We start from the raw sequence: 57671 nt of genomic DNA, 5'->3' as shown, positions 1-57671 counted from the left end.
TATTGGTTCTAGTTATTTGATGTCAGATTTACAAGCAGCGTATCTTTGGGCTCAGCTAGAAGCTGCTAATACAATCAATGATCGCAGGCTTAAGCTTTGGGATAATTATTACGATGCGTTAAGCCCTTTAGCTTCGAAAGGATTAATTGAGTTACCCTTTATTCCTGATAATATTATTCATAATGCTCATATGTTTTATGTCAAGCTAAAAAATATAGAAGAACGCACGCGATTTATTGATTATTTAAAAGAAGCTGAAATCATGACTGTATTTCACTATATTCCTTTGCATGCGTGTCCCGCTGGTGAACAGTATGGTTATTTTCATGGTGAAGATAGATATACAACACAAGAGAGTAATAGATTAGTACGTTTACCTCTTTTCTTTAATCTAAGCGATATAGATCAAAGAACAGTCATTAGTACTATTTTAGGTTATTTTTCAGAATCGTTATAAGTATTTTGCCGCTAAAATTAAATTAAGACGCTCCATCTGGGGCGTTTAAATTGTAGGCATAGTATTTACGCCCATCCCAAACTCACGAAGACCCTATTTTATTATGTCATTAGCAAAAGCTTCCACATTTACTGCAGCCTCCACTTTAGTAAAAATTTTGATTGGATTGATTATTGGAAAATTGATGGCCCTTGAGTTTGGACCGCAAGGAGTAGGGTTATCTGGAAATTACCGACAAGTTATAACAGTTTTAGGTGTGCTAGCTGGTGCGGGTATTTTTAATGGCGTCACTAAATATATTGCGCAATTTGACGCAGAACAAGATAAGCATGCCGTTAAACAGCTTTTAGGGACCGCTTCTACTCTAGTATTGGTATTTTCTTTAATAATTTGCTCTGTGTTTCTAAGCTTTGCTTCTCATATTAGCTATCTATTATTCGCAACACAAGAATATGCAAATATCATCAGGATCATTGCTGTCTTACAATTTACGATTGCAGGTAGCAATCTTATATTAGCTATTTTGAAAGGTTATAGAGATGCAAAGGGCACGGCTATTTCAATTATTATTGGTGCCCTTATTGCGCTAATTGGTTTTATTTGTCTGCAATTAGCATTCGGATTTTCAGGTGCACTAGTTGGTTTAGGATTGCTTCCGGCCGCAACATTTTTACCAGCGATTGTATTTTTGCAACGACGCAAGGTAATAACGTTAGCAATGTTTCTTCCTGCTTGGCATAGAGAAACAGCCATTAATTTAAGTAAATTTACTCTCATGACCTTAATGACGGCTGTGACAATGCCTGTGGCATACTATTTACTCAGGGAACAAATTTCACAATTTTATGGATTTAAAAGTAATCTTGATGTAATTGCCTCTACACGACAATCGAATATCGCTTTACATACCGAACAAATAGTAAATTTAATCCAACAGACATTTATTAAAGACAAAGCAATGTATCAAGTTGGCCTTTGGCAAAGTGTTAGCATGATTTCAGATGCTTACTTACAGTTTATTACAGCTGCGTTTTCAGTCTATTTATTACCTACTTTCTCAAGAATCAAAGATAGTCAAATACTGGCAAAAGAAGTTGTTAAAGGTTTGAAATTTGCCTTGCCTGCGGTGATACTGCTGAGCAGTCTTGTGTGGTTAATGCGAGATGTTGTAATTTGGCTTCTATTTAGCAATGAGTTTTCACAGATGCGTACTTTATTTAGTTGGCAACTTACAGGTGATGTGCTTAAGGTAGGGTGTTATGTTTTTGGTTATTTAATTATTGCAAAGGCAAACCTTAAACTTTATTTTCTAGCAGAAGTTTCACAATTTTCGCTATTGATATTCTTTTCCTTTCTACTCATTCCTAAGCAAGGTACACTAGGGGCATCACAAGCCTATATGATGACTTATATGATTTATTTTATCCTTTGTCTCATTGGGTTTATAATATTTAAATACAGAAGCAAATCATCCCTATCTTGATGTGATGATCCTTGCCAGTAAATGTATCTAATGTAATGAATGATGCAATCAGTTAATATACTACAGACCAAGATAAAGGACTTATATTATGTCAAATCAAATTACGCCAGACGACAAGGCACCTGAAACAAGTAATGAACAATCTCATGTTGAAACAACTCATTTTGGGTTCAAGACGGTCGCAAAAGAAGAAAAAGTCGCTAAAGTGGCTGAGGTATTCCATTCAGTTGCACAAAAATATGATGTAATGAATGATGTAATGTCATTTGGAATTCATCGGCTTTGGAAGCGGTTTACTATTGATTGTAGCGGTGTTAAAAAAGGGCAAACTATTTTGGACTTAGCAGGCGGAACTGGTGATTTGACAGCTAAGTTTTCAAGAATTGTTGGTGAAACAGGGCATGTTGTTCTAGCAGATATTAATGAATCTATGCTTAAAGTAGGTCGTAATAAACTTCGTGATTTAGGAGTTGTTGGGAATGTTAGTTATGTTCAAGCTAATGCAGAAGCACTTCCTTTTCCCGATAACTATTTTGATTGTATTACTATCGCCTTCGGACTTCGTAATGTAACGGATAAAGATGCTGCATTAAAGTCCATGTTTCGAGTATTAAAACCAGGCGGGAGACTATTGGTGTTGGAATTTTCAAAACCAGTATTTGATCCGCTGAGTAAAATTTATGACCTTTATTCTTTTCATATATTACCTAAAATGGGCAAAGTGATTGCACAAGATGAGGATAGTTACCGATATCTAGCTGAATCTATACGTATGCATCCAAACCAAGAAACACTTCGAGAAATGATGCAGTCAGCAGGCTTTACGCAAACAGAATATTTTAATATGACAGGCGGTATTGTTGCGCTGCATAGAGGATTCAAGTTTTAGATTATGTTGCAATCATAAAATAGCTTAGATAACCAAAAAATCACATGATGTAAAAACAGGAGAGCAAAATGAACCGTTTTTTTGAGGCATTTAATGAATTGCCTAAACCCCCTTTTGCGAAAAAGTTTCCACAACTTGATTCATTATTGCACTTAGCGCCACATCTTCCGTCATTAATGCTCGACTTATTGCAACCTAAAGATGAAAGTCAAAATTCAATATCGTTGATGCAAAAAGCGAAATCCCATACCCTTCGTTTAGCCGTAATTATTGCTGAAACAATCTTTAATCAACAGGTATATCTTCAGCCTGCATTGAAAAAACAAAAGCAAGCAATTGAAGGTTCCTCTTTAGAAATTTTTATTAAAGAATTAGAAGAGCCAATTACACTTATTTTTAGCGCAACACGTGTTGATGTTTTAGTATCTTGTGAGTATGAGGCTGATTGTTGCTTGAAGACAGATTTTAAAACATTGCTGCGACTTAAAGATAAACAACAATTGACGACGCTTATTAAAGAAGAAGCACTTGAAGTAACTGGCGATATTGATGTACTGCAAAAACTAAATCAATTCATTGAAAAAATTGAACCGGGTATAGGTACAGTTTTATCGCCTATCATAGGTGATTTAGCCGCTGGGGTGATTGAGTCAATCATAAAACAACTTTTTTTGCTTATTAGTACGAAATTTACATTGACTAAAACTTGGCTCAGTGAGGCAATGACTGAAGGTTTACAGCTAATGCCACATAAAAATGCAACTCGGTATGCGAAAGACACCTAATTTTGAATTTAAAAAATTAAGATTTTAAAGCTATAAATGACCAGTGTGACGACTTAATAATACTTGAAGTCTTATTAGAGGAATAAACAGTGTTTAAAGAATTTTGGCGGCTTTACCAAATAATACGTGTGTTTTTACAATATGGTTTAGAGGAATTAATTCCAAATAAAAAAGGAAAACGGTTTTTGTTGACCCTTCGCTTCATGTTATTTTGGATTAAAAATGAGCATACTGAGAAGCAACTAGGTGAAAGAATTCGTTTAGCAATGCAAGATCTTGGTCCCGTCTGGATTAAATTAGGTCAAATGCTTTCTACAAGACGAGATTTATTCTCACCACAAATTGCAAATCAATTAGCTTTATTGCAAAGTCAAGTAACACCATTTGACGGTGAAATTGCTAAAAAGCAAATTGAAGCGGCTTTAGAAGCACCAATTGATACTTATTTTGAAAATTTTGAATTGATGCCACTTGCTTCAGCTTCAATAGCTCAAGTTCATTGTGCTACTTTAAAAGAAAATGGCAAATCAGTTGTTTTAAAAGTAATAAGACCTGATATTGAGCCTATTATTAAAGCTGACCTTAGGTTAATGTACCGATTAGCTAATCTATCTACTCGATTAATTAAAGAAATTAGACGATTAAAGCCCAAGGAAGTGATTAGTGAATATGAAGAAGATCTTTTTAATGAATTGAATTTGATGCGTGAAGCGGCAAATGCAATTCAGATTAAACGTAATTTTACTGATAGTGAACTCCTTTATGTGCCAGAAGTATATACTGATTATTGTAGAGAAAATTTATTGGTTATAGAGCGTATTTCAGGGGTGCCGGTTGCAAATACAGATGAATTGATAGCTAATAATGTGAATATGAAATTATTAGCAGAAAGAGGGGTTCAGGTTTTTTTTACTCAGGTGTTTAGAGATAGTTTTTTTCATGCTGATATGCACCCTGGTAATATTTTTGTTGATGTGACAAAGCCTGATACGCCAAGCTATATTGCTATTGATTTTGGTATTGTTGGATCATTAAATAAAAATGATAAGCGCTATCTAGCTGAAAACTTTATTGCTTTTTTTAATCGTGATTATCGTAAAGTCGCTGAACTGCATGTTGATTCAGGTTGGGTTCCAAATCATATCGATATTGATGAATTTGAATTTAGTATTAGAACAGTGTGTGAACCAATTTTTGAAAAACCATTATCTGAAATCTCATTTGGACATGTTTTGTTAAATTTGTTCAATACAGCTCGGAAATTTGAGATGCAGGTCCAGCCACAATTAGTTTTATTACAAAAAACACTTCTTTATATTGAAGGATTAGGGAGGCAATTGTATCCTGAATTAGATTTATGGGTTACTGCTAAACCATTTCTTGAAAACTGGATGAAAGAGCAAGTTGGCTTTAAATCAGTTGTTAAGGCTGTTAAAGAAAAAGCGCCTTTTTGGATTGAAACGTTGCCGGAATTGCCAGAGCTATTTTATCAACATTTAAAACAGCAAACAGTGATTAAAAAATCATTAGAAGAATTAGGCGATAAGCTTAAAAAGCAAGATACTTTGCAAAGCAGAAAACAATATTGGCTTGTAATTGGTTCAGTGCTTGTGTTAAGCAGTGTTTTCTTAATAGTTAATCATATGGATTTATACGCTTATATTGGTTTTGCATTAGGTTTAGTTGCATGGATAAATGGTATGCGAAGTTAGTTTATTCTTTTATATATTTGACATGGATTGTTACGTGGGTAATGTGAATGGATAATTAATAATCAGTTGTACTATAAAATTATTTTCTCCAGGTGAATTTATGAAGCTTCAACAACTACGTTATATAGTCGAAATGATGAACAATAATCTTTCTGTTACTTCTACGGCCGAAAACTTATTCACTTCCCAACCGGGGGTGAGTAAACAAATTAAATTGTTAGAGGAAGAATTAGGGTTTGCAATATTCGAGCGTACAATCAAAAATAAGACTGAAGTGACACCAGCTGGTTTGCAGGTTATTAAGTATGCCGCTGATGTTTTGAATAACATCGATGCAATCAAAGCGGTTTCTGCTGATTTTAAATCCCCTAATAAGGGCGATCTGCGTATTGCAACAACCCAAACTCAAGCTAGATATGCTCTACCTGATGTGATTAAAAATTTTATGCAAAAATATCCTGATGTTACTTTGCATATGCATCAAGGAGCACCTAATCAAATTGCTGAAGCAGTGGTGAAGGGACAGGCAGATTTTGCCATTGCAACCGAAGCATTACATCATTATGAAGACTTGATCATGTTACCATGTTACCACTGGTATAGAGGGCTTGTAGTTCCTAAAGGACACCCTCTAACTAAACTTGAAAAAGTTACAATCGATGATTTAGCACAATATCCGATTATTACTTATACATTTGGTTTCACTGGTCGAAGCGAATTGGATACAGCGTTTGACAGGGCAGGTAAAAAACCAAATATAGTGCTTACTGCAACGGATGCAGATGTTATAAAGACATATGTCGAATTAGGGCTTGGTGTCGGAGTAATTGCATCAATGTCAGTTGATCCTATTAAAGATAGCCATCTCGTTGCAATTGATGCTAGAACCATTTTTCACCATAGTACAACTAAAATAGGATTTAGAAAAAATATATTTATGCGTGGGTATATGTTCGATTTTATAGAACGGTTCTCACCTCATTTAACTCGTGAACGAGTTGAACAAGCACTTATTATTAAAGATAACGATAAAATCACTGAAATGTTTAAAAATCTTGTTTTACCAGAAAGATAGATTTTAGAATATACTATTTTAATCAGTTCTTCACGACTTGGCTTATGGCGAAATATTAGTAGGTAAGTGTCAAGTGGAGAGTTTTTTTGTTTTTTAGAAAAATCGTTTGATTGCTCAAGTGAATTTAAATATGGAGGTCAAATGTATTTTATAAATATCTACATTTGACCCTATATCAAAAAAAGAATGCTTTATTTTAAATTAGCTGCGTCTCTTAAGAGCATGGCTTTGTCAGTTTTTTCCCATGGGAATTGTTCACGCCCAAAATGCCCGTAAGATGCTGTTTCTAGGTAGATGGGTTTGATTAGATCAAGCATTTTTATCAAGCCATAAGGACGTAAGTCGAAAAACTCGCGAACTAATTCTACTAATCTTTCCTCAGATACTTTATGCGTACCAAAAGTTTCTATCATAATTGAAGTTGGTTCAGCAACTCCGATTGCGTATGAAATTTGTAATTCACATCTATCAGCTAAGCCTGCAGCAACAATATTTTTTGCAACATAGCGGGCAGCATATGCTGCTGAACGATCTACTTTAGAGGGATCTTTGCCTGAAAAAGCACCACCACCGTGTCTTGCCGCTCCCCCATAGGTATCTACAATGATCTTACGACCAGTTAGACCACAATCACCTACTGGTCCACCAATCACGAAACGACCGGTTGGATTGATAAAGTATTTAGTTGTTGCCGTTAACCATTCAGCTGGTAAAACTGGTTTGATGATTTCCTCCATCACGGCTTCTTGTAAATTAGCATGTGAAATTGATTCATCGTGCTGTGTTGATAAAACAACAGTATCAATGCCAATAATTTTATTATTTAGATATTGGAATGTAATCTGACTTTTAGCATCAGGGCGTAACCAACTGAGTAATCCAGATTTTCTTACTTCTGCCTGCTTTTGCACCAAGCGATGGGCGTAAGTAATTGGGGCTGGCATTAATACATCTGTTTCGTTTGTTGCATATCCAAACATAAGGCCTTGGTCACCTGCACCTTGTTCTGAAGGGTCTGATTTATCCACTCCTTGATTGATATCAGGCGATTGTTTTCCAATGGCACTTAGCACAGCACAAGAGTGTGCATCAAAGCCCATTTCAGAGCTATTGTATCCAATGTTTGCAACTGTCTTACGTGTAATTTCTTCAATATCAACCCATGCATTTGTGGTAATTTCACCGCCAACTAATACCATTCCTGTTTTGACATAGGTTTCACAAGCAACACGAGCTTTAGGGTCTTGCGCTAATATTGCATCTAGTACTGCATCTGAAATTTGGTCAGCAATTTTATCTGGATGGCCTTCTGAAACAGATTCAGAGGTAAATAGGTGTTTAGACATAATGATATTCCATTTAAAAGTAATTTATTTGAGTAGTATGTTAATGTACTGGGAAGTATAGCCGTTTTTACATCTAGACGTCTATAATAAATTGAGATATTTTTTTATTTGTAAAAACATATTAATGCTGGATATGCTACTAATGCTAATTTTGAGTGAACAGATTTATCTTGGAATCGTTTAATTTAATAATTCACTCAGATAGTTAGGGGAGGTGATGAGATGAATGACCTTCTTAATAGGTCATTTAAAAAATTAACATTCTGAATAATAAACAAATGTAAAAGTTATACTTCAAATTTAGTACCGCCAGTTAACTTAGAAATAGACTGGCCATCTGGACCATAAACTGGAGTCCCAGCTTCTGCTTCTAGCACACTAAGTGCGTCACTCGCGTAATTAATATGATATTGGAGTAAAAAACCGTTGTTCATATTTTGTTGGGCAATTTTAGTGCTCAGCGCAGAAATATGTTCCCACAAATTTGAAATGGCATAGTTATTTAGTTCATTAAATGGTTCAGAAACGCCCATTTCCTCTTGTAATGCTATCCTACGCTTATTTAAGCTAATTATTGATGCGAGCATCATTTCTTTTTGTTGAGTAACACCTTGAAGCATTGAACCGTCAATTTTGCCTTGACTTAAAATGTATTGTTCTTTTTCTAGTACAGGTTCTAGATTTTTCATATAAAAATATATGTCATCTAATAATTTATGTAGTTGGGATGCAAGCATAACATTTTCCTTGTGTATAATAAGTAATTTTTTAACAGTATAACAAAGAAACAAGAGTCTGTCTGCGACTAATAAAGTATTCAAAAACAGAAAAAGTGCCAGTTAAGGCACTTAAAAAAGCTTAGGGGCAATCTTTGTTTTTTAGTATTGGCTTTTTTTAAAACAAATTAAGCAGAAAACCCACTATTTAAATCTGCAATCAGACCATCTGCAATTTTAGATGCATCCATAGTCAATTGACCATTTTGTATTGCAAGTTTTATTTGTTCAACTTTTTCAATGTTTATATCATTATCTGAAGACTTGATGCTAAGCGCACCACCTGAAATTTTAACCTCGGAAGCAGATTCAGAACTTTTACCTGGAGTTGAAACTTTTTTTGCATCTTTGTCATTTTCTGAAGGAGCATGAGCTCTAGCAGCAGTAATCGTACTAGCTAATTTTATGGTCGAGTTGTCAATTGAATCTAGGGCCATTGTAGACTCCTTATGTGAAATTTTGGGCTAATTTTCGTTTTACTTGTTCATTAACCAATTTGTCGTCATATTATTAGAGAACTTTAGTTTTTTTTTATTAATTGCTAATAATTTGTTCAATTGATACTTGCTTGGCCTGGCCCTATTACTACAGCTTCAACAATGCTTTTGTTATCAAGTCGAACACGAACTTTATCATTTAGATATCCATTATTTAATGCTTTACCAGTATTAATCGCTGAAAAACCAGAACCCACAAAATTAATTTCAACTATATCACCTGCTTTTATTACCCAGGCACGTTTTAGCATTGGTAACGTAATGACAGAGTCGACTTGAATTACCCTTAATGCTTGAGAATCATTTATTTGTGAGAGATCTACTAACGGTAGAGTTGAAAGGTTACTAATTTCAACTTCTTTAAGCTCAACATTATTTTCATTTAGGGGGGCACCACGTTGAATTAATTCAGATGCAACTAGCACATTGCCAGTTGCCTTAACATAAATTGGAATATAGTGCTTTTTCTCGTCACAACTAGCAATGAGAGTTAATTTTCCCCATGTTCTTTGTTTATTTTGAAAAGCAAATATGGGAAATGGACAATTAGTTGGGATTTTTTCTGGATTAGTAATTTCAGTGTTAGTTTGAAAATTAGGATTCATTTCACTGATGAAAAGATCCATTCGAATTTTAAAATCGTCATTTGCGAAAACAAATGAGGGAAAAAAACAATGTATTATTACGCTAATTTTTAAGAGTGTAAGCAAAAAAGAGCAATAATTGAGAGGAAACAGGTTTTTTTTCATGCTTTATATCGTGCCACTTAAACGAGAAATTTGCAACTATTTTGATACATAGAAAAGAGTTAAATTTAGTTTAGATATTGATTTATAATGTTATTATTATGGCGGGTGGTTTATGTGTTTAATTATTACAATATGAAACAAAAAACAGCTTACCCTCTCTGTTAAAACATGCTTAAATTATAAAATTGTGATCTTACTTGAATAAATAGATTAATTTCATGTTTTATTTAATTAATCTGAGCAATATAAATACATTTTTTGGTAAAATTGTTTTGTTTATTTGCAGATAAAGCTTTATAATTGTAAAGTGGTTGTAAGAAAATCTAGGTGTGTGAAATGATTTGCAATAGATTTGTTCGAGATGGGCTATCTCGAGCTAATCAATACTTGATTCATTGTTTTAATTTAGGGAATATGTATTATGCTAGATAAATTAGACGCTTCGCTGAATATTCATCAGCAAGCACTTAAAGTTAGAGGACTACGACAAGAAGTTTTAGCCTCTAATATCGCCAATGCCGATACGCCAGGATATCAAGCTAGAGATATAGACTTTAGTTCTCAATTGCAAAAAGCGATGTCTGGCAAACGTATCGGTCCGACCTCTATATCACTCGCAACTACTTCTAAACAACACATTAATGGTAAAGCAATCATACCTGCAAATGGTGGTTTAGATCTTCTTTATCGTACCCCAGATCAACCTTCGGCAGATGGTAATACTGTTGACATGGATAGAGAACGTATCAATTTTGCTGATAATAGTTTTAGATATCAAGCAAGTATTACCTTTTTAGGTGGGAGACTTAAAAGTCTTCTTTCTGTTATCCAACAATAGGTGAATTATGTCTTTATTAAGTATCATGGATATTTCTGGATCAGCAATGCGAGCTCAATCTCAAAGATTGAATGTTGCTGCGAGTAATATGGCTAATGCTGATAGCGCGGTAGGGGCTGATGGGCAACCATACAGAGCTAAGCAAGTGTTGTTTAAAGTTAATAATCAACCAGGACAGGCTATTGGTGGTGTTAAGGTTGAGCAAATTGTTGAAGATCCTTCCCCGTTCAAAATGGTTTATGAACCAGGAAATCCTTTGGCTGATGGGAATGGATATGTCAGAATGCCTAACGTAGACCCTGTGGCTGAGATGGTTAATACTATCGCAGCATCAAGAAGTTATCAAGCAAATGTTGAGGTGTTAAATACCGTTAAAGGTATGATGCTTAAGACATTAACAATAGGACAATAAGTTGATGTTTAACTTATTGCTAATTACATATAAAAAGGAAAGTATATGGCCGTACCACCAGTAACATCTTTTTATGACCCAGCTGCGACAGCCTTGAATAATAAAAAAAATGACATGAGCGGTACTGATGCTGCTAGTCTAGAAAATAGGTTTTTAACTTTGTTGATTGCGCAGCTGCAAAACCAAGATCCAACAAATCCAATGGATAATAATCAAATGACTAGCCAGTTAGCTCAGATTCAAACCGTAACTGGGATTGAAAGGTTAAATGAGTCAACAGGAAAATTAGCTGGCCAGTTAGAGGAAGGGCAGGCACTTAGTGCTACAAACTTGATTGGAAGAACTGTTCTAGTTCCAGGTAATAAATTAATTGTCGGGAAGGATGAAGAAGAAAATACATTAACTTCACCAATTGGGTTTGAACTAGCTAGTTCAGCTGAAAAAGTCGTCATAACAATTAATAATGCATCAGGAGCGGTGGTTGGTACTGTTGAACTTGATGATGTACCAGCAGGAATGAATTCATTCGTATGGGATGGTAAACTAGAAGACGGTTCGTTTGCTCCAAACGGAGCGTACACCTTCACATTAGCAGCCACGAGTGGTGATGATAAAGTAAAAAGTACTCCTTTATTCTCTTCGCGAGTATTTGGCGTGATAAGGGGCCCTGGGCAAACCATGCTGGATTTAGGTTTATTGGGCGAAGTTAGCTTTAATGAAGTTAGGCAAGTTCTTTAACAAAGGTCTTACACATAAAAATTTAATTAAGCTACCATGGAAAACTATCCAAACTTTTCCAATCTAAAAGTGATGGTAAAGAATAGGTGGCTTTTAATTTCTAATTATTAGGAGTAGTTTATGGCATTTTCACAAGCATTAAGCGGACTAAAAGCAGCATCACAAAACCTTGATGTAATAGGTAATAATATTGCAAATAGTGCAACTGTTGGATTTAAAGCAGGGTCAATGGCGTTTGCAGATATGTTTGCAGGCTCAAAAGTTGGGGTAGGTGTTAGGGTTTCAAATGTTATCCAAAACTTTAATAGTGGTGGTACAACGACAACAGATCGTGGACTAGATGTCGCTATCAGTGGCAATGGTTTTTTCCGTTTAGAAGCATCAAATGGTACGATTTATTATGCACGTAATGGTCAATTCTTATTACAGCCAGACCGTTCTATTACTAGTACTGAAGGTTATAAACTGACTGGCTACCCAGTTGCAGGAACACCACCGACTATTCAGCAAGGCGCAAATCCAGTACCTATTACAATACCTGAGGGAATTATACCTGCTAGTGCAACTACTAAAGCCAATATGCAAATTAATTTAACTTCAAATAGCCAAATTCCGAAAAATTCCCCATTCAGTCCAGGGGACTCGGATTCTTTCAATTGGGTTACATCAACGACTGTTTTTGATTCGCTAGGTAATCCACATAATATGAACTTATATTTTGTGAAAACTGCAGACAATAATTGGGATATGTATTATCAAGATGGCAGTATTCCGGCTTTACCAGCTCCTGGTGCACCTATACAACCTTCAGCTACAGGGCCTGGTATTCCAATAGTATTTGATACAAATGGTGATATTGTTTCTATAGATGGAGCAAGTAACCCTCCTTTAATTAATATGACTTATGAAGCCCTTAATGGTGCACCTTCTGCGGATTTTGAAGTGGATTTTTCTAATAGTACTCAACAAAATTTGGCGGCAAACTCAGTTTCTGATAATTTCCAAAATGGTTATGCACCAGGTGAATTTGTTGGTTTTCAAATCAATGATGATGGTACAGTTGAAGGACTATATTCAAATCAACAGCGCCAGCTTTTAGCTCAAATCGTTTTAGCTAACTTTGCTAACCCTGAAGGTTTACAACCTGAAGGTAATAACGTTTGGACTGAAACACGTAATTCAGGACAATCACGTATTGGTATCGCAAATACAGGTAATTTCGGCTTGCTAACAAGTGGAGCACTTGAATCTTCAAATGTCGATCAAGGTCTTGAATTAGTTAATATGATAGTTGCTCAGCGTAACTATCAAGCAAATGCGCAAACAATTAAAACTCAGGATCAGATTCTTGGTACATTAGTTAACTTGAGATAATTGTTTTAGTATAATTTGTTATTGTTTAAGCTAGACTAGGGGAACGTCCTATCTAGCTTAAAAGTTTAAATTAAGTATGATGAGTTTCAAATAGGTGAATTGTACAGATGGATAGAGCGATATATACCGCTATGGGCGGCGCAAAACAATCAATGGAAATGCAAGCAATAACAGCTAATAATCTGTCAAATATTTCGACACCAGGATTTAAAGCTCAATTAGCAGCCCTTCGTCATGTCCCTGTAATTGGTGAATCAATTGATACTCGCACATTAGTAACAGCAACAACTCCCGGCTTTGATGGTACTGCTGGTGTATTCAATTACACAGGAAATGCGTTAGATGTCGCGGTTGAAGAAGACGGTTATCTAGCAGTGCAGACTCCTTCAGGTGAAGCATATACTCGTAATGGACGTATTGTTATTAATGAAAATAATCAGTTAATGATAAATGATAATTTAGTGTTAGGTGATGGTGGACCGATTGAAGTCCCGCCTAATGCACAGCTTTCAATTGCAGCAGATGGTACAATTTCTTCGCTAGACGCTGGTGGGTCACCTAATACCATTGCACCAATTGGGGTTCTAAAAAAAGTTCAAGCAACTAATGATCAAATGGTTAGAAGTGATGATGGCCTGTTTAGACCCAATCCAAATTCAGGATTAGGTAATGTGTTACCTAATAATGCAGAAGTAAGAATGTTCTCAGGTGTATTAGAAATGAGTAATGTTAAAGCGACGGATGCAATGGTCGAAATGATTAATCACCAAAGGCGATTTGAATTACAAATGAAAGTCATTACTAGTGTTAATGAAAATGAACAACGAGCAAATCAACTACTGAATTTTACAGGCTAATAAGTTTAAAAAGTCGCTAAACTGAATTATAAACCAAAAAATAATTGGTACATATTAGAGGAATAAGAATTATGATGAAATCCCTTTGGATTGCAAAAACAGGACTTAATGCACAGCAAATGAATATGGACGTGATTGCGAATAACCTCGCAAACGTCAGCACAAATGGCTACAAGCATCAACGGGCTGTTTTTGAAGATCTTCTTTACCAAACTATTCGTCAACCAGGCGCACAATCTTCAGAACAAACAACTATTCCATCTGGATTGCAAATCGGTACAGGTACTCGCCCTGTTGCTACTCAGAGAATCCATACACAAGGTAACCTTTCATTAACTGAAAATTCTAAAGATGTCGCCATAAGTGGTAAAGGTTTCTTCTCTGTCCAAATGCCAGATGGCACGATTGCTTATACCCGCGATGGTGCATTTCAAAAAGATGGACAAAGTGGTCAATTGGTAACAGCTAGTGGTTTTCCAATTCAGCCAGCTATCACTATCCCTGATGATGCAATTAGTATTACTGTAGGGCGTGATGGTACAGTGTCGGTTAGTCTTGCAGGGCAAGCACAACCGCAGCAAGTTGGACAAATTACTTTAACTACATTTGTAAGTGAAACAGGTCTTGAAAGTATTGGTGAAAATTTGTATTTAGAAACAGCAAGTTCTGGTGCTCCGAATGAATCTGCTCCTGGCCTTAATGGCGCAGGTGTCCTATATCAAGGATATGTTGAAACTTCAAATGTTAATGTGGCTGAAGAATTAGTGACGATGATTCAAACTCAACGTGCTTATGAGATTAATAGTAAAGCTGTTTCTACATCCGATCAAATGTTAGCCAGATTAACTCAACTTTAAGCTGTTTAGTTAGCTCTTAATAGTTATCAACTTAAGAAACAAGATGAATAATATTACACGTAATAAGTTAACACTTTTGATAATAAGCACTGCTGCTATGCTGCTCAGTGCTTGTGCTCAAATACCAAGAAAATCATTAGTTGAACGACCTACAACGGCTGCGCCTTTACCTGCACCTGCACCTTCACCAAATGGCTCTATTTTCCAAACAGCTATGCCAATGAATTATGGTTATCAACCTCTGTTTGAAGATGCAAGGCCTCGGAATATAGGTGATACTCTTACAATTAATTTACAAGAAAACGTTAGTGCAAGTAAAAATTCTTCTGCTAATGCTTCAAGAAATGGGTCAGCAAATTTTACTGCAGCAACGACACCTAGATTGTTAGAAGGATTATTTGGTAACGCACGAGTAGACTTCGATATGGATGGTGAAAGTGATTTTGGTGGAAAGGGTGGTGCAAATGCTAATAATCGTTTTAATGGTACGATTACAGTGGTTGTAGACCAGGTTCTGCCAAATGGTAATTTGATGGTTGTTGGTGAAAAACAAATTGCTATCAATCAAGGAACAGAGTTTATTCGATTCTCTGGTGTAGTCAATCCAAGAACTATTTCTGGTGCAAATGCGGTTAATTCAACTCAAGTGGCAGATGCAAGAATTGAGTATTTTGGTGATGGTTATATTAATGAAGCCCAAACCATGGGGTGGTTACAACGCTTCTTCTTAAATGTATCACCTTTCTAATTATGGATTATTTATGTTGAAATCTTTAAAAATTGCATTATTTGTTATTGCTGTATGCTTTTCCCAACTCAGTTCAGCTGAAAGAATTAGGGATTTAGTGACTATTGAAGGGGTAAGAGATAATGCACTTGTTGGTTACGGATTAGTTGTAGGGTTAGATGGTACTGGTGACCAAACCTCACAAACTCCTTTTACTACTCAGAGTCTGAGCAATATGCTTTCACAGTTAGGAGTGACGATACCGCCAGGTACAAATATGCAGTTAAAAAATGTTGCCGCTGTTATAGTGACATCAAATTTACCTGCATTTTCTAGGTCGGGGCAAAAAGTAGATGTAGTGGTTTCTTCTTTAGGTAATGCTAAAAGTTTAAGAGGTGGAACGTTACTTATGACGCCTCTTAAAGGAACTGATAATCAAGTTTATGCTATAGCACAAGGTAATATTATCGTAAGTGGTGCATCAGCTTCTGGCGGTGGTTCAAGTGTCCAAGTTAATCAGCAATCAGGTGGTATTATAACTGATGGTGCTACGGTTGAACGTGAATTACCTTCTTCATTTGGTTCTAATAGCACACTGAATCTTTATCTAAAAAATGATGATTTTAGTTTGGCACAGCAAATCAGTAATGCTATTAATCGCAGTGGAAGAGGTGGTTTAGCAACTGCAATTGATTCAAGAACTGTACAAGTCGAGTTACCTACGGGAACAGCAAATCAATCAAGATTTATTGCAGATATTGAAAATTTAAATATTAATATAGGGCCAATTAATGCCAAAGTTGTACTGAATTCAAGAACAGGATCGGTTGCAATGAATAGAGAAGTGACGTTAGATTCATGCGCAATTGCCCAAGGTAGCCTTACTGTAGAAGTAAATCAACAGCAAGAAGTGAATCAACCTAATGCACCTCTAGCAGGTGGGCAAGCAGTTGTTACAGATAATACTCAAGTATCAGTTCGTCAAAGTGGTGGTGCAATTCAAAAAGTTGATTCAAGCGCTAACTTAAATAACGTTATAAGAGCATTAAATTCTCTTGGTGCAACACCAAATGATTTAATGGCAATCTTACAAGCAATGAAAAGTGCAGGATGTTTACGTGCTGATTTGGAGATAATTTAATGGATTCTCCTGTTAATATTGGCGCTTTTGCATTTGATGCAAATGGTCTAAATAGCCTGAAAACTGCTGTTAGTAAAAATGGGAATGGGCATTTAAGAGAAGTTGCAAATCAAGTTGAAGGTCTTTTTTTGCAAATGATGCTTAAAAGTATGCGTTCAGCAGTTGATAAAGATAGTCTATTTAATAGTAACCAGACTGAGCTTTATTATTCGTTATATGATCAACAACTTTCTCAAGAATTAGCAAAGAATGGCATTGGTTTTGCAGATGAGCTTATGGCTCATATTGAAAGTGCTCAAAGTCCAGAGGCTTTAAAATCATTATCATCAGAAATGAATGGTGGGCTCGCTTTAGATGATGTTACTCGACTTTTAACTAACGATAGCATGCCAGCATCCATTAAGCCTGCTTCACTAACAGGTTTAATTAATTCTAACAGTAATTTTGATGCAATTAAACTTGCAAAGCAAAGTGCAAACGCATTTGTAGGTAATATCCCTGAAATTGCTGGAAATAAAGTAAAATCTTTATTCGCTGGCGCTAAAGATTTTATGAATAAATTATCAGGACCTGCTCACCTAGCGAGTAAAGATACTGGAATACATCCGCACCTAATTCTTGCGCAAGCCGCACTTGAATCTGGATGGGGGAAAAGTGAAATTAAAACTGCAACAGGTGAAACAAGTCATAATCTGTTTGGTATTAAAGCTGGTAAAAGCTGGAAGGGTAAGGTAACCGAAATTGTTACAACAGAATTTATTGATGGGGCTTACACTAAAGTAAGAGCTAAATTTAGGGTATATAATGACTATCAACATGCTTTGTCAGATTATGTTGATTTATTAACTAAGAATCCAAGATATCAATCTGTATTAACTGCACCTAATGCAGAGCAGGCAGCAATTGAAATTCAACGAGCAGGTTATGCAACAGATCCTAAATATGCTAATAAGTTAATAACGATTATCAAACAGTTTAAAAGCGAGTCATCAAAAACAGCTAATCAATATAATGCAATGAATCAATTAAAAATCTAATAAAATGGAGATAAAACTAAGGACGGTAAGAGACAAATAATGTACTAATATAATAATTAATAGGTGTGGGGCGTGGCAAGGATGTTTTTAACGCCGAGCAAAACTAAAGAAAAATAAACAACTGCCGATTAGGTCTAAAGAAAATTTAAGATAAATAATTTATCAAGGGGTGCGTTATGTCTGGTAATTTACTTAATATTGGTCTATCTGGGATCAATGTTTCGCAGCTTGGGCTAAATACAGTTAGTAACAATATAAGTAATCTAAATACTCCAGGTTACAATAGACAAATTATTTCTATTGCTGATCAAAGGCCTACTGGTTCTACTTCAGGGTTCATTGGAAATGGAGCTAAAGTCTTATCTGTAGATAGATTATTTGATCAGTTTTTGAATAAACAGCTACGTACAGCACAGTCACTCAATTCAACGCAAAGTACTGTTTATAATCAGTTACGTCAAATAGATAACTTGCTTGCAAATTCAAGCCATAATCTTTCAGATGGTCTTCAAGAGTTTTTTAATAACGTTCAAAATATGGTGAGTAATCCGTCTGATTCTGCAGCACGCCAAACGGTGATCGGTAGTGCTGAAAGTATGGTCTCACAATTTGGTTTTGTAGATAACTATTTAAGAGAACTAAATGACGGTGTAAATGAATCAATTTCAGATATTGCAGGACAGGTAAATACCTATACAGCTCAAATTGCAAATTTGAATATTGAAATAACAAAAGCAAGAGGTCTTGCTGCAGGTCAGGAACCAAATCAATTATTAGATCAACGTGATTTTTTAGTTAGTGAGCTTAATAAATTAGTTGGTGTGCAAGTTACTGAGCAAAATGGCGCTTATAATGTTTCATTTGCAAACGGATTGTCACTTGTACAAGGAAATCAGTCAAATACGGTTTCTGCTATTAGGTCTAGTTCAGATCCAACAAGAATGGCTATATCTTATTCACCAGGGCCAGGAATAAATATTGAAATACCTGAGTCACAAATCAAATCTGGTGAACTAGGTGGACTATATCAGTTTAGAGACTCATTAGATAAAACCAGAAATGAAATTAATCAAATTGCGATGGTATTTGCTGATAAATATAATGAACAGCATAAACTAGGTTTTGATTTATTAGGTAATGCAGGCAAGGATATGTTTTCTATTGGTGCGCCTGTTGGATTTTCTAATACCAATAATAATGGCACAGCAGTAATTGAATCAATTGAACGAATAGACACACCAAAAATGCAAGGAACTGACTATAGGCTTGATTATATTGGTGTCGGTCAATGGCGTGTTACGCGTTTGTCTGATAATACAGTTATAAATCCAACAGTTTCTGGTACAGTCCCTGTTGTAATTGCATTCGAAGGTATTGAGATTAATATCGATGATGAATCAAAACTAGTACCAGGTGATAATTTTAAAATTAAACCAACAATGGATGCGATAACTGGATTTGATCTTTTAATAAGAGATCCAGCAGAGATTGCAGCAGCAGGAACAGCTGGTAGTGGCCCGAGTGATAATGAGAATGCTAAATTGCTTCTTGATTTGCAGAATCAGACTCTTGTAAATGGTCTTTCAACTTTCAACGGTGCGTATGCAAAAGTTGTAGGAGCAGTAGGGAGCGCAACTAATTCTGCAGAAGTCAATTTTAGAGCACAAGAAAATATTGTAAATCAATTGACAATGCAACAACAAAATTTATCTGGAGTGAACAAAGATCAAGAGTATATTGACTTACAGAAATTTGTTCAACACTACCAAGCAAGTGCGGAAGTAATTAAAACTGCATCAACCATTTTTAATGCTATTTTGTCAATACGTTAATAAATAGCCGCGATTAAATAAGGAAATTATCATGATAAGCACAAGCATGATGTATCAAATGCAAAGTAATTCAATCGGTTCAGCTAATGAAAAGTGGTTGACGTCTGGGTTGAAATTATCAACCATGAAACGAGTTGTGAACCCTTCAGATGATGCTCTAGCTGCGTCACAAGCTGTTAGAATTAAACAATCTTTAGGATTAGGTGAGCAATACCAAACAGCACGTAATTTTGCGAACTCAAATATTGCTTTATCTGAAAATGTCATACAGAATGTGAACGGTGTTTTAGCTGAAATAAAAGTTACTATTGTTAATGCAGGTAATACAACTATATCAGATGAAGATAGACTTACACTAAGCAGCCAACTTGAGGGTTTAAAAGAAGAACTTTTAGGGCTAGCTAATACAAGAGATGGGTTAGGTAACTTTATATTTTCCGGTTTTAAAACGGATATACCGCCGTTTGTTAAAGATGATGTGACTGGTGTGGTAACTTACCAAGGTGGTGATACTGCAATGACTCAAAAAGTTAATCCAACTCGTGAGCTTGCAGTGTCTTATTTAGGTTCAGACATCTTTGAAGGGTTGCCTGCAAATCCTGTTTTAGAGCCAGATGATACTCCGTCGGGTATGGGGGGTGTCTTTGATACCCTTGATAAAGCAATAGCCGCTCTAAAAGTTCCACTAGATTCAGGTACGCAAGCAGACAGAGATGCATTTACTGCAGCAATGGATAGTGCTAATCGTGGAATACAGAATGCATCATCAAATGCATCACGAGTTCAAACTGATATGGGGCTTTCTATGCGTGAACTTACCAACCTAGATGATTTAGGTGCACAGGAAAATTTAAACGGTCAAGAGCGTTTAAGTGACATGGTAGATTTAGATCCTGTTAAAGGAATTTCAGAGTACATGCTGAATCTCAATTCTTTACAAGCCTCTTATCAGACGTTTATGGATATGAAGGGTTTATCTCTTTTTAATTTAGCACGTTAAAAAATGATTAATTTAAAAGACCTGCTGTTTAGCAGGTTTTTTTTTGACTGAAATTGAGGATTATATGAATTAATAATGTAAATTTGAGCTCAATCAGCTTACAATGGTACACTATTGATGTACATATCTAAAAATACCCTTTTTATAACTCAACGCTAACTCGTAAAAATAATGAAAAAACATAACCAAACTAATTTATTTAAAGCAAATAGCTTAGCTCAAATATATGAAAAAGAGATGACTCCCTATTGGGCATATGATTTGAATGTCATAAAATCACAAATTGAAAAACTAAAAGCATTTGATGTTATACGCTATGCGCAAAAAACAAATTCTAATATCCATGTCTTAAAATTGATGAAGCAAAATGGTGTTTTTGTTGACGCAGTTTCAGAAGGGGAATTGTTTCGTGCGCTCAAAGCCGGATTTGATAATAAAAAAAATCCAAATGAGATAGTATTTACTGCAGATGTTATTAATCAACAAACACTTAACCTTGTGGTTGAAAATAAAATACCTGTCAATGCTGGTTCAATAGATATGCTAGAACAAGTCGGTAAGGTTGCAGCTAAACACCCTGTGTGGATAAGAATTAATCCAGGATTTGGTCACGGACATAGTCAAAAGACAAATACAGGTGGTGAAAATAGTAAACATGGTATTTGGCATACTCAACTTGAGCAAGCGCTTAATGTGATAAAGAAGTATGATTTAACATTAGTCGGGATACACATGCATATTGGGTCAGGTGTAGATTATGGACACCTAGAACAAGTATGTGATGCTATGGTTTTACAAGTTGAGGAAATTGTAAAACTTGGATTTGATCTTGAGGCGATTTCTGCAGGTGGCGGATTATCAATTCCTTACCATATTGATGGCGCTGAAATTGACACAGAACACTACTTTAAATTATGGAATAACGCTAGGATCAGAATAGAAAATTTACTCAAACACTCTGTATCTTTAGAAATTGAACCTGGGCGTTTTCTTGTTGCCCAATCAGGTATATTAGTGTCAAAAGTTCATGCTGTAAAATTGATGGGACAAAATAAATTCGTGCTAGTTGATGCAGGCTTCAATGATCTGATGAGACCCTCAATGTATGGAAGTTACCATGCTATATCCGTGATAAAAAATAAACCAGATGGTAAACTAGAATGGGCTTGTACTGAAGGTAATGTTGAAGATGTTGTAGTTGCAGGGCCTCTATGTGAGTCAGGTGATGTTTTCACGCAACATGAAGGTGGAGTGGTTGATAAACGTACTTTACCTATTATAGCAGTTAATGATTTACTCGTTTTTCATGATGCTGGTGCATATGGCGCGTCTATGTCATCGAATTATAATTCAAGGCCTTTGATAGCTGAATATGCTTTTGATAATGACAACATAACTTGTATTCGGCGTAAGCAATCAATTGATTCTTTAATTGCACTAGAAGATATTTAAAGGATTATATAACAACAGGATAATTATCTATGAAACTCAATATAGGAATCAGTAGCTGTTTGCTCGGTAAATCAGTAAGATTTGATGGTGGACATAAAGGATTTGCATTTGCCATGAAAGCTCTGTCTGAGTATGTTGAATACATAGATGTTTGTCCTGAAATGGGAATCGGATTACCAACGCCAAGACCAGCCTTAAGATTAACTATGATTAATAATCAAGTTAGAATGACGCTCAGCCAAGATACAACAAAAGATTTTACGCAAAAAATGACAGATTTTGCCACGAATCAGTTTGAGCAGTTTCCCGTTTTAGCAGGTTATATCGTCTGTGCAAAATCTCCAAGCTGTGGGCTTGAAAGAGTGAGACTTTATCATCCTAATGATAATAGTAATCAAAAAATTGGAGTCGGAATTTATACTAGTCAACTCCTAAAGCATTACCCCTGGTTACCAGTTGAAGAAGATGGGCGTCTGAATGATCCTATTATTAGGGAAAATTTTGTAGGAAGGATATTTGCTTTACATGAATTAGAATCTTTAATGCGAAGTGGTATTACAAAAGGCAAATTAGTTGCTTTCCATACTCAATATAAATTGATTCTACTTTCACATAACCAAGCTGATTATAGAACCCTTGGAAAAAAAATTGCACAGCTATCAAACACAGATAAATTAGAGCGTTTTTATGAGGAATATAGAACGCTTTTAATGCAAACTATGTCTAAAATTGCAACACGTAAAAATCATACAAATGTGCTGATGCATATTCAAGGCTATTTTAAAAAACATCTTAACAGAGATGAAAAAGCTGAATTAGCCAACATTATTGAGCGATACCGAAAGGGGATGCTGCCTCTTTTAGCACCACTTACACTGCTAATGCATTATGCTAGGCAGTATGATGAACGTTATCTACTATCTCAACGTTATTTTGAACCTTATCCAGAATCACTGCGTTTACGTTACGGTTACTAATAACCTACAAGCCTATAATAATCTATTTGTATATAATTTGACTGATAGAATGTACAGTATTTTCAAAAATCTAGAGAGTTGTAATGATAGATCCTAAATTTATTCACCTTCACGTCCATAGTGATTATTCTATGGTAGATGGTCTAGCGAAAACGAAGGCATTAATGAAGGCTGCTGGTAGTTTGAATATGCCTGCAATCGCACTAACCGATTTTAGTAACTTATGTGGTCTAGTTAAGTTTTATGGTGATGCACATAATAATGGGATCAAGCCAATTATTGGTGTCGATTTACAAATGATTATCCCTGAACTGCAAGATGAATTTGCTAAATTGACTTTACTTGCTCAAAATCAGCAAGGTTATAAAAATATTACTGCTCTGATTTCAAAAGCCTATCAGCAGGGATATCGAGATAATGGACCTTATATCCATCGGACTTGGTTGACCGAATTAAACGAAGGAATTATTTTACTATCAGGTGGAAAGGAGGGTGATCTTGGCCGGTCCCTTCTTAGAGAAAATCAAGATTTGATTGCTGAGTTTACCGAATATTACCAAACGTATTTTCCGAATCGATATTTTTTAGAACTTGTCCGAACAGGGCGAGATAATGAAGCTAATTATATCGCTAAGGCAATTGAATTAGCCGAACAATGTGAATTGCCTGTTGTTGCAACGAATGATGTGTGCTTCATTAAAGAGAGTGATTTTGATGCGCATGAAATTCGCGTTGCTATCCATGATGGGGTGACTTTAGATGATCCTAAAAGACCTAAATTGTATAGCAAACAACAATACCTTCGAACAGAAGATGAGATGGTTGAGTTATTTAGTGATATCCCTGAGGCATTGACTAATAGTGTAGAGATTGCTAAACGTTGTAATGTTGAACTTAGACTGGGAGAATACTTTTTGCCCAGTTTCCCTACAGGGGAAATGACAGAAGAAGATTATCTTGTTATGAAATCTAAAGAAGGTCTTGAGGAGAGGCTAGTTTTTTTATTTCCTGATAACGAGGTTAGGTCTAACAAACGTCCTGAGTATGATGAGCGTTTAGACATTGAACTTAACGTCATCAACCAAATGGGATTTCCGGGTTACTTTCTAATCGTAATGGAATTTATACAGTGGTCAAAAGATAATGGTATTCCAGTAGGGCCAGGACGTGGATCAGGTGCAGGTTCCTTAGTTGCGTATGCACTTAAAATTACTGATCTTGACCCATTGGAGTATGATCTGCTTTTTGAGCGTTTTTTAAATCCTGAGCGGGTTTCTATGCCTGACTTTGATATCGATTTTTGCATGGAAAAACGAGATAGGGTCATTGAGCATGTTGCTGATATGTATGGACAGCAAGCAGTTTCTCAAATTATTACATTCGGTACTATGGCAGCGAAAGCTGTTATACGAGATGTTGGTAGAGTATTAGGGCATCCATATGGATTTGTAGATAGGATATCTAAGCTCATTCCTCCCGATCCTGGAATGACACTTGAAAAAGCTTTTGAGGTTGAGCCTCAACTATCTGTTATCTATGATAATGATGAAGAAGTCAAATCGCTTATAGATATGGCTAGAAAATTAGAAGGGGTGACACGTAATGCCGGTAAGCATGCTGGTGGTGTTGTAATTGCCCCTACACAAATTATTGACTTTGCACCGCTATATTGCGATGCAGAAGGTAAGCATCCAGTTACTCAATTTGATAAAAATGATGTGGAGTATGCAGGGCTTGTTAAATTTGACTTTTTAGGGCTACGAACTCTTACAATTATTGATTGGGCATTAGGAATGATTAATGCCAGATTACAAAAACAAAACCAACCCCCTGTTGCAATTGAGAGTATTTCCTTAACGGACCCAAAATGTTTTGCTTTATTACAAAGAGCAGAAACTACAGCCGTATTCCAGTTAGAGTCTAGAGGGATGAAGGATCTAATTAAAAGGCTGCAACCAGATTGCTTTGAAGATATGATTGCTTTAGTTGCACTCTTTAGACCAGGTCCCCTACAATCAGGAATGGTTGATAATTTTATTGATAGAAAGCATGCAAGAGAAGCGATTTCTTATCCAGATATTAACTGGCAACATGAAAGTTTACAGCCAGTTTTAGAACCTACTTATGGGATCATTCTATACCAAGAACAAGTCATGCAAATCGCTCAAGTATTATCAGGATACACCCTCGGTGGTGCGGATATGCTTCGCCGTGCAATGGGTAAAAAGAAACCTGAAGAGATGGCTGAGCAACGCTCAATATTTAAAGAAGGAGCTGAAAAAAATGGCGTAGATGGTGAACTGGCCATGCATATTTTCGACTTAGTTGAAAAATTTGCAGGTTACGGTTTTAATAAATCGCATTCGGCAGCTTACGCGCTTGTATCTTATCAGACCCTTTGGCTTAAAACGCATTATCCAGCTGAATTTATGGCTGCGGTGATGACGGCTGATATGGATAATACTGACAAAATTGTAGGATTAGTTGATGAGTGTTTAAGAATGGGGCTTACTGTCCTACCTCCTGATATTAACAGCGGTACGTATCAGTTTCATGTTAATGAAAAAGGTGAGATCGTTTATGGTATTGGTGCGATTAAAGGAGTTGGAGAAGGTCCAATTGAAGCGATACTTGAAGCAAGGCAGCGAGGTGGGTACTTCAAGGAAATTTTTGACCTATGCGCCAGACTAGACTTAAAAAAAGTTACTCGAAGAGTAATGGAAAAATTAATCATGGCTGGTGCTTTTGATAGGTTAGGCCCGCACCGAGCTGCGCTTATGAATTCATTAGATAGCGCAATTAAGATGGCAAGCCAGCATTCTAAACAAGTTTCAAGCGGTCAATTTGATATGTTCGGTGTGCTAGCTGATGAGCCTGAGCAAGTTGAGCAGTCTTATGCAATTGTCCCTCCTTGGCCTGAACAACAAGTTTTAGATGGAGAAAGAGAGACGCTTGGTCTGTATTTATCTGGTCATCCTATCACCCAATATTTAAAAGAGTTAGATCGTTATACGAGTGGTGTTAAACTTAGTGAAGTCCAACCTACAAGCAAAGGGAAAACGCTAATTGTTAGTGGGCTTGTGTTATCTGCAAGTATAAAGGTCACAAAGCGAGGCACGAAAATCGGCCTAATTACTATCGATGATAGGTCAGGGCGGTTAGATTTAATGTTGTATACAGAAGCATTAGAAAAATATCAATCGCTATTACAAAAAGACAAAATTTTAATCGCAGCAGGATCAGTTTTGACTGATGATTTTAATGGTGGGTTTAAAATGATTGTTAGGGAGTTACTAGATATTGCCCAAGCAAGAGAAAAATACGCAAGAGGGGTAAGTTTATATCTAGAGCAAGACACGCTCAATGATAGCTTTATTCAAATGTTAAAACAAACATTAGAGCCTCATTCAGCAGGCGTTTTACCTTTTCATATCTATTATCAACGAATCGATGCAAGGGTGAAAATTACACTAGGAACTCATTGGAGAGTCAATCCTACCGATGAACTTTTGAATGATTTAAAACGTTTAGTAGGTAATCAGCAGGTCTTATTGGAGTTTGATTAAAGTGATACCTTAAAGCACTATTGTGATGAATTTAAAAACATGTAAATAATCAGTACATACTCATCAAAATGGTGTAAAATAGGAAACATAGATTAACATTAATTAACATCCGATGAGGTTTTCTACCTTATTTTTATTGTTTTATTTGATGAGATGCTTAAAGTTTTTAGTGTTTTAGCCGATTTTAGGTTTGTAGTAGGAATTCTTACATTAGTAAAGAAAGACTCATAAATAATCAAAACGAAATACTTTTAGAGTATTAACAAGGAGCCCATTATGGCAGGTATCAGTTCATTAGGTGTTGGTTCAGGTTTAGACTTGCAAGGTCTTTTAGATCAACTGCAAGCAGCAGAACAAACCCGTTTAACTCCATTAACAGCACAAAAAACAACATTCAATAACCAAATTACCGCTTGGGGAATTGTTAAATCATCTGTTGCTAAGCTTGATGCAGCGGCTCAGAATTTGCAAAAAGCAAATGAAATTAACACAACTGCAGTTTCTAGTACGAATAAAGCTTTTAGCGCATCAGTAAGTGCATCTGCTAATCCTGGTAGTTATTCTGTAAATGTGCAGGCGCTAGCAACAGGCCAAATATCTCAGGCAACAATTGGATCAGACAAGAATTCGAATGTTATAAATGTTGCCGATGGCGCTACAACGTTAACTTTTGCACCTAATACAGAAGATGGAAAAGAAGTTAAAATTGAATTTGAAGCGGGTGACTACACATTAGAAGATGTACGCAATAAAATTAATGAAAGCAAAAGCGATGTTAGTGCTGAGATTATCTATGATGCCCAAGGTAAAGGCTATTTAAATGTTTCGAGTAAATCGACAGGTGAAGATGCTGGTTTTACTGTACAAATAACACAGGAAAATGCACCAGCTTTACCAACAAGACCAGCTCCAGAAGGTGAAGAGGAAGCTCCATATTTATTAAATGAAATAGTCGCTAATCTTAATGATCCTGCAAGCCAAAGAACTACAGCTGCAGATGCCGTCATACAAGTTAATGGTATCACAGTTACAAGCGGTACTAATACTTTTAAAGATGTCGTTGATGGTGTAACGATTACTGCTAAAGAAGTTTCACCAAGCACGGGTGAAGGTGAGAATAAGATTTTTGAGGCTGAAACTTTATCAATCACAAAAAGCACAGGTGATTTGAAAGCTGCAATTCAGGCCTATGTTGATGCTTTTAATGAGGTGCAAGCAACCATATCTAACCAGACTAAGTTCGTGCCTGGTAAAGCTGGTGAAGAGTTATCTTCATCCAATGGTGATTTAATGGGAAATGCAGCGCTTCGTAATTTGCAAAACCAATTAAGATCTCAAATTACAAGTTCTCAAGAAGGCGCAATCAGTACTTTAAATAGTCTTGGAATAAAGCTGAATAATACAACTTCAACGGGCGGTAGCGTTCTTAAATTAGAAATTAATGGTGCTACACTCGATAAAGCATTAGCTGATAATGTTGATGGTGTGATTAATTTCCTAGTCGGAGATGGCAAAACAACTGGTTTCGCAACGCAGTCTGCAAATCAGTTAAAATCAATAATGGATAATTCAACAGGTGTCTTTAAAGTACAAGAAGATTCTTTGAATTCAATGATTAAACGTGTTGAAAGAAGTATTGAGAATACAACTTCAAGTATTGAGGCTAACTTAGAAAGAACACGTATTCAGTTTGAACAACTTGATAGAATGATGGCTCAAATGAATAGTACTAGTGCGTATCTAACTCAGCAGCTTGCTTCGTTATCAGCACAAACAAAACAATAATAATTGTTTAAATTTTCTAGGCTTGTGGTATTGTGTTCTGTAATATAGAAACAATTCACAAGCCTATTTTTTTATGAACTATATGAGGTCCAATATGTATTCTCCCGCTAAAGCGAAAACCCAATCCTATGAAAATGTTGGTCTAGAAAGCAGTGTGATGAGTGCTAATCCGCATCAATTGATCACATTGTTATTTGATGGGGCAATCAATGCGCTGCTTCGCGCAAAGATTTTAATTGAGCAAGGCGATTCGCCTAATCATATCGCAGAAAAAGGCTCAGCTATTTCTAAATCGATAGGGATAATAGACAATGGTTTACGTGCTTCTTTGAATCCAGAAGTTGACGGTGAACTTGCAGATAATTTAGATTCACTTTATGGTTATATGACTGATAGATTGGTTCAGGCTAATTTAAAAAATGACGTAAAAAGCATAGAAGAAGTAATTAAGCTACTTACTAACATTGCAGATGCTTGGAAAGAAATTGATCCAAATGCGCCTAAATCATAATGTACGCTAGTGGATGTACATAGCCATCAAAAGACAAATGATGGTTATGTTTTGGGTTTTTAGAATGTGTTTGAAATAATTATTACAGATGGAGCTAATATGCCTAAAAAATTACTCTCTAAATATGAACATTTTTTAGCGCTAACTGACAATATGCTTGTGCTCGCTAAGGCTAATGAGTGGGAGAAATTTGCTGATGCAGAGACTGAGTATTTAAGGTTGTCTGAAAGTCTGCCAAATATAGTTGATATAATTGAAAAGCATCCTGAAATTAGAGATAGGTTTGTTGATATGTGCCAAAAGATTACATCAAATATTGGTGAATTAACATTACTTACCCAAAATTATCAAACATCAGTTAGCCAGAATTTAACAAATTTATCTTGTCAGAAAAAAGTTCATCTTGCTTATACAGAATTTAGTAATCAAGCAATTGAATCGAGAATGTTTAAAGATAGTTTTAGATAAAGAAATCTGTTTTAAGCTCAAAAAGCAACTGATGTTGCATTTTGAAATAATGCTATCGTTCAAAAATTACAACAGCGACAGCATAATGTGTTTCATCTGAAATAGATAAATGGCTTGATTGAATCTGCAAACTATCAGCTATTTCTTTTGCTTTGCCATATAACACCAAAATAGGCTTGCCAGAAGTATCATATTGTGTTCCAAATTGATTAAATGCCAAGCCATCTCTAAAACCAAGACCTAGTGCCTTTGCAGCTGCTTCTTTAGTTGCAAAACGTTTGGCTAGATACTTGATAGGTTGTTTGTGTTTACAATAAGCTAGAAATTCATCCTGTGTTAAGATGCGTTTTGCTAGCTTATCACCAAGAGAACTTACTATTCTTTCGATTCTTTTGATTTCAACAATATCTGTGCCTAATCCAATAATTGCCACATTATTCCCTTTTAAAACTAACTTATTTTTGTCGGGCTTGGGTCATAAGTCGCTTCATTTCTCTTACAGCAACATCTAACCCGTTAAAAACTGCTTGGCCAATAATTGCATGACCTATATTCAGCTCATAAATTTCTGGTATTGCAGCAATCAAACTGACATTATGATAAGTTAATCCATGCCCTGCATTGACTTTCAATCCAAGCTTAGAGGCAAACATCGCAGCATTTTTTATACGTTGATATTCAAACTCAATTTCAGTATCAGTTTTTGCTTGCGCATAACGTCCTGTATGAATTTCAATAAATGGAGAGTTAATTTCAGCTGCTGCTTCGATTTGTGTTATCTCCGGATCAATAAAAAGAGATACTTTAGTATTAATCTCACTCAGTGACTTGACGGTATCTTTAACTTGGGATAAATGCCCTAAAACATCAAGCCCACCTTCAGTTGTCACTTCTTCTCGTCTCTCAGGTACAAGACAAACAAATTCAGGCTTAATTTTAAGGGCAATTTCTAGCATGTCAGGCGTGACTGCCATCTCTAAATTCATGCGAGTTTGAATTGTTTGTCTTAGTAATGCGACATCTCTATCAGTAATATGTCGTCTGTCTTCCCTTAAATGAATCGTAATACCATCTGCTCCAGCTTGCTCTGCGATAAAAGCGGCTTGAATCGGGTCAGGGTAAGAGGTGCCTCTTGCATTACGTAAGGTTGCAACATGATCAATATTTACACCGAGAAAAATTGGGTTCATTCTGGGGCTCACTTATTATCTTGATTAATACGACTTGCGACAGCGCCTTGTTGATCTTGGTATTTCGCATCTTTGCGTTGGTTATAGGGCCTTGCAGCAAAGCCGCTCAGTAGTTCAAAACTAATGGCACCGATGCCCATTCCTGGTCTTAACGCAAGAGGTAATTTGCCAGAGTTATAAAATTCCAGTACTACGCATCCTTGCCAACCAGGATCGATCCTATGCGCAGTGACATGGACCATTAGGCCTAAACGAGCAAGAGATGAGCGCCCATCAAGCCAGCCTACAATATTAGCAGGTAAGGTGATTGATTCATGCGTGACACCTAGCGCTAATTCACCAGGATGTAGAAAAAATGCTTCATCAGTACCTATGATGATTTCATCGCTCATCACGCTATCTAGTGAGGCGGTAACTTCAGTTTTAGGACCACTTAGATCAATATATGGGGCCTTATGCGCCTCAAACACTCTAAACTTATTACCTAAGGTAACATCAGCTGTTGCACCACAAATTTTATCAGAGGCAGGTCTTGGAGTGATGGATATTTTACCTTCATCAAGCCATTTTTCGATATCTGTATCGCATAAACGCATAAAATTTTCCTTAATAAATGAGTACAGCAAACGATATAGAGTTTTATGCTATGAGTTCTTTCAATTATCATTTTAGGACAATATTACAAATAACCCTTAAGCTGCACACCTTAAGGGTAGCTAATAATAGTCAATATACACTCTTTTGCTATCAAACAACTTTGACGTTAATTATAGATTGATAATATCGCATCAGTAAACAAAATGATATAATAGACAGTATATACGCTATGTGTTTTATTTAAAAGGTCTAGAGAGACATTATCTATTTTGATTAGATGGTTTTCAATAATGCCTCTTTGGAATGAAATATTATTTTATTTCAATAAATTAAAAATCTCTGGATATATTTATACCTGAAAGTAATAGAACTTATTTTGAGTGATTAATTCAGATAAGTGGAGGTAAAACACAGCGTGCCTGAGATACTCGAACTATATTAAACATAACGTCATTTTAGACATACAACTTTTATAATTACAAAAGGTACTATTTTGAACATTCAAGTCATTTTAACGCAACATGCACAAGATGCATTTAAAATACTAACTGGTATTGATAACTGGGATCCACAAGTTAAAGTCTCTGCTAAAGCTCAATTTGGAGACTACCAAATTAATGGCATCATGTCAGTTGCGAAGAAAGTAGGTCAGAACCCAAGAGAATTAGCAAGTCAGTTAACTGAACAGCTTAAATTAGATGCCTCAGAGATTTTATTTAATGTCGAAGTAGCAGGCCCTGGGTTTATCAATCTAACCTTGTCGCCTAATTGGCTAGCGAGTCAGTTAAATATCGTTGCTAATGATTCTAAATTAGGATTGACACCAGTTGTGCCTCAGACTGTTGTTGTTGATTACTCTGCACCTAATGTTGCAAAAGAAATGCATGTTGGACATTTGCGTACCACCATTATTGGTGACGCTGTGGTTCGTACATTAGAATTATTAGGACATAATGTGATTCGCGCTAATCATATAGGCGATTGGGGAACACAATTTGGTATGTTAATTGCATATCTAGAAAAAATGCAAAATGAACATGCAACAGACATGGCTCTAACTGATTTAGAAGCGTTTTACCGTGATGCAAAAAAAACTTACGATGAAGATGAAGAGTTTGCTTTACGAGCACGTGGGTATGTCGTTAAGCTTCAAGGTGGAGATGAATATTGTTTAACGATGTGGCAAAAATTGGTTAAGTTAACAATGGCGCAAAATTTTGCTGCTTATGAGCGTTTGAATGTGACATTAACTGAAAAAGATACAATGGGAGAAAGCCTTTATAATTCCATGCTACCTAATATTGTTGCGGATCTGAAAGCAAAAGGTATTGCAGTTGAAAATGAAGGTGCGACGGTTGTTTTTTTATCTGAGTATAAAAATAAAAATGGCGACCCTATGGGGGTTGTTGTTCAAAAAAATGATGGTGGATTTTTATATACCACAACTGATATTGCCTCTGTTAAATATCGCGTTGAAACATTAAAAGCAAATCGAGTGCTATATTACGTAGATTCACGTCAAAATCAGCATCTCACACAAGCTTGGATGATAGCACGCATGGCAGGTTATGCGCCTGAATCAGTTTCACTTGAACATCACCAAATTGGTATGATGTTAGGTAAAGATAGTAAGCCCTTTAAAACTCGCTCTGGCGGTACGATTAAATTAGTTGATTTACTTGATGAAGCTAAAGATAGAGCTAAAGCATTAATATTATCTAAAAACGATTCGATTGATGAAAATGAGCTTGATACCTTAGCTGAAGTGGTAGGGATTGGTGCTGTTAAATATGCTGATTTATCAAAAAATAGAACAACGGACTATATTTTTGATTGGGATAATATGCTCTCATTCGATGGCAATACCGCACCTTACATGTTATATGCTAACGCAAGGGTGCAATCAATTTTTAAACGCTTTGAGATTGATCCAGCAACGTTAAATGCATCCCCTATTACATTACAAGCGCCTGAAGAAATCGCTCTTAGCATCTGCTTGCTTCAATTTGAAGAAGTGATCACAGCAGTCGCTAGAGAAGGTGCTCCGCATATTATGTGTACTTATTTATATGAATTAGCGGGTGCCTTTTCACGCTTTTATGAAGCGGTGTCTATTATGCAGACAGAAGAAATCGAATTAAGAAATAGTCGTCTTCTTTTAGCCTCTTTAACCTCAAAAACGCTAAAAACTGGTTTAACTACCTTGGGAATTAAAACGGTTGAACGCATGTAGCTATCTGTTGTAGTGTTAACCTCATTTTGATGTGTTCACAAAAAGTGAGGTTAATTCTCTACAGTAAATTCTAGTTTAGATTATATTATAGCTGGATATATATTATTGTTCTCTCTTCAGCGAGTGTGATTTTTACCTCTCCACAAAGTAATCATGTCAGCTTGATTAGTCCTTGTCTGATAGTAATAAGTATCCTTTGCTTGCTTAGAACAGCAGATTATTCAATTTCTTTACTAATGTACTTTAACGTTTATTTCTTTTTTTTTTATTAAAAATAAAACCAATCCTCCCACTATCAAGCCTGTTGGAATATCAATAAAATGATGCTGATAGGTGGTTAGCACAGAGATAATGATCAATACTGCGTTGAGTACACAAAGTATCTTAATTAACCTTGATGGAATGTTAAGTAATGCCGCTGTCACGACAACGGTGATACTGACATGTAAAGAAGGGGCTTGATTGTACGGTAAATCAAAACCCACCAAGGTGTCAAATAACCAGCCAAAAATCCCTTCTGTTTCAGGGCGAACGAATGCGAATTTAAGTGGAAATAGGATAAAACAAACGATAGAGATTGCTTGTAAGGCTAAGAGCCTCAGTGCATGAATATCAACATCTCTTTTGTCCCTAAGAGCTAAAAATGATAAGCCATAGAATGCATCTAACAGCCAGTAAGGAATAATGGTCCAAGCAATAAATGGGATATGTTTTTCCCATTCAAAATAAAAGCTGGTAACATCCATTTGGTTTGCTGCATGTTGATTAGCAAATTGGTAGCTTGTAAAAAATATTGGCACCAATAACATTAGCCAAGTTAAGCTTCTGTAAAAAGGTTTAGCTAGCCATGTCTTCATTTCTGATACGTTCATCTTAACGTTTTCTTGCTACTGAAACAGTAAAAATACCAAACTCATCAATACGTTGTTCACATTTTATAAAACCAGCTTGTTCAACTAATTGATCCATCTCTTGTTGGGTTCTTCTTCTCATCACCCAAGGTTGACCATCTCTATGGCTTGTTAGGACTCTTGCTATAAATTCTAGTTGTGGATGCCAAGGTTGATTGGTATAAATTAAATATCCACCTGTTTCAATGGCGTGATACATACCTTCAAGTGATTGGCTAATCAGCGTATTATCATCAAACAATTCATATAAGCCAGAGACGATACCTAATGTTTTTGAGTTAGCAATTGCTTTTAATGAGTCAGTATTAAATGCATCACCCTGTTCGAACTGAGCAATATGACCTAATTGGTGCTCTTTAATTAACTCTCTGCCTTGTTTTACATTCAGCTCACTAAAATCACGTAATAATACCTCTTCTATTTGCGTATTTGGGTGCATTACGTGTATTTTGGCAAGTGCATCTAGTACATACCTTCCATGACCTGCCGCAATATCAATAATTTTAATGGGCTTTTGATGCTTTTGTAGTTGATTGATACAGCGTATCATTAACTCTTCGATATTAACTTTGCGCTGGCGAATGCCTTGCCATCCAATGCTATTGAGGTACTGTTTATCAATGAATTTACCTAAAGTATTTTTACTGATAGGTTGGTTAGTATAGACAAAATCAAGCATACTACCTGAGTCAAATCCAGTCTGATATCCAAGTTGTATACCTTTTGAACAGTATTTTGACAATCCTAATCCTATTTTAATTGTCCGCCAATAAGCTTTTTTCAGATCGAATGAATCTAATGGATCTTCGAGTAATTGTTTTTCTTCATAAGTGTAACCTCTTAAATGTGCTTCTTTTAAATCGACGCTTTGTTCTTGGGTGTTGAACTGTTCTAAAATAAATGGTCTCATTTTTTCGATGGCTAAGTGCCTATCTGCTTCCCCTAAGGTATCATGATAAAATCCGCTTAAACGATGTAACTCTTTACGGGGAGAGCCTAAATGGTGATAAAATTCATATTGAGGTTTATGGTGAACCACCCAATCACTGCTTGAGACTAAAAGTTGGGTAGGGATAGTAATGGCTTTTGCATCAGCAACGATTCGTTCTGCTGTGTCATACAAGCCAAGCAAAATGTTTGATGATATGGCTCTTGAAATTAAAGGATCATTATCATAACTGGCCTGTCTAGTTTTATCATGGGTTAAAAAACGTGACTTGACGTAACTATTGATAAAAAAATTGCCTTTAATTTTTTGCATCACTTTTAGACCTGTTCTGGCAAATGGAACATACAGTTTGACTTTAAATGCAGGTGAAGCGAGGATCATTCCTCTAATTTTGGGAGCATAGTCATGAACATAGGTAGAGGCAAGTACGGCACCGACACTTTGAGCAATCAAAAACATATCATTTTCTTGATGCTGGTACTGTTGGGTAATATGCAACATAAATGATTGTATGTCTCGTACAGAAGTCCCTATGCTAGGGGAGTAGCCACGTTCTCCTGGCGATAGGCCATGTCCTCTTGCATCCCAAGCAAAAAAATCAAAATCAGGTAAATTAAGTTCATCAACTAAATGCGCCATGCGACCAGCATGTTCATGTCCACGATGAAACAGTAATATCGCACCTTTTGCACCACTTGATTGTTCGGTAGAGGCAGTATGTACAGCTGGCGCTTCTATTGCTGTCATAGCATGATTCTGCGTTTGAGAACCATTTTTATTAGTTGCTGGATAAAATCGATAGGAAAGCTCAACGTCATCATGGGTAATAAATGTACGGGTTTCAAAAGATCTATTCATTGTATTGTTCCTTTTTCATGATTAAAATTGGATTAGTGTTCTTGAGTTTTTTCAACCTGTAGTGCATTTTTTATACGGTTATAACAATTAATTAAGATCAATAAGCTTACTAACCAAGGTAAATAACTCGCTAAGTGGCTTAGAGGAAAAGATAAACCTACCCAGAGTGCTAGTGCACCAAAAATGAGGGCTCTATCACTTTTACCTAATGGGCCATCATATCGTCTTTCTACTTTGATGCTATGAGCAAGCACACCACACAACTCAGAAATAATACTTAAAATAATGACGGTACCGATTGAATAAATAGAAAAAGGGGCAATAAAGGCAAAGGGTAAAAATAAAAAAAGATCTGCTATCACATCAGAAAGTTCATTTAGGTATCCTCCTAGGGAAGATTTTTGATTATGTTCTTTGGCCATAATGCCATCGATTGCATTTAAGGCCATGCGCAAAAACATCCAAATAGGCATCAATAAGAATAGAACTGGGTAAGTATTACCGAACATAATTAAAAGGGTACCGACCACGATAGAACCGGTAAGTGCACTTAAGGTAACTTGATTAGCATTTAGCCTTTTTTTAACAAGGTTTGCTGCAATCGGTCTTAATAATTGTACAAATGCTGGTTTAATTTGATAAAGGGTAATCATATGCTGTATTCTCATTGTTTAGAAATTGATACTCGCTGTATACTGGGTTAGTTTTAGTTATCATAGCAACTTGTCGACATAATAGTTTATTCATTTAAGTCTTAGATACTCTAAAATACATAAGTGTAACACTATGAGCTCGATAGTATCATTATTCGATCTACTACCATTTAGCAATCAAATCCCCCGAATCTCCATATTTTGCTGACTTTTCATATTTATCAAGACTTCTAATTTTTAAATCACTCTTTTAGAAGCAATGTAATATTATTTGTCCTTAGGTTGAAAAATGTGATTAAGCTCACAAAATGGATGTGACTTTCTAGTGGATTTTAATGAATTCTGCTAGTTTAAATTAACAGATCAGACCTGTCTGTTCTGTTAGGTCAATTTTAGCGAGGTTAACTAATTTAAGCATTAGATTATAAAAGGAAAAGGATTTATGACCACAAAACGCATCTCTGTGGTTCAACAAGCCGCAACAGAGATTGAATCAAATATTAATCAAAAAATTTGGGCAATAGGCACGCGTTTACCATCTCAAAATGAGTTATCAAAATCACTTAATATTAGTAGGGCGTCCCTACGTGAGGCACTCTCAATAATAGAATCAAAAGGGTTTATTCAAATCCAACCGGGAAAAGGTGTCTATGTCGTACAAGCAGAGGCTAAACCTGAAACATCTTGGCCGTTTAAAAAATATTCTATAACAGAAGTGTTTGAAATTAGGCATGAATTAGAAGGCTTTGCAGCCAGCATGGCGGCAAGAGAAGCAACCGATGAAGAAATCTCCCAGCTTGCGATGTGTATTGAACAAGCCGAAGCTGCGGCATTAGTTGGCGATTTATTAACTGTGCAGAACTGTGATATGGAGTTTCATAGTCAAATTATTAATATCGCTAAAAATAAGTTATTGAGCGCATTCATCAAGCAATTTAGACAACCTGTTAATAAAAGCCAATCGCCTCCGCATGGTGATTACACGATTATGGCACCTACGCTAAAAGAACATGCTGCCATATTTAATGCAATTGCTATGAGAGAACCTAAATTGGCGAAAGAAGCCATGCAATTGCATATCCTAAATGCAGCTTTGCGAGCAAATGTAGAGGTAAGATTTTAATCCGTACCAGCTGTAAACAATAAATGAAGTCATTATGTTTTAAAATTCCACTAATAATTATGAGGATAAGAGCTATGAAAAAATTTGCATTAACGATGTCAGCAAGCTTATTAATGATGATGTCACCTTTAACATTTGCAGATGAGATTAAAACGTTGAAAGTCTGTACTGAAGCGAGTCCTGATGGATTTGATTACTCACTCTATCATGCTAATTCGACAGCAGATGCGTCTTCAGAAGCGATTTATAATCGATTAATTGATTTTGTGCCAGGTACAACTGAATTAAGACCTGCTTTAGCTGAACGTTGGGAAATTAGTGAGGATGGTAAAACTTACACATTTTATCTCAGGCAAGGGGTGAATTTTCATACAACTGATTGGTTTACACCAACAAGGCCTATGAATGCAGATGATGTGGTTTATAGCCTAACGAGGCAGTTAGATGAAACCAATCCTTGGTACAAAACAGCTGTTCAAGGGTGGTTTTATGCACAAGCTATGGATTTTAAAAATCTCATTGAATCAGTTAACAAAATCGATGATTACACTGTACAAGTTAAATTGACAAGATCAGAAGCGCCTTTTCTTGCTGACTTAGCGATGGGATTCACGTCTATTTTATCGAGTGAATATGCCGCTATATTAGAAAAATCAGGCAATTTTAGAGACATGGACACCAAGCCAATCGGTACAGGTCCTTTTGTCTTTAAGCGTTACAACAAGGATCAGAGTATTCGTTACCAAGCAAATGACAGTTATTTCAGAGGCAAACCCAAAATAGACCAACTCATTTTTAGTATTGCGCCAGATGCCTCAGTTCGCCTACAAAGATTAAAAGCAGGCGAGTGTGATGTTATGCTGTATCCAAGTCCACAAGATTGGGCTGAATTTGATAATAATGAGAACCTAACACTCATTAAAGGCAGTGCATTAACCACGTCTTATTTACAATTAAATATGCAAAAACCCCCTTTAGATAATAAGCTTGTCAGAAGAGCACTCGCTTTAGCGGTTGATAGACCTAATTTAATTAATGTGGTGACAGCAGGAGCAGGAACGCCTGCAACAAATCCTTATCCAGAAACACAATGGAGTTACAATAATAATGTGCCAAAATTCGATCTTAATATCGAAGAAGCTAAACGGTTATTAAGTGAAGCGGGATTAGCGGATGGATTTAACATGGAAATTTGGGTCAGACCTGGTACAAGTGGCTCTAACCCAAATCCGAAATTAACAGCAGAATTATTACAAGCTGATTTTCAAAAAATTGGCGTCAACGCAGACATTAAAACGCTTGAGTGGGGTGAATTACTGCGCCGTGCCCGTGATGGTGAACATACGACTGCGGTATTAGGTTGGGCCTCTGATAATGGTGATCCTGATAATTTCTTATCAAATAACTTCTCCTGTTCAGGCTTAGTTGACGGGAGCAATTTCTCAAGATGGTGTGATGAAACTTTTGATCAACTACTCAAAGATGCAAGGGCAGAGACCGATCATGAGAAACGTGTGTTGATGTACCAAGAAGCGCAAGCGATTTTCAATGACACGGTGCCTTGGGTAACACTATTCCACCCATTAAATGCAATAGCGATTAATAAAAAAGTGACAGGCGTCGTGGCAAGTCCATTAACGTTAAACTCTTATGCTGATGCTGACATCATTGAATAGGCTAAAAATATAACATAAGTGAATCAACACAAGTGCGCGCATATTCATTATCGCGCGCACTTAACAACGAAGTTTAAGGCAATCAACTTTCTAAACTAGGTTTTAAAATCGTTTATCAATAGGATGTTATCTATGGTCAATCATGCATTTAACGAACAAATCAGTGAAATTAGTCACCTTCTCAATATTATTAATTTACTTAATTGGGATGCAAGTACAGGCATGCCAGAAAAAGCAAGTGAGAATAGAGGTAAACAAATCGGCCTTCTGAGTAAATTGGCGCAGCAACGTATCTTATCAAAAGAGATGAAAACTGCGGTTGCCCAACTAGATGATAATCCTAACTTGAGCTTAATCGAAAGTCGCAGTGTCAAAGCTGTCAAAAATGCCATCGCCTATTTTGATAAGATCCCAACAGAATTAGTGACTAAACAAGCTGAATTATGTTCTTTGGCAGAAATTGCTTGGAGAGAAGGCCGTGCGACGAATCAGTTTTCTCTATTTGAGCCCTACTTAGAACGCATTGTGAATTTAAAAAAAGAGATTGCAGATAGGGTAGGGTATGTTAATCATCCGTATGAAGTGGCGACAAATGAATTTGAGACCGGACTTCAAGTACCTGTATTAAAGTCGTTATTTGAACAATTAAAAGCACGGTTAGTGCCATTAGCAAAAAAGGTGCATCAAGCCCCTAAGCCCAATAATGATTTTTTATTTAGATCTTTCCCAATTGAAAAACAACGTGCATTTTCACATTCCTTAGCCTCTAAAATTGGCTATGATTTTAAAAGGGGACGTTTAGATACCACCACACATCCGTTTGAAATTTCAATGACAAGGGATGATGTTCGAATTACTACCCGTTTTAATCCTAATTTTCTAAATGCAGGCCTGTTTGGTACCTTGCATGAAGCAGGTCACGCTTTATATGAACAGAATGTGGCCCCTGAATTAAATCAAACCGCACTTACCTTAGATCTCATCGGATTATATGCGGTTGCTGGAACAAGCTATGGTGTTCATGAGTCTCAATCAAGGCTTTGGGAAAATAGGGTAGGTCGCTCATTTGAATTTTGGCAAAATCATTATGGCTTATTGCAAGAGACATTCAAAGGAACATTGGATGATATTTCACTTTCTGACTTTTATCGAGCAATCAACCGCTCTGAGCCAAGTTTGATTCGTGTCGAAGCGGATGAATTAACGTATGATTTGCATATTATGCTGCGAGTTGAAATTGAAATGGGATTAATGGATGGCAGCTTATCTGTAAAAGAGTTACCTGAATACTGGCGCGCTAAAATGCAAGAATATCTTGGTATTATGCCAAGCACTGATACTGAAGGGGTATTACAAGATATCCATTGGTCAAAAGGTATGATAGGTTCATTTCCAACCTATACGCTTGGTAATGTCATGGCTGCACAATTTATGCAGGCTGCATTAAAAGAGGCGCCTTATCTTGACCAAGATCTTTCCCAAGCTAAATATGATTCTTTGCTAAGTTGGCTGACTAAGAATATTTTATCTCATGGTAGAACGTACACGCCTGACGAGTTACTGATGAACGTTACAGGTAGAGGAATTGATCCTTCTGACTATTTAACTTATCTAGAGCAGAAGTTTGCTAAGTTGTATGATCTTTAATTCTAAACAATATATCAAGGAGTCATTGTGAAAATTGCAGATATGAATTGGATGCAAATAGAAGAGTATTTAAAAACCGATGATAGGGTGGTTGTGCCCTTAGGCAGTGTTGAGCAGCATGCTTACTTAAGTATGGCCGTGGATATGATTTTAGCTGAAAAAGTCGCAGTAGATGCAGCAGAGCCGCTAGGCATTCCTGTCTATCCCGCGATTCCTTATGGCATTACCCCATATTTTGCTGGATTTGCGGGCACTGTTACGCTCAAGGTCTCGACTTATGTTGCATTAATTCAAGATATGTTAGATAGCTTAAAACGCAGTGGCTTTAAACGTATCGTATTAGTTAACGGACACGGTGGAAACCAACCAGCCCAAAGCGCTGCAGCAGAATGGATGTTGAACAATCCAGAGGTAAAAGTTCGCTTTTATAATTGGTGGAATGCGCCAAAAACGCTTGCGGCTGTGAGGGAAATTGATCCTACTTCATCTCACGCATCTTGGATGGAAAATCTACCTTGGACAAGGTTAAAAGAGGCACCTTCTCCTGACCATCAGAAACCCCCTATTGATTATCAACGCTATGCCATTATGAATGCAGAAGAATCAAAAGCGTATTTAGCAGAAGGCAATTTCGGTGGATGGTTTCAAAGAAGTGAAGAAGATGAGCTCGCAATGTGGAACGTTGCTGTTAATGAAACACGTGCCATTTTAGAAGGGCCTTGGTCATAAATAGAGTGCTGAATCTCTTATTGAGTCATGAATGAAGTTTTAAAATGAGGTTAATATGAATAATTCTCAATGTGTCATTTGGGGCGCAGGGGCAATGGGCGGAACGCTGGCGGCTTATTGGATTAGAGCTGGATTTGACGTTATTTTGGTCGATAGTAATCAAGAACATGTTAATGCGATAAACAGCAAAGGATTAACGATTAGTGGCCCGATTGAAACTTTTTCGGTGCCAGCTAAAGCTTACTTGCCAGAACAATTAGCACAGAATTTTTCCCATTCATTTGAACACATATTTTTGTGTACCAAGGCATTACACACCGAAAAAGCATGCGAACAGTTACGGCCTTTTTTAAGTCCTACGGGAGTGGTTATCTCGGTTCAAAATGGCTTAAATGAACATACAATTGCCCGTATTGTAGGTCAACAGAGAACCTTAGGATGCTTTATTAATTTCGGCGCAGATATTCTTGAACCAGGCCATATTCATTATGCTGGTAGAGGGGCGGTGGTTCTTGGTGAAATGGATGGATCGATTTCAGATAGAGCGCAGACGATATTAGAATGGATGAAGCAATTTGAACCTAACGCAATTGTAACGGATAGAATTTTTAGTTTTTTATGGGGAAAATTGGCCTATGGGGCGCTCCTTTTTGCCACTGCACTGACCAATGATTCGATTGTTGATATTTTGCATCATCCTAAATACCGTTCAGTTCTCATTGCACTTGCAAAAGAGGTTTGTGCTGTTGCTAAAGCACAAGACATTCCTTTAGAAGGATTCAATGGGTTTAATCCAGATGCATTTACAGCTCAAGCCCCTATTGAATTGAGCCATGCTTCGATTGATGACATGGTCGCATTTAATCGAAAATCAGCTAAAACGCATAGTGGAATTTGGCGTGATTTAGCAATACATAAACGTAAAACAGAAGTTAATGAACAGTTAGGTGTGATTATTAAGATCGCAAGTGAATGTGGGATTAATACACCGTTATTAAGTGCTTTGGTTGATGGTATCCACCTCATTGAAGATGGGCAACCGCTTTGTGCCTCTAATCTAGAGAACTTAATTCGGATCAATCAAATATAATCAATCATTTTTAATGATAATTAGATTGGTAATAACATTTTTATTTAAGGTAGCTTATTATCTCTTTGTCAAAGGAGTCAGTTATGTCATTTAATTTTACCGGTAAAACAGTCGTTGTGACAGGTGCGGCTCAAGGCATTGGCCAGGCGATTGCCTATGCATTTGCGAAACATGGTGCATCCGTCTTTGTATGTGATATAGATGAAAATCTTCTACAAGAAACAGTCAAAAAATGTGGTGGAACGACACAAGGGCGTCAAGTTGACGTGACCAATCAGCAAGCGGTGAAAGCGTTTATCCAAGAGGTTGGTTCAGTTGATATTTTAGTCAATTGCGCAGGAGGCGTTCGAGGGCAAGAAGGTAAGCCTATAGAATCGATTACGGTTGATGAATGGCGCGCTTTATTTGAAGTCAATACAGATAGTACATTTTGGTGTTCACAAGCAGTCGCCCCACTTATGAAAGAAAAAGGATTTGGGCGTATTATCAATATTTCAAGCGGTGCAGGATTAGGGATAAGTTTGACGGGAATTCAAGCGTACGCATCTTCTAAAGCCGCCCAAATTGGTTTAACAAGGCAACTTGCTCATGAATTAGGCCCCTATGGTATTACGGTTAATAGCATCGCACCTGGGTTTGTAAGATCAAATCCAAGCAGTGAAAAGCAATGGCAGAAATTTGGGGAAGAGAAACAAAAACAGATTTTAGATTCCATCGCAATGCGTCGATTAGGCAAGGCTGAAGATATTGCAAATGGTGTGCTTTTTTTTGCGTCTGATGCGTCCTCTTGGATTACTGGACAAATATTGAGTATTGATGGGGGCAAATAAATTTTCTTTTCATCATATTACGAATTATTAGGTAGGCACAATGTTAACATTTATTTTAAAGCGGTTATTGATGCTAATCCCCACTTTTTTGGGAATTACATTACTCACGTTTAGCTTAGTCAGGTTAATTCCAGGTGATCCTGTAGAAATTATGATGGGTGAGCGTGGATTGGATCCTGCATATCATGCAGAAGTTTTAAAGAATTTAGGGTTAGATCAACCCCTGCATATCCAATATGGGCGTTATTTAATGGATATTCTACAGGGAGATTTTGGGCGATCATTTACCTCACAAGATACTGTTTGGGCTGAATTTTTCGAAAGATTTCCAGCAACCTTTGAATTAACAATATTTGCAATGTTATTTGCTGTGGTAGTTGGCATTCCTCTAGGTGTGTTAGCCGCAGTAAAACGAGGTACTATTTTTGACCATGGTGTTATGGGGCTTTCTTTAACGGGATTCTCTATGCCAATTTTTTGGTGGGCACTGATCTTAATTATGTTTTTCTCAGTCGGGCTTGGCTGGACGCCGGTTTCTGGGAGAATCAGTTTAGATTACGATATAGAGCCTATCACAGGGTTTATGTTAATTGATGTCATCTGGGCACATTTTACAGATCCTTATCTGATGGAAGGTGCATTCGTAGATGCTTTGAAACATCTGATATTGCCGACGATTGTATTAGGCACCATCCCGCTTGCGATCATTTCTCGTATGACCCGTTCTTCAATGTTAGAAGTGTTGAAAGAAGATTATGTAAGAACGGCTTATGCTAAAGGATTGTCACCTCGTAAAGTCATATTCGGACATGCGCTTAAAAATGCATTAATTCCAGTCGTGACCGTTATTGGTTTAAGTGTCAGTGCAATGTTAGGTGGCGCCGTGTTAACTGAAACATTATTTGCTTGGCCAGGAATAGGAAAATGGCTTATAGATGCTATTGGTAAAAGAGACTACCCTATCATACAAAATGGCATTTTATTAATTGCGACATTGGTTATCTTTACTAATCTAGTAGTTGATATTTTATATGGTGTGATCAATCCAAGAATTCGTCACGGCAAGTCTTAAGGAGTTTAAGTGAAAAATATTGATTCTATAGAGAGCAGTGCGAATCTTAATCAAGAGATAGCCACAGCACTTGCAAAAACAAAACAACTATCTCAACCTTCAACACTTTGGTCATTTTGGATTAACTTTAGTGCAAATAAAGGGGCAGTATTTGGCTTGATTTTTTTAATCATGATCTTACTAGCCGCAATTTTCGCCCCTTTGATAGCACCTCACGATCCTATTGAGCAATTTAGAGATGCATTAAGAGTCCCACCTGCTTGGACTGAAAAGGGCAATAGCACTTTTTTATTAGGTACTGATGAAGCCGGCCGAGATATTTTTTCAAGAATTATTCATGGTGGCAGATTATCGCTCTTTATTGCCGCCTGTGCTGTAGTATTTGCGGTGATCCCAGGGGTAATATTAGGTTTGTTAGCGGCCTTTTTTCCTAGAACGCTTGGGACAGTTATCATGAGGGTTGTCGATGTGATGTTATCGCTTCCTACATTATTACTCGCTGTTGCGATAATGGCGATTTTAGGGCAAGGATTACTCAATGCCATGATAGCAATTGCAGTAGCCTCGTTACCTGCATATGTTAGGTTAACCTGCGCAACAGCTATGACAGAGCTGAATAAAGAATATGTCTTGGCTGCAAGAGTCGCAGGAGCAGGAGTATTGAGATTAATGTTTATTACATTGCTCCCAAATTGCTTAGCGCCTTTAATTGTTCAAATGACGATGAGTTTTTCTTCCGCTATTTTAGAGATTGCGGCACTTGGTTTCTTGGGGTTAGGGGTTAAGCCTCCTGCACCTGAATGGGGAACAATGCTTGCCTCAGCAAGGGAATATATCACTCAATCATCTTGGATTGTGACCTATCCTGGGCTCACCATTTTATTATCGGTTATCTCTATTAATCTTATCGGTGATGGCTTAAGAGATGCGCTCGATCCTAAATTAAAGCAAGCAAGTTAAGGAGCAGTCATGACCGAATTAACAGAAGCACCATTGCTATTAGACATTCAAGATCTCAGTGTTACCTTTGGTAAAGGAACCAAAACCTTTAAAGCTGTTGATAAAATTAATTTACATGTCAAACAAGGCGAAATTCTCGGTATTGTAGGAGAGTCCGGATCAGGTAAATCCGTGACGATGATGGCGTTAATGGGACTATTAGATAAGCAAGGGACAGTCACAGCGACCACCATCAATTTTGCAGGCACCGATCTGAAAACACTCTCTGCTGCTAATCGCCGTAAAATTATTGGCAAAGAGATTGCGATGATCTTTCAAGATCCGATGACTTCCCTTAATCCAAGCTATACTGTCGGTAAGCAAATTATGGAAGTGCTTGAGCTTCATGAGAAGTTAAAAGGAAATAAACTGACTGAGAGAACGATTGAGTTATTGAAAATGGTTGAAATCCCTTCTCCTGAAAAACGTATGAATCAGTATCCACATCAACTTTCAGGTGGTATGTGCCAACGAGTGGTGATTGCAATGGCGATTGCATGTAATCCTAAATTATTAATTGCTGATGAACCGACTACTGCTCTTGATGTGACTATCCAAGCTCAAATTATGAAGTTATTGGTTCAGCTTCAAAAAAAATATAATATGTCATTGATTCTCATCACTCATGATTTAGCTGTTGTCGCTGAAATAGCCCAAAGGACCGCTGTGATGTATGCAGGTGAAGTCATTGAGGTTGCTCCTGTACCAGACATATTTAGGCGACCCGCTCACCCTTATACCGAAGCGCTTCTTAAAGCGATACCAGAGCATAGCAAAGGAGCAGAACGATTAAGTTCGTTAGCAGGTATTGTCCCAGGGCAATCAGACAGGCCCGCAGGATGTTTGTTGTCACCACGATGTCCCTACGTGAAACCTGAATGTGTCAATCATCATCCACAATTAACTTTAAATAAGAGTGATGTACAGCCAACAAGTAATTGGCAAGTTAGATGTCATTATCCTCTAGAGACAATTATCCATAGGCAAAATGAGGGGGAATTGCAATGACAGATAAAACAACACCATTAGTTGTTAAGAACTTAACTAAACATTATGCAGGATCAGGTCATTGGCTTACTGGATCGTTTTTTAGCAAAAAAGGGCAAGGGGCGATAAAGGCACTTAACGGGTTGGATTTTACTCTCAATAAAGGTGAAACTTTAGCCGTAGTGGGTGAATCTGGATGCGGAAAGTCGACTCTTGCAAGACAACTGACATTGCTAGAAAAGCCAACGAGTGGAGAGGTCATTATTAATGGTCAAAGCACTCATAACTTAAGGCGAGATGAATTAAAATCCCTTAGGTCAAAAGTGCAAATGGTATTTCAAAATCCCTATGCCTCGTTAAATCCAAGAGCAAAAGTTTCAACGCAGCTTGAGGAGCCACTGCGCATCAACACAGCGTTATCTTCAGCAGAGCGAAGAGAGCAGGTAACTGAAATGATGCAGAAGGTTGGGCTTAGACCTGAATTTGCTGAACGGTATCCCCATATGTTCTCAGGTGGGCAGCGGCAACGAATTGCCATAGCTAGGGCGATGATGCTGAATCCTGAAATCGTTATCGCAGATGAACCAACATCCGCGTTAGATGTGTCAATTCAAGCGCAGGTATTGAATTTATTCATGGATCTGCAAGATGTATTTAACACAAGTTACATATTTATTTCGCATAATCTATCTGTTGTAGAGCATATTGCAACCAATGTCCTCGTGATGTATTTAGGTCGAGCGGTTGAGATAAGTGACAAGAAAACACTGTATCAGACGCCTTTGCATCCTTATACAAAAGCACTGTTATCAGCAACACCAATGGTTTATCCAGAGGATAGGCGAGCGACCATTGAAATTACAGGTGAATTACCAAGTCCCTTAAATTTACCTAAAGGATGTGTTTTTCATCAGCGATGCCCCTTTGCGACAGATAAATGTAAAGAGGTTGTGCCTGAATTAAGGCATATTGGTTCTTCAAAAGTGGCTTGTCATCATGCAGAAACACTCAACTAAGTCTTTCTTTCATAGACGATAGAATAGAAGTGATTAAGCTATGACAATTAAAATTATCAAGTTAAGAATGTCAATTAAGGAATGTCAGGATGAAAAAAATTAGACCTGTTGTGGTGATTCATGGAGGAGCGGGGGTAATTAGCCAATCTACCTTAACACAAGAGCAAGCTGAACGATACACACAAGCGTTAACTGAAATACTGTTAAAGGCCCAACAGCTTTTGAAATCAGGTGCAACAGCTATCGATGTTGTGACTGAAGCGGTGATAGGTTTAGAAAATTGTCCCTTGTTTAATGCGGGCTATGGCGCCGTATTTACCCATGAAGGCACACATGAATTAGATGCCGCAATTATGGATGGGGCAAGCTTACAAGCCGGTGCGATTACAGGTGTCGCGCAGATTAAAAATCCGATTATTGCGGCTAAAAAAGTTTTGCAAGAGAGCGAACATGTCCTATTATCAGGCCAAGGCGCCGAAGCGTTTGCAAGGAAACATCATATTGAGATGGTGGATAAAGATTATTTTTCAACGGAATTTAGACGAAACCAACTGCATGAAGCGCTCAAAAATAATCAAGGAGTGGTGCTTGATCATAGTGGGAAATCCAGTGTCCCTTTACCTGAATTGACTCCCTTAGATGAAAAACATAAATTTGGAACGGTTGGCGCGGTTGCTATAGACTCTGAAGGTAATCTGGCTGCAGCGACTTCAACAGGTGGGATGACAAATAAACAGGTTGGCAGAATTGGCGATAGCCCAATTATTGGCGCAGGCACCTATGCTAATAATGAGAGTGTCGCTATTTCATGTACTGGCACTGGTGAAGTCTTTATGAGAGCAGTCGCTGCTTTTGATGTACATGCTTTAATGACATATAAAGACTATACCCTTACCCAAGCAACAGAAGAAGTCGTGATATCGAAACTAAAATCGATGGGCGGAGAGGGTGGGCTCATCGCGGTGGATAAATGGGGTAATATCAGTTTATGTTTCAATAGTGAGGGAATGTATAGAGGGTATGCGTATGATGAGGGTGACCCCACTGCCTTAATATTTGGCGAATAACCTCATTCTAAAGGTTTTAGGCATCACGTTAATTTTAACTATGGCCCATAGAGATATGAGCCATAGTAAGTTTATCGAATAGGCATTGGATGGATGAATTATTACAATTATTGGTCGAAATGCAAAGAATTAATTGAAAGCGGCAATATTGCACAAGCACAAGAGTATGTGATGGATACTGCAATAGCTTTGAAATTAGACAATACTCTAATTGACAAAATACTCTCAGTTCCTCTGAAAAAGTATCAACATACCCTTGAACACTATATTCCTATTTGTATTGAACGGGCTCAAGCTGAGCAAGCAAAAGCGATTTGTTTATTCTATGATGTCGATAATGGGTGGGATAGCACATTCTATTTTTGCCAAGAGTATCACCCTGTCAATCATGATTGGATTGCTATGAGCCGATCATGGATCAATATCGGGCGAGCAAGAGGATTGAATGGTTTTTATCGTAAGCAGGCAGAATCTGCATTTTTTTGTGATGAAATCAGTACCGCGGTATGCTTATTAGTGATGTTTAAAACAACCATCACATTTTGGCATGCTATAGAAAAATACCTAGATCAATGTCAGAACAAAGACATCAAACTATGCATTACGTGCTCAGATGATGATTCTGTACGATTGATTTAATCACTGCAATCTTCGTGTTTTAAAAAAAACGATAATCCAAATTAAGTGGCAATTTTACTAAAAATGTTATGATTGCATTGGGTAATTTCAATGAAAGAAGAATGCACACTGAATTTTAAAAGTGGCTTAAAAGCCAAAAAATACGATACTTTTACACATCCCTAGGTACTGAGCGTGTGAGGGGGAGGTGGTTAAAAAATTGAGATGGCATGTGTTTATTGGCTTTGTAGTGTCGATATATGGTAAGTAAGTCACGTAATTAGAGTGTTCAAATTGCGTGTAACTTGATGTCTATGCTACTCTTATACCTGAACTCATATAGTAATATTGATTTGGTTAGATTATGCAGGTTTTAATCTAACTTTTCTGCTAGCCTTCAATAGGTTGAATGCAAGCTACATGCAATTTAAGGATAATATCATGTCAGATAAACCGTTTTTCTTTCAAGCTCCTTTTCCTTTAACAGATGATGGAACAGAATATTATTTATTAAGCAGTGATTTTGTCAAAACGACAGAATTTGAAGGGCAAGAAATCTTAAAAATAGAACCAGAAGCGTTAACTTTATTAGCTCAACAAGCTTTTCATGATACCTCTTTTATGTTGCGCAGAAGCCATCAACAACAAGTTGCATCTATTTTAGACGATCCTGAAGCCAGTGATAACGATAGATATGTTGCATTGCAATTTTTAAGAAACTCTGAAATTGCAGCAAAAGGCGTATTACCGACTTGCCAAGATACAGGCACAGCGATCATTATGGGTAAAAAAGGCCAGCAGGTTTGGACTGGAAAAGGGGATGAAGCGGCGTTATCAAAAGGAGTTTATCATGCTTATACGCAAAATAATCTTCGTTACTCTCAAAATGCCCCTTTAGATATGTATAAAGAGGTCAATACGGGCACTAATTTACCAGCTCAGATCGATCTTTATGCTGTTGATGGCAATGAATATCATTTTTTATGCATTGCTAAGGGTGGGGGTTCTGCAAATAAAACATTTTTATATCAAGAAACTAAAGCACTATTGAATCCAGCGACGTTAAAAAATTATTTAGTTGAAAAAATGAAATCTATTGGGACCTCAGCTTGCCCTCCTTATCATATTGCATTTGTGATAGGCGGTACTTCTGCTGAGGCGAATCTCAAAACAGTTAAACTGGCATCAACACATTATTATGATACGTTGCCTACAGTAGGGAATGAGCATGGTCAAGCATTTAGAGATGTTGAGCTAGAAAAAATATTATTAACGGAAGCTCAAAATTTTGGTATCGGGGCCCAATTTGGTGGAAAATATTTTGCTCATGATATTAGAGTGATTAGACTACCTAGACATGGCGCATCGTGCCCTGTTGGTATGGGGGTATCTTGTTCAGCCGATAGAAATATTAAAGCCAAAATTAACAAGGATGGTATCTGGATAGAAAAATTAGAGGATAACCCTGGCAAGTACATCCCTGAAGCATTAAGTAAAGCAGGTGAGGGTGAAGTAGTTCATATCGATCTCAACCAACCAATGAGCGAGATATTAAAGACGATGTCTCAATATCCAGTTGCAACTCGGTTATCGCTAACAGGGACCATCATTGTCGCTAGGGATATTGCACATGCTAAATTAAAAGAAAGAATCGATAGCGGTGAAGGGCTGCCAGATTATGTTAAAAATCACCCTATCTATTATGCTGGACCTGCCAAAACCCCTGAAGGCTATCCATCAGGGTCATTAGGACCAACGACTGCAGGTCGAATGGATTCTTATGTTGATTTACTTCAATCTCATGGTGGTAGCTTAATTATGTTGGCTAAAGGAAATCGTAGTCAGCAAGTGACTGATGCATGCCAAAAACATGGTGGGTTTTATCTCGGTAGCATTGGTGGGCCTGCAGCTGTATTAGCTCAACAAAGTATTAAAAAGCTAGAGTGTGTTGAATACGAGGAACTAGGGATGGAAGCCATTTGGAAAATTGAAGTGGAAAACTTTCCTGCATTCATTTTAGTTGATGATAAAGGTAACGATTTTTATGCACAAATTAAAAATAAAGAGTGCAGTACCTACAAAATAGACTTGCCTCAAAAATCATAAGCCCTTCTTAAATTTAGCCATCGTGTTCGTTTCTTTTAAACGATGGCTTTGTTCTAAATTCTATTTTAATATAAATCGCTCATCCACTGAATATGGCTGTGCTTATCTTCTTTTTTGAGATTAAGTACAATTTTTGCAAATAAAAGTTCAGCTTGATTAGGGGAGGGACGAGCCCCTATTAATATCTCTACAAATTGGTCGCCGCTCTTCTCATCTACTTTGATAGTAGTTTCATGCTCATTAGGGTCAAGGGCAATTTCATCTAACGTAGAAGGCTCAAAATCATATAATTCAATAAATCCAGTTGAAGAAAAATGAGTGTTATAAAGAGACATCTCATCTGGGTTTAAATTATCACTTGCAAGTTCACTAAATAATTCAAATGCGATGTCAAGTGCTTGTTCATCAGTTAAATACATAGTTTGTCTTATCCTCAAAGTATTTTCTATTAGCTCAAAAAATCAACTTTTAATCAAATTGAACTATATTAGCACAATTAGGCTTATACAGTTCTAGCAATTGAGTGTAGAATCTGGTTATTTCATTCCATGAATTGCCAAATTTTTTAACGCTTTAGCAAGTGCAGGCGAAACACTGTGTGAAAGATTAATTAAAATCTCACTACTTTGTAGACTGAGTTTTCTGGGATTTTTTAAGGTAAAAGCAATCGGTTTTTTTAATTTATATTCGCTAAGCTCGGTAGATTGCAAATTTGATGTTAATATATCAGGATTAATCTTAAAACTGATAGAAACTAGACTTGGTAATACAGATTGCCTTAATGTAGATATGAGTTCTTCACGCATATAATTAAGATGCATTTGCCAAGCTGCACTACTAATGTGAAGGATAAGTGTCCCTTCACGATAATTCGCTGCCCTGACATGTGGACGCATGTTTGGAGGCAAAATGGTTTTAAGTGCTTTACTGAGTTCTTTTAAGGCAGCAGATTGACTCATGAGCGATTGTAATGGTTTATTACTATCACTGAATTGTTCTAACAGTGAACTAAGCGGTTTAGGTGGATTTTTCATATATGCAGATCACTTGTTTTATCACTAAATTTTAAAGGTGGTTTTAAATCATTCTTGTCATGTGCAAATTTAAGTAAAAAGTTGGCATAGCATTTGTCAAATATAACGCTCATATTTTTTGAGGCCATAATACATGTTCACTATTTACCATTCAAATAAGTTAGACGTTTTAAAAAATCTTATCGCACATCTGATGCAAATGTCTCCTTTACGATCTGCTATGCAAAAAGAGACAATAGTCGTTCAAAGTTCAGGAATGGCAAAATGGCTTCAAATAGAGCTCGGTCAAACATTAGGTGTACTGGCAAATGTTGATTTTCCTTTACCCGCAACCTATTTGTGGCGTTTATTCACATCTTTAAAACAACATGATGGGCGTGCTGGTGAGTTGCAATTCGATAAGCTTACTATGACCTGGTTACTGATGGATAGCTTGCCCCAACAATTAAAATATTCTGAATTTGAAAGCATTAAACGTTATTTATCAGATGATGTTCAAGATAAAAAATTATACCATTTAGCCCTTAAATGCGCAGATCTTTTTGACCATTATTTAGTGTATAGACCAGAATGGACGATTGCGTGGGAAAAAGGAAATCGAATCGATAGCCTAGGAGAAGCTGAAGCATGGCAAGCATTATTATGGCTAGATATATCAAAGAAACTAAATGAATATGCAGCTTCTAAAAATTTGATTTTATCTCATAAAGCTTCAATGTATGACGAATTAATTGAATATTTAAATAAAGCGACTCCAGGTAGTTTGAATTTACCAGAAAGAATTTTCATTTGTGGTATATCTGCTTTGCCACCTTTATATATTGAGGTTTTAGAAGCATTAGGCAACCATTGTGATGTTCATTTAATGTATACTAATCCTTGTCGTTATTATTGGGCAGATATCCAAGAAATCGCTACTCAAATTAGGCACAGATTACAATTACCCCTTAAACGAAATAATTTAGAACAGAATATTAAAACAACTTTTTCATTTGCTGATTTGAATTTATCGAAGTACCCACCTTTAAGTGATATGGTTGATACTGTTCATCCATTACTAGCTAATTGGGGGAAATTAGCTAGAGATCAATTATTCCAATTTGCGAGTTTGAGACATGTACAAGAAATCGAGGCATTTGTTGAAGAGCCATCTGATAATTTATTGTCGCAACTTAAAGCAGATATCTTAAACTTAACTAACCGGCAAGTGCTTGGGCTAAAAGAAAGTGATTATCAAAATAGCCGCTCAAAAGTTCTTCTGGATGAGCATGATTTAAGTGTTTCTTTTCATGTCTGCCACTCAACTTTAAGGGAAGTGGAGGTGCTTTATGATTACTTACTGCACCAGTTTAATTCTAATAGTGAATTAACCCCAAAAGATGTCGTAGTCATGGTATCGGATATAGCTCTGTATACACCTTATATTGAGGCTGTATTTGGTAATGCACCAAAATCTAGATATTTACCATTTTCAATTTCTGATAGAAGTGTGAAGTCTACTCATCCGATTGTCGAGGTTGTCAGTCAATTATTACAATTGCCTGACAAGCGATTTAAAGTAGAGGAAATCATGACTTTGCTTGCTGTACCTGCCCTTGGCCGGAAATTTAACATAACGCCAGATGCACTAAGTCAATTACAGCACTGGATAGAGCAAACTCATATATATTGGGCAAGAGATGATGAATGGTTAATGGATCAAGGATTGCCTCCTACAGGTCAATTTACTTGGCGTTTTGGGTTAGATAGGTTGCTACTTGGTTTGACAAGATCAGAAAACACAGGTCTTTGGCAAAATATAGCCCCTTATGGAGGTGGGCAAATCGAGCCAGCATTGGTGGGGCAATTTTGTGAAATTATTGAGAGATTAATGGCTTGGCAGGATAATTTACAGCAAGCCCGAACATTGGGTGAATGGCAGCCTATGTTAACTCAGTTGTTTGATGACCTATTTGAATTTAATGATGCTGAAGTGCCTTTATCAATTATTTTGTTAGATGTGTGGGATAGTGTTGTTCAATCTGGATTGACGGTTAGCTATCATCAAAGTGTTAATATTGATTTATTACATGAAGCTTGGCTTATTCTTGCTGATAATGATAAAGGTAGCCATAAATTTTTAGCAGGAAAAATTAATTTTTGTACATTAATGCCAATGCGCTCAATTCCTTTTAAGCAAGTTTGTCTACTAGGAATGAGTGAAGCACTTTATCCAAGAAAAGTGACACCAGTCAGTTTTGATTTAATGAACAATCATACCCAAAGAGGTGATAGAAGTCGAAGGGATGATGATAGATACCTTTTCCTTGAGGCAATAATATCGGCCGAAGATGCGTTGTATATTAGTTATGTTGGATTAGGTATTCAAGATAATCAGCCTAAGAACCCTTCCTTAGTTGTAAGTGAATTAATTGATTATTTAGCGCAAAGCTATGTATTGGAGGCTTTTCAAGGACTCTCTTGTGATGATAGTAGCAAAAAAATGCGAGAACACTTTATGCTGATACACTCTAGGGTGCCTTATGCACCTGAGAATTATCAACTTAAAGAGGACGTCAATACCCCCAGCATAAATCAATCTCAGCTAAGTTATCAAAAAAGTTTTGCCAGCGAATGGTTATCTACTTTGAATCAAACAAAGCTTTTAGGCAGCGAATTTAACCAAGCAATTCCTTATCAATTTGATCCTGTGGTTGAATTTACAGCGTTACTTAGATTTTTCCAGCATCCGGTTGAGTACTACTTTAAATCTATATTGGGAGTCGTGTTAAATGAATACACAACAGTGTTTGAGAATGATGAGCCTTTTACACTTGATGGGCTTGCCAAATATGGATTGAAAAAACAGTTATTTGAGGATAAAGTCAACGCAATAGAGTTTGACTATTCTAGGGAACTATTGAGGGCTAAAGGTCATTTACCTGCATTTAGCGCAGGTGAACTTGTTTTGCAAGAAACTAATATTACTATTGATGCACTCTATTTAGTTTTAAAAGAGCGTTACAGCCAGTTATTTGAAAAAAACAAACAAAAAATGATGTTAGAAATTAATCTCAATCTGGTTGAGCTATTTGCAAGAATTGAAGGTATTGATGAATTTGCTGTGACAAGTCAAATTAAGCATTTGCTTGGTTGGCTTGAGATTGATAAGCATTACGGATTGATTGAATGGCGAGTTGGTAGCTTGGGAGCAAAATATACATTTAATTTTTGGTTAAAACATATTATTTATTGCCTTGCTTTACCTGAAAAAGAACTTGAACTAAAAAGCCAAAAAAATGAAAAATCTACTTTTGTTGGCGTTAAAGGACAAGACGTGCAAATAAGACAGTTTGAGTTATTAACGCGAGCTGAGGCAAGCCAATATTTATTAACTGTATTAGATTATTTTCAAAGAGGTCATCAGAGTATCTTATTAGCACTTCCTGAAAGTTGTTTTCAATATGCTCAAAACAGTTTAAGTGAAAAGCCTAAAAATTTATCTATTTTGCATGAGCATGAACAGAATAATGTTTATTTAAAACGGTATTTTGCTCAACCTATTGTGACAACAATAAATGATGACATGGCTAATGAAATTATTCAATGCTCTAAAGATTTATATTATCCATTATTTGTTAAAAGTAATATTAGTGAATTAAATTGATTAAACTATAACAGTCTTTTATGCAGTTAAAAGGGTTCTGTTATTCCCAGATATAAAAAAGAGGTTTTCATGCTTGACGCATTAACATTAACACCAATTTCGCACTTTGCAGGCACCATAAATTTACCAGGTTCAAAGAGTATCTCTAATCGCGCCCTACTGCTCGCTGCACTTGCGCATGGTGAGACTGAAATTACTAACTTACTTGACAGCGATGATGTGCACTATATGCTCAAGGCATTAACCACATTAGACGTGAAATATGAACTTTCGTCAGATAAAACACGCTGTAAAGTGTTTGGTATGGGAGGCGTATTAACCCAAAATCAAACAGAGCCCTTAGAGCTTTATTTAGGAAATGCAGGAACAGCTATGCGGCCTTTAGCCGCTGCATTATGTTTAAGTGAACATCCACCCATTTTGTTAACTGGCGAGCCAAGAATGAAAGAGAGACCAATAGGTCATTTGGTTGATTCACTTATTCAAGCTGGAGCAAAGGTAACTTATGTTGAAGAAGTAGGATACCCACCCATTAAAATAGAAGGTGGATTTGAAGGGGGGCAATTAACGGTAGATGGCACGATTTCTAGTCAATTTTTGACTGCTTTACTTATGATGGCACCGCTTGCAATGCAAGATACAGAAATTGTAATTAAAGGCAATCTTGTTTCTAAACCCTATATTGATATTACTTTGCAAATGATGTCCCAATTTGGTATTGACGTGATTAATCATGAATATGAACGCTTCGAGATTAAAGGCGGACAAAATTATTCTTCCCCAGGTCGTTATCTTGTGGAAGGTGATGCCTCTTCTGCTTCTTATTTTTTAGCAGCAGCGGCTATTAGAGGTGGTAAGGTTAGGGTTACGGGTATTGGTAAAAATAGTGTGCAAGGAGATATTCGATTTGCTGATGTATTAGAAAAAATGGGTGCTAAAATTACTTGGGGAGAAGAGTATATTGAATCAGAACGAGGTAATTTAAAAGGAATTGATATGGACTTAAATCATATACCCGATGCAGCTATGACAATTGCAACTACAGCTTTATTTGCAAAAGGTCCGACAAGGATTAGTAATATTTACAACTGGAGAGTAAAAGAAACGGATAGATTATTTGCGATGGCGACTGAACTTAGAAAAGTAGGTGCTATTGTTGAAGAAGGTAATGATTATATTCATATCACTCCGCCTACCCAGTTAACTGTGGCAAAAATTGATACTTATAATGATCATAGAATGGCGATGTGTTTTTCGCTTGTTGCTTTGTCAAATACAGCTGTAACGATTAACGATCCG

Annotated in this window: 51 protein-coding genes (2 of these 51 running past the window's edge); 39 read left to right on the top strand and 12 right to left on the bottom strand. The window is 36.7% G+C overall.

Annotation, left to right across the window (positions count from 1 at the left end; translation table 11 throughout):
• The 6 genes from rffA to cysB form a co-directional block, all read left to right on the top strand.
• On the top strand, positions 1 to 457 hold the 3' end of the coding sequence (gene rffA, locus BMW37_RS02910) for a dTDP-4-amino-4,6-dideoxygalactose transaminase (protein WP_093317666.1). 683 nt of this gene lie to the left of the window's left edge; only the last 457 of its 1140 coding nucleotides appear in the window; the start codon falls outside the window, past its left edge; it ends in the stop codon at positions 455 to 457.
• Positions 458 to 560: 103 nt separating this feature from the next.
• On the top strand, positions 561 to 1940 hold the full coding sequence (locus BMW37_RS02905; protein WP_093317665.1) for an MATE family efflux transporter: 1380 nt from the start codon (positions 561 to 563) through the stop codon (positions 1938 to 1940).
• Positions 1941 to 2028: 88 nt separating this feature from the next.
• Complete coding sequence (ubiE, locus tag BMW37_RS02900) at positions 2029 to 2829, top strand: bifunctional demethylmenaquinone methyltransferase/2-methoxy-6-polyprenyl-1,4-benzoquinol methylase UbiE (protein ID WP_093317664.1); 801 nt, start codon at positions 2029 to 2031, stop codon at positions 2827 to 2829.
• Positions 2830 to 2897: 68 nt separating this feature from the next.
• Positions 2898 to 3614 (top strand): ubiquinone biosynthesis accessory factor UbiJ, encoded by a 717-nt coding sequence (locus BMW37_RS02895; RefSeq protein WP_093317662.1) that lies wholly within the window; start codon positions 2898 to 2900, stop codon positions 3612 to 3614.
• A gap of 89 nt (positions 3615 to 3703) precedes the next feature.
• Positions 3704 to 5326: a ubiquinone biosynthesis regulatory protein kinase UbiB gene (ubiB, locus tag BMW37_RS02890; RefSeq protein WP_093317661.1), complete on the top strand. Its 1623-nt coding sequence runs from the start codon at positions 3704 to 3706 to the stop codon at positions 5324 to 5326.
• Positions 5327 to 5426: 100 nt separating this feature from the next.
• Positions 5427 to 6401 carry an HTH-type transcriptional regulator CysB gene (gene cysB / locus BMW37_RS02885; protein ID WP_093317659.1) on the top strand — a complete coding sequence of 325 codons (975 nt, stop codon included), beginning with the start codon at positions 5427 to 5429 and terminating at the stop codon, positions 6399 to 6401.
• A gap of 191 nt (positions 6402 to 6592) precedes the next feature.
• Here cysB and metK read toward each other — a convergent pair whose 3' ends face one another.
• The 4 genes from metK to flgA all read right to left on the bottom strand — a co-directional run bounded on the left by metK (position 6593) and on the right by flgA (position 9646).
• Positions 6593 to 7747 (bottom strand): methionine adenosyltransferase, encoded by a 1155-nt coding sequence (gene metK, locus BMW37_RS02880; RefSeq protein ID WP_093317657.1) that lies wholly within the window; start codon positions 7745 to 7747, stop codon positions 6593 to 6595.
• 287 nt (positions 7748 to 8034) lie between these two features.
• On the bottom strand, positions 8035 to 8484 hold the full coding sequence (locus BMW37_RS02875) for a flagella synthesis protein FlgN (protein WP_093317656.1): 450 nt from the start codon (positions 8482 to 8484) through the stop codon (positions 8035 to 8037).
• A 167-nt stretch (positions 8485 to 8651) separates the two neighbouring features.
• Positions 8652 to 8960, bottom strand: coding sequence for a flagellar biosynthesis anti-sigma factor FlgM (flgM, locus tag BMW37_RS02870; RefSeq protein WP_093317654.1), 309 nt, complete (start codon positions 8958 to 8960; stop codon positions 8652 to 8654).
• A gap of 116 nt (positions 8961 to 9076) precedes the next feature.
• The gene (gene flgA / locus BMW37_RS02865; protein WP_177168558.1) at positions 9077 to 9646 is read right to left on the bottom strand and encodes a flagellar basal body P-ring formation chaperone FlgA; all 570 of its coding nucleotides are present in this window, start codon (positions 9644 to 9646) and stop codon (positions 9077 to 9079) included.
• Between the two features lie 544 nt (positions 9647 to 10190).
• Here flgA and flgB point away from each other — a divergent pair.
• The 17 genes from flgB to fliT all read left to right on the top strand — a co-directional run bounded on the left by flgB (position 10191) and on the right by fliT (position 29341).
• Positions 10191 to 10607 carry a flagellar basal body rod protein FlgB gene (gene flgB, locus BMW37_RS02860; RefSeq protein WP_093317651.1) on the top strand — a complete coding sequence of 139 codons (417 nt, stop codon included), beginning with the start codon at positions 10191 to 10193 and terminating at the stop codon, positions 10605 to 10607.
• Between the two features lie 7 nt (positions 10608 to 10614).
• Positions 10615 to 11019, top strand: a complete 405-nt coding sequence (gene flgC / locus BMW37_RS02855) for a flagellar basal body rod protein FlgC (RefSeq protein ID WP_093317649.1) — start codon at positions 10615 to 10617, stop codon at positions 11017 to 11019.
• A gap of 45 nt (positions 11020 to 11064) precedes the next feature.
• Positions 11065 to 11757, top strand: a complete 693-nt coding sequence (locus BMW37_RS02850) for a flagellar hook assembly protein FlgD (RefSeq protein WP_093317647.1) — start codon at positions 11065 to 11067, stop codon at positions 11755 to 11757.
• Positions 11758 to 11877: 120 nt separating this feature from the next.
• Positions 11878 to 13131: a flagellar hook protein FlgE gene (gene flgE / locus BMW37_RS02845; RefSeq protein WP_093317646.1), complete on the top strand. Its 1254-nt coding sequence runs from the start codon at positions 11878 to 11880 to the stop codon at positions 13129 to 13131.
• Positions 13132 to 13238: 107 nt separating this feature from the next.
• A complete protein-coding gene (locus BMW37_RS02840; protein WP_093317644.1) occupies positions 13239 to 13988 on the top strand; it encodes a flagellar basal body rod protein FlgF in 750 nt (249 codons plus the stop codon).
• A 71-nt stretch (positions 13989 to 14059) separates the two neighbouring features.
• A complete protein-coding gene (flgG, locus tag BMW37_RS02835) occupies positions 14060 to 14845 on the top strand; it encodes a flagellar basal-body rod protein FlgG (protein WP_093317643.1) in 786 nt (261 codons plus the stop codon).
• Between the two features lie 43 nt (positions 14846 to 14888).
• Complete coding sequence (locus BMW37_RS02830) at positions 14889 to 15593, top strand: flagellar basal body L-ring protein FlgH (RefSeq protein WP_093317641.1); 705 nt, start codon at positions 14889 to 14891, stop codon at positions 15591 to 15593.
• A gap of 13 nt (positions 15594 to 15606) precedes the next feature.
• Positions 15607 to 16713: a flagellar basal body P-ring protein FlgI gene (locus BMW37_RS02825; protein ID WP_093317639.1), complete on the top strand. Its 1107-nt coding sequence runs from the start codon at positions 15607 to 15609 to the stop codon at positions 16711 to 16713.
• Positions 16713 to 17750 carry a flagellar assembly peptidoglycan hydrolase FlgJ gene (gene flgJ / locus BMW37_RS02820; RefSeq protein ID WP_093317638.1) on the top strand — a complete coding sequence of 346 codons (1038 nt, stop codon included), beginning with the start codon at positions 16713 to 16715 and terminating at the stop codon, positions 17748 to 17750. Before BMW37_RS02825 ends, flgJ begins: the two co-directional genes overlap by 1 nt.
• A 176-nt stretch (positions 17751 to 17926) precedes the next feature.
• Positions 17927 to 19582 (top strand): flagellar hook-associated protein FlgK, encoded by a 1656-nt coding sequence (flgK, locus tag BMW37_RS02815; RefSeq protein WP_093317636.1) that lies wholly within the window; start codon positions 17927 to 17929, stop codon positions 19580 to 19582.
• Between the two features lie 31 nt (positions 19583 to 19613).
• A complete protein-coding gene (gene flgL / locus BMW37_RS02810) occupies positions 19614 to 20582 on the top strand; it encodes a flagellar hook-associated protein FlgL (RefSeq protein WP_093317635.1) in 969 nt (322 codons plus the stop codon).
• A gap of 171 nt (positions 20583 to 20753) precedes the next feature.
• Positions 20754 to 22034: a diaminopimelate decarboxylase gene (gene lysA, locus BMW37_RS02805; RefSeq protein ID WP_093317633.1), complete on the top strand. Its 1281-nt coding sequence runs from the start codon at positions 20754 to 20756 to the stop codon at positions 22032 to 22034.
• A 29-nt stretch (positions 22035 to 22063) separates the two neighbouring features.
• A complete protein-coding gene (locus BMW37_RS02800) occupies positions 22064 to 23011 on the top strand; it encodes a YbgA family protein (protein WP_093317631.1) in 948 nt (315 codons plus the stop codon).
• An 83-nt stretch (positions 23012 to 23094) separates the two neighbouring features.
• Complete coding sequence (gene dnaE / locus BMW37_RS02795) at positions 23095 to 26577, top strand: DNA polymerase III subunit alpha (protein WP_093317630.1); 3483 nt, start codon at positions 23095 to 23097, stop codon at positions 26575 to 26577.
• A 276-nt stretch (positions 26578 to 26853) separates the two neighbouring features.
• Positions 26854 to 28362, top strand: a complete 1509-nt coding sequence (gene fliD / locus BMW37_RS02790) for a flagellar filament capping protein FliD (protein ID WP_093317628.1) — start codon at positions 26854 to 26856, stop codon at positions 28360 to 28362.
• A 94-nt stretch (positions 28363 to 28456) separates the two neighbouring features.
• Positions 28457 to 28873, top strand: a complete 417-nt coding sequence (fliS, locus tag BMW37_RS02785) for a flagellar export chaperone FliS (RefSeq protein ID WP_093317627.1) — start codon at positions 28457 to 28459, stop codon at positions 28871 to 28873.
• Between the two features lie 99 nt (positions 28874 to 28972).
• Positions 28973 to 29341, top strand: a complete 369-nt coding sequence (gene fliT, locus BMW37_RS02780; RefSeq protein WP_093317625.1) for a flagellar protein FliT — start codon at positions 28973 to 28975, stop codon at positions 29339 to 29341.
• A gap of 52 nt (positions 29342 to 29393) precedes the next feature.
• Here fliT and acpS read toward each other — a convergent pair whose 3' ends face one another.
• Genes acpS through dcd form a run of 3 tightly spaced genes read right to left on the bottom strand, consistent with a single transcriptional unit; the run spans position 29394 to position 31127 of the window.
• Positions 29394 to 29774 (bottom strand): holo-ACP synthase, encoded by a 381-nt coding sequence (acpS, locus tag BMW37_RS02775; protein WP_093317623.1) that lies wholly within the window; start codon positions 29772 to 29774, stop codon positions 29394 to 29396.
• A 22-nt stretch (positions 29775 to 29796) separates the two neighbouring features.
• Positions 29797 to 30531 carry a pyridoxine 5'-phosphate synthase gene (gene pdxJ / locus BMW37_RS02770; RefSeq protein ID WP_093317622.1) on the bottom strand — a complete coding sequence of 245 codons (735 nt, stop codon included), beginning with the start codon at positions 30529 to 30531 and terminating at the stop codon, positions 29797 to 29799.
• A gap of 8 nt (positions 30532 to 30539) precedes the next feature.
• Entirely contained in the window at positions 30540 to 31127 is a 588-nt protein-coding gene (gene dcd / locus BMW37_RS02765) for a dCTP deaminase (RefSeq protein ID WP_093317621.1), read from the bottom strand.
• Between the two features lie 494 nt (positions 31128 to 31621).
• Here dcd and argS point away from each other — a divergent pair, with 494 nt between their 5' ends.
• Positions 31622 to 33361, top strand: coding sequence for an arginine--tRNA ligase (gene argS, locus BMW37_RS02760; protein ID WP_093317619.1), 1740 nt, complete (start codon positions 31622 to 31624; stop codon positions 33359 to 33361).
• Between the two features lie 233 nt (positions 33362 to 33594).
• Here argS and BMW37_RS02755 read toward each other — a convergent pair whose 3' ends face one another.
• The 3 genes from BMW37_RS02755 to BMW37_RS02745 are packed head-to-tail and all read right to left on the bottom strand — an operon-like array spanning position 33595 to position 36732.
• Positions 33595 to 34233, bottom strand: coding sequence for a phosphatase PAP2 family protein (locus tag BMW37_RS02755; RefSeq protein WP_093317617.1), 639 nt, complete (start codon positions 34231 to 34233; stop codon positions 33595 to 33597).
• A gap of 1 nt (position 34234) precedes the next feature.
• Positions 34235 to 36079 carry a bifunctional alpha/beta hydrolase/class I SAM-dependent methyltransferase gene (locus tag BMW37_RS02750; protein ID WP_093317616.1) on the bottom strand — a complete coding sequence of 615 codons (1845 nt, stop codon included), beginning with the start codon at positions 36077 to 36079 and terminating at the stop codon, positions 34235 to 34237.
• A 32-nt stretch (positions 36080 to 36111) separates the two neighbouring features.
• On the bottom strand, positions 36112 to 36732 hold the full coding sequence (locus BMW37_RS02745; RefSeq protein WP_342721309.1) for a CDP-alcohol phosphatidyltransferase family protein: 621 nt from the start codon (positions 36730 to 36732) through the stop codon (positions 36112 to 36114).
• 442 nt (positions 36733 to 37174) lie between these two features.
• On the opposite strand from BMW37_RS02745, the gene BMW37_RS02740 reads away from it, so the two are divergent.
• The 13 genes from BMW37_RS02740 (at position 37175) to fumA (ending at position 51692) form a co-directional block, all read left to right on the top strand.
• A complete protein-coding gene (locus BMW37_RS02740) occupies positions 37175 to 37855 on the top strand; it encodes a FadR/GntR family transcriptional regulator (RefSeq protein ID WP_093317614.1) in 681 nt (226 codons plus the stop codon).
• Positions 37856 to 37929: 74 nt separating this feature from the next.
• Positions 37930 to 39531, top strand: a complete 1602-nt coding sequence (locus tag BMW37_RS02735) for an ABC transporter substrate-binding protein (RefSeq protein WP_177168557.1) — start codon at positions 37930 to 37932, stop codon at positions 39529 to 39531.
• Positions 39532 to 39663: 132 nt separating this feature from the next.
• On the top strand, positions 39664 to 41178 hold the full coding sequence (locus BMW37_RS02730; protein ID WP_093317611.1) for a carboxypeptidase M32: 1515 nt from the start codon (positions 39664 to 39666) through the stop codon (positions 41176 to 41178).
• A gap of 27 nt (positions 41179 to 41205) precedes the next feature.
• A complete protein-coding gene (locus tag BMW37_RS02725; RefSeq protein WP_093317609.1) occupies positions 41206 to 41907 on the top strand; it encodes a creatininase family protein in 702 nt (233 codons plus the stop codon).
• A gap of 55 nt (positions 41908 to 41962) precedes the next feature.
• Positions 41963 to 42997, top strand: a complete 1035-nt coding sequence (locus tag BMW37_RS02720) for a ketopantoate reductase family protein (protein WP_093317608.1) — start codon at positions 41963 to 41965, stop codon at positions 42995 to 42997.
• Positions 42998 to 43080: 83 nt separating this feature from the next.
• The gene (locus BMW37_RS02715) at positions 43081 to 43827 is read left to right on the top strand and encodes an SDR family NAD(P)-dependent oxidoreductase (RefSeq protein WP_093317606.1); all 747 of its coding nucleotides are present in this window, start codon (positions 43081 to 43083) and stop codon (positions 43825 to 43827) included.
• Positions 43828 to 43867: 40 nt separating this feature from the next.
• Complete coding sequence (locus tag BMW37_RS02710; RefSeq protein WP_093317605.1) at positions 43868 to 44899, top strand: ABC transporter permease subunit; 1032 nt, start codon at positions 43868 to 43870, stop codon at positions 44897 to 44899.
• 57 nt (positions 44900 to 44956) lie between these two features.
• Positions 44957 to 45859, top strand: a complete 903-nt coding sequence (locus tag BMW37_RS02705) for an ABC transporter permease subunit (RefSeq protein ID WP_425441749.1) — start codon at positions 44957 to 44959, stop codon at positions 45857 to 45859.
• Between the two features lie 9 nt (positions 45860 to 45868).
• Entirely contained in the window at positions 45869 to 46906 is a 1038-nt protein-coding gene (locus BMW37_RS02700; RefSeq protein ID WP_093317603.1) for an ABC transporter ATP-binding protein, read from the top strand.
• Positions 46903 to 47901 carry a dipeptide ABC transporter ATP-binding protein gene (locus tag BMW37_RS02695; protein WP_093317602.1) on the top strand — a complete coding sequence of 333 codons (999 nt, stop codon included), beginning with the start codon at positions 46903 to 46905 and terminating at the stop codon, positions 47899 to 47901. Before BMW37_RS02700 ends, BMW37_RS02695 begins: the two co-directional genes overlap by 4 nt.
• Positions 47902 to 47990: 89 nt before the next feature.
• The gene (locus BMW37_RS02690; protein ID WP_093317601.1) at positions 47991 to 48968 is read left to right on the top strand and encodes an isoaspartyl peptidase/L-asparaginase family protein; all 978 of its coding nucleotides are present in this window, start codon (positions 47991 to 47993) and stop codon (positions 48966 to 48968) included.
• Positions 48969 to 49061: 93 nt separating this feature from the next.
• On the top strand, positions 49062 to 49607 hold the full coding sequence (locus BMW37_RS02685; RefSeq protein WP_093317599.1) for a hypothetical protein: 546 nt from the start codon (positions 49062 to 49064) through the stop codon (positions 49605 to 49607).
• Positions 49608 to 50027: 420 nt separating this feature from the next.
• On the top strand, positions 50028 to 51692 hold the full coding sequence (gene fumA, locus BMW37_RS02680) for a class I fumarate hydratase FumA (protein ID WP_093317598.1): 1665 nt from the start codon (positions 50028 to 50030) through the stop codon (positions 51690 to 51692).
• A 65-nt stretch (positions 51693 to 51757) separates the two neighbouring features.
• Here the strand turns inward: fumA and BMW37_RS02675 are convergent, their stop codons facing one another.
• Together BMW37_RS02675 and BMW37_RS02670 are read right to left on the bottom strand one after the other, a co-directional pair.
• Positions 51758 to 52111, bottom strand: coding sequence for a DUF440 family protein (locus tag BMW37_RS02675; protein WP_093317597.1), 354 nt, complete (start codon positions 52109 to 52111; stop codon positions 51758 to 51760).
• A gap of 117 nt (positions 52112 to 52228) precedes the next feature.
• Positions 52229 to 52726 carry a DUF721 domain-containing protein gene (locus BMW37_RS02670; RefSeq protein ID WP_093317595.1) on the bottom strand — a complete coding sequence of 166 codons (498 nt, stop codon included), beginning with the start codon at positions 52724 to 52726 and terminating at the stop codon, positions 52229 to 52231.
• 133 nt (positions 52727 to 52859) lie between these two features.
• Between BMW37_RS02670 and recC the strand changes: the two genes are divergently transcribed.
• Both recC and aroA read left to right on the top strand, forming a co-directional pair.
• Positions 52860 to 56372, top strand: coding sequence for an exodeoxyribonuclease V subunit gamma (gene recC / locus BMW37_RS02665; protein WP_093317593.1), 3513 nt, complete (start codon positions 52860 to 52862; stop codon positions 56370 to 56372).
• Positions 56373 to 56441: 69 nt separating this feature from the next.
• Positions 56442 to 57671, top strand: the 5' portion of a protein-coding gene (aroA, locus tag BMW37_RS02660) for a 3-phosphoshikimate 1-carboxyvinyltransferase (RefSeq protein ID WP_093317592.1). The gene runs 75 nt beyond the window's last position; the window shows 1230 of its 1305 coding nt (coding positions 1-1230); it begins with the start codon at positions 56442 to 56444; its stop codon lies off the right edge, out of view.

Source organism: Thorsellia anophelis DSM 18579, assembly GCF_900111395.1.
Taxonomy (GTDB): domain Bacteria; phylum Pseudomonadota; class Gammaproteobacteria; order Enterobacterales; family Thorselliaceae; genus Thorsellia; species Thorsellia anophelis.
This window is presented reverse-complemented; position numbering and strand designations above follow the sequence as displayed.

Excerpts from the sequence above, each read along its gene's own strand:
- BMW37_RS02905 (WP_093317665.1), top strand. The coding sequence starts at position 561 with ATGTCATTAGCAAAAGCTTCCACATTTACTGCAGCCTCCACTTTAGTA.
- ubiE (WP_093317664.1), top strand. The coding sequence starts at position 2,029 with ATGTCAAATCAAATTACGCCAGACGACAAGGCACCTGAAACAAGTAAT.
- BMW37_RS02895 (WP_093317662.1), top strand. The coding sequence starts at position 2,898 with ATGAACCGTTTTTTTGAGGCATTTAATGAATTGCCTAAACCCCCTTTT.
- cysB (WP_093317659.1), top strand. The coding sequence starts at position 5,427 with ATGAAGCTTCAACAACTACGTTATATAGTCGAAATGATGAACAATAAT.
- metK (WP_093317657.1), bottom strand. The coding sequence starts at position 7,747 with ATGTCTAAACACCTATTTACCTCTGAATCTGTTTCAGAAGGCCATCCA.
- BMW37_RS02875 (WP_093317656.1), bottom strand. The coding sequence starts at position 8,484 with ATGCTTGCATCCCAACTACATAAATTATTAGATGACATATATTTTTAT.
- flgM (WP_093317654.1), bottom strand. The coding sequence starts at position 8,960 with ATGGCCCTAGATTCAATTGACAACTCGACCATAAAATTAGCTAGTACG.
- flgA (WP_177168558.1), bottom strand. The coding sequence starts at position 9,646 with ATGGATCTTTTCATCAGTGAAATGAATCCTAATTTTCAAACTAACACT.
- flgB (WP_093317651.1), top strand. The coding sequence starts at position 10,191 with ATGCTAGATAAATTAGACGCTTCGCTGAATATTCATCAGCAAGCACTT.
- flgC (WP_093317649.1), top strand. The coding sequence starts at position 10,615 with ATGTCTTTATTAAGTATCATGGATATTTCTGGATCAGCAATGCGAGCT.
- BMW37_RS02850 (WP_093317647.1), top strand. The coding sequence starts at position 11,065 with ATGGCCGTACCACCAGTAACATCTTTTTATGACCCAGCTGCGACAGCC.
- flgE (WP_093317646.1), top strand. The coding sequence starts at position 11,878 with ATGGCATTTTCACAAGCATTAAGCGGACTAAAAGCAGCATCACAAAAC.
- BMW37_RS02840 (WP_093317644.1), top strand. The coding sequence starts at position 13,239 with ATGGATAGAGCGATATATACCGCTATGGGCGGCGCAAAACAATCAATG.
- flgG (WP_093317643.1), top strand. The coding sequence starts at position 14,060 with ATGATGAAATCCCTTTGGATTGCAAAAACAGGACTTAATGCACAGCAA.
- BMW37_RS02830 (WP_093317641.1), top strand. The coding sequence starts at position 14,889 with ATGAATAATATTACACGTAATAAGTTAACACTTTTGATAATAAGCACT.
- BMW37_RS02825 (WP_093317639.1), top strand. The coding sequence starts at position 15,607 with ATGTTGAAATCTTTAAAAATTGCATTATTTGTTATTGCTGTATGCTTT.
- flgJ (WP_093317638.1), top strand. The coding sequence starts at position 16,713 with ATGGATTCTCCTGTTAATATTGGCGCTTTTGCATTTGATGCAAATGGT.
- flgK (WP_093317636.1), top strand. The coding sequence starts at position 17,927 with ATGTCTGGTAATTTACTTAATATTGGTCTATCTGGGATCAATGTTTCG.
- flgL (WP_093317635.1), top strand. The coding sequence starts at position 19,614 with ATGATAAGCACAAGCATGATGTATCAAATGCAAAGTAATTCAATCGGT.
- lysA (WP_093317633.1), top strand. The coding sequence starts at position 20,754 with ATGAAAAAACATAACCAAACTAATTTATTTAAAGCAAATAGCTTAGCT.
- BMW37_RS02800 (WP_093317631.1), top strand. The coding sequence starts at position 22,064 with ATGAAACTCAATATAGGAATCAGTAGCTGTTTGCTCGGTAAATCAGTA.
- dnaE (WP_093317630.1), top strand. The coding sequence starts at position 23,095 with ATGATAGATCCTAAATTTATTCACCTTCACGTCCATAGTGATTATTCT.
- fliD (WP_093317628.1), top strand. The coding sequence starts at position 26,854 with ATGGCAGGTATCAGTTCATTAGGTGTTGGTTCAGGTTTAGACTTGCAA.
- fliS (WP_093317627.1), top strand. The coding sequence starts at position 28,457 with ATGTATTCTCCCGCTAAAGCGAAAACCCAATCCTATGAAAATGTTGGT.
- fliT (WP_093317625.1), top strand. The coding sequence starts at position 28,973 with ATGCCTAAAAAATTACTCTCTAAATATGAACATTTTTTAGCGCTAACT.
- pdxJ (WP_093317622.1), bottom strand. The coding sequence starts at position 30,531 with ATGAACCCAATTTTTCTCGGTGTAAATATTGATCATGTTGCAACCTTA.
- dcd (WP_093317621.1), bottom strand. The coding sequence starts at position 31,127 with ATGCGTTTATGCGATACAGATATCGAAAAATGGCTTGATGAAGGTAAA.
- BMW37_RS02755 (WP_093317617.1), bottom strand. The coding sequence starts at position 34,233 with ATGAACGTATCAGAAATGAAGACATGGCTAGCTAAACCTTTTTACAGA.
- BMW37_RS02750 (WP_093317616.1), bottom strand. The coding sequence starts at position 36,079 with ATGAATAGATCTTTTGAAACCCGTACATTTATTACCCATGATGACGTT.
- BMW37_RS02745 (WP_342721309.1), bottom strand. The coding sequence starts at position 36,732 with ATGATTACCCTTTATCAAATTAAACCAGCATTTGTACAATTATTAAGA.
- BMW37_RS02740 (WP_093317614.1), top strand. The coding sequence starts at position 37,175 with ATGACCACAAAACGCATCTCTGTGGTTCAACAAGCCGCAACAGAGATT.
- BMW37_RS02735 (WP_177168557.1), top strand. The coding sequence starts at position 37,930 with ATGAAAAAATTTGCATTAACGATGTCAGCAAGCTTATTAATGATGATG.
- BMW37_RS02730 (WP_093317611.1), top strand. The coding sequence starts at position 39,664 with ATGGTCAATCATGCATTTAACGAACAAATCAGTGAAATTAGTCACCTT.
- BMW37_RS02720 (WP_093317608.1), top strand. The coding sequence starts at position 41,963 with ATGAATAATTCTCAATGTGTCATTTGGGGCGCAGGGGCAATGGGCGGA.
- BMW37_RS02715 (WP_093317606.1), top strand. The coding sequence starts at position 43,081 with ATGTCATTTAATTTTACCGGTAAAACAGTCGTTGTGACAGGTGCGGCT.
- BMW37_RS02710 (WP_093317605.1), top strand. The coding sequence starts at position 43,868 with ATGTTAACATTTATTTTAAAGCGGTTATTGATGCTAATCCCCACTTTT.
- BMW37_RS02700 (WP_093317603.1), top strand. The coding sequence starts at position 45,869 with ATGACCGAATTAACAGAAGCACCATTGCTATTAGACATTCAAGATCTC.
- BMW37_RS02695 (WP_093317602.1), top strand. The coding sequence starts at position 46,903 with ATGACAGATAAAACAACACCATTAGTTGTTAAGAACTTAACTAAACAT.
- BMW37_RS02690 (WP_093317601.1), top strand. The coding sequence starts at position 47,991 with ATGAAAAAAATTAGACCTGTTGTGGTGATTCATGGAGGAGCGGGGGTA.
- BMW37_RS02685 (WP_093317599.1), top strand. The coding sequence starts at position 49,062 with ATGAATTATTACAATTATTGGTCGAAATGCAAAGAATTAATTGAAAGC.
- fumA (WP_093317598.1), top strand. The coding sequence starts at position 50,028 with ATGTCAGATAAACCGTTTTTCTTTCAAGCTCCTTTTCCTTTAACAGAT.
- BMW37_RS02675 (WP_093317597.1), bottom strand. The coding sequence starts at position 52,111 with ATGTATTTAACTGATGAACAAGCACTTGACATCGCATTTGAATTATTT.
- BMW37_RS02670 (WP_093317595.1), bottom strand. The coding sequence starts at position 52,726 with ATGAAAAATCCACCTAAACCGCTTAGTTCACTGTTAGAACAATTCAGT.
- recC (WP_093317593.1), top strand. The coding sequence starts at position 52,860 with ATGTTCACTATTTACCATTCAAATAAGTTAGACGTTTTAAAAAATCTT.